Annotated in this window: 58 protein-coding genes, 6 tRNA genes and 3 rRNA genes (1 of these 67 running past the window's edge); 61 read left to right on the top strand and 6 right to left on the bottom strand. The window is 55.8% G+C overall.

Annotated elements, in window-relative coordinates; translation table 11 throughout:
• Window positions 1-50 precede the first annotated feature (50 nt).
• Both OZ428_RS30150 and hemJ read right to left on the bottom strand, forming a co-directional pair.
• Window positions 51-1013 (bottom strand): NAD(P)H-dependent flavin oxidoreductase, encoded by a 963-nt coding sequence (locus OZ428_RS30150; RefSeq protein ID WP_133075349.1) that lies wholly within the window; start codon window positions 1011-1013, stop codon window positions 51-53.
• Window positions 1014-1037: 24 nt separating this feature from the next.
• Entirely contained in the window at window positions 1038-1466 is a 429-nt protein-coding gene (gene hemJ, locus OZ428_RS30145; protein WP_269132151.1) for a protoporphyrinogen oxidase HemJ, read from the bottom strand.
• A gap of 135 nt (window positions 1467-1601) precedes the next feature.
• Between hemJ and argC the strand changes: the two genes are divergently transcribed.
• Both argC and erpA read left to right on the top strand, forming a co-directional pair.
• Complete coding sequence (argC, locus tag OZ428_RS30140; protein WP_269132150.1) at window positions 1602-2636, top strand: N-acetyl-gamma-glutamyl-phosphate reductase; 1035 nt, start codon at window positions 1602-1604, stop codon at window positions 2634-2636.
• Between the two features lie 164 nt (window positions 2637-2800).
• Window positions 2801-3151, top strand: coding sequence for an iron-sulfur cluster insertion protein ErpA (gene erpA / locus OZ428_RS30135; RefSeq protein ID WP_003176443.1), 351 nt, complete (start codon window positions 2801-2803; stop codon window positions 3149-3151).
• A gap of 67 nt (window positions 3152-3218) precedes the next feature.
• Here the strand turns inward: erpA and OZ428_RS30130 are convergent, their stop codons facing one another.
• Both OZ428_RS30130 and OZ428_RS30125 read right to left on the bottom strand, forming a co-directional pair.
• Window positions 3219-4310, bottom strand: coding sequence for an anhydro-N-acetylmuramic acid kinase (locus tag OZ428_RS30130; RefSeq protein WP_269132149.1), 1092 nt, complete (start codon window positions 4308-4310; stop codon window positions 3219-3221).
• Window positions 4311-4313: 3 nt separating this feature from the next.
• The gene (locus OZ428_RS30125; protein WP_133075346.1) at window positions 4314-5732 is read right to left on the bottom strand and encodes a peptidoglycan DD-metalloendopeptidase family protein; all 1419 of its coding nucleotides are present in this window, start codon (window positions 5730-5732) and stop codon (window positions 4314-4316) included.
• Window positions 5733-5940: 208 nt separating this feature from the next.
• Here OZ428_RS30125 and tyrS point away from each other — a divergent pair, with 208 nt between their 5' ends.
• The 55 genes from tyrS to bfr all read left to right on the top strand — a co-directional run bounded on the left by tyrS (window position 5941) and on the right by bfr (window position 48435).
• On the top strand, window positions 5941-7140 hold the full coding sequence (gene tyrS, locus OZ428_RS30120) for a tyrosine--tRNA ligase (RefSeq protein ID WP_033898150.1): 1200 nt from the start codon (window positions 5941-5943) through the stop codon (window positions 7138-7140).
• Window positions 7141-7636: 496 nt separating this feature from the next.
• Window positions 7637-9172: ribosomal RNA gene (locus tag OZ428_RS30115) — 16S ribosomal RNA — on the top strand.
• An 82-nt stretch (window positions 9173-9254) separates the two neighbouring features.
• Window positions 9255-9331 (top strand) — tRNA-Ile (locus OZ428_RS30110).
• Window positions 9332-9361: 30 nt separating this feature from the next.
• A tRNA-Ala gene (locus OZ428_RS30105) sits at window positions 9362-9437 on the top strand.
• Between the two features lie 249 nt (window positions 9438-9686).
• A 23S ribosomal RNA gene (locus OZ428_RS30100) occupies window positions 9687-12578 on the top strand.
• Window positions 12579-12731: 153 nt separating this feature from the next.
• A 5S ribosomal RNA gene (gene rrf, locus OZ428_RS30095) occupies window positions 12732-12847 on the top strand.
• Together the 16S, 23S and 5S rRNA genes with 2 tRNA genes alongside form the textbook arrangement of a ribosomal RNA operon.
• A gap of 166 nt (window positions 12848-13013) precedes the next feature.
• Window positions 13014-13973, top strand: coding sequence for a bifunctional biotin--[acetyl-CoA-carboxylase] ligase/biotin operon repressor BirA (gene birA, locus OZ428_RS30090; RefSeq protein ID WP_269132148.1), 960 nt, complete (start codon window positions 13014-13016; stop codon window positions 13971-13973).
• Window positions 13963-14712: a pantothenate kinase gene (locus OZ428_RS30085; protein WP_269132147.1), complete on the top strand. Its 750-nt coding sequence runs from the start codon at window positions 13963-13965 to the stop codon at window positions 14710-14712. The genes birA and OZ428_RS30085 overlap by 11 nt, the downstream gene beginning before the upstream one ends.
• Before the next feature lie 7 nt (window positions 14713-14719).
• A complete protein-coding gene (locus tag OZ428_RS30080) occupies window positions 14720-15166 on the top strand; it encodes a hypothetical protein (RefSeq protein WP_269132146.1) in 447 nt (148 codons plus the stop codon).
• Between the two features lie 143 nt (window positions 15167-15309).
• Window positions 15310-15394 (top strand) — tRNA-Tyr (locus OZ428_RS30075).
• A 24-nt stretch (window positions 15395-15418) separates the two neighbouring features.
• Window positions 15419-15492 (top strand) — tRNA-Gly (locus OZ428_RS30070).
• A gap of 26 nt (window positions 15493-15518) precedes the next feature.
• Window positions 15519-15594, top strand: a tRNA-Thr gene (locus OZ428_RS30065).
• 161 nt (window positions 15595-15755) lie between these two features.
• Window positions 15756-15831, top strand: a tRNA-Trp gene (locus tag OZ428_RS30060).
• Window positions 15832-15876: 45 nt separating this feature from the next.
• Entirely contained in the window at window positions 15877-16245 is a 369-nt protein-coding gene (gene secE, locus OZ428_RS30055; protein ID WP_003194658.1) for a preprotein translocase subunit SecE, read from the top strand.
• A gap of 9 nt (window positions 16246-16254) precedes the next feature.
• Window positions 16255-16788: a transcription termination/antitermination protein NusG gene (nusG, locus tag OZ428_RS30050; RefSeq protein WP_003176436.1), complete on the top strand. Its 534-nt coding sequence runs from the start codon at window positions 16255-16257 to the stop codon at window positions 16786-16788.
• Window positions 16789-16905: 117 nt separating this feature from the next.
• Complete coding sequence (gene rplK, locus OZ428_RS30045; RefSeq protein ID WP_003176435.1) at window positions 16906-17337, top strand: 50S ribosomal protein L11; 432 nt, start codon at window positions 16906-16908, stop codon at window positions 17335-17337.
• On the top strand, window positions 17337-18032 hold the full coding sequence (gene rplA / locus OZ428_RS30040; protein ID WP_033900028.1) for a 50S ribosomal protein L1: 696 nt from the start codon (window positions 17337-17339) through the stop codon (window positions 18030-18032). The genes rplK and rplA overlap by 1 nt, the downstream gene beginning before the upstream one ends.
• Before the next feature lie 198 nt (window positions 18033-18230).
• A complete protein-coding gene (rplJ, locus tag OZ428_RS30035; protein ID WP_016969477.1) occupies window positions 18231-18731 on the top strand; it encodes a 50S ribosomal protein L10 in 501 nt (166 codons plus the stop codon).
• A 78-nt stretch (window positions 18732-18809) separates the two neighbouring features.
• Entirely contained in the window at window positions 18810-19175 is a 366-nt protein-coding gene (gene rplL, locus OZ428_RS30030; RefSeq protein WP_003210093.1) for a 50S ribosomal protein L7/L12, read from the top strand.
• 219 nt (window positions 19176-19394) lie between these two features.
• The gene (gene rpoB, locus OZ428_RS30025; protein WP_019819139.1) at window positions 19395-23468 is read left to right on the top strand and encodes a DNA-directed RNA polymerase subunit beta; all 4074 of its coding nucleotides are present in this window, start codon (window positions 19395-19397) and stop codon (window positions 23466-23468) included.
• A 64-nt stretch (window positions 23469-23532) separates the two neighbouring features.
• Window positions 23533-27732 (top strand): DNA-directed RNA polymerase subunit beta', encoded by a 4200-nt coding sequence (gene rpoC / locus OZ428_RS30020; RefSeq protein ID WP_033900032.1) that lies wholly within the window; start codon window positions 23533-23535, stop codon window positions 27730-27732.
• Window positions 27733-27948: 216 nt separating this feature from the next.
• Window positions 27949-28320: a 30S ribosomal protein S12 gene (gene rpsL / locus OZ428_RS30015; RefSeq protein ID WP_002555494.1), complete on the top strand. Its 372-nt coding sequence runs from the start codon at window positions 27949-27951 to the stop codon at window positions 28318-28320.
• Window positions 28321-28438: 118 nt separating this feature from the next.
• A complete protein-coding gene (gene rpsG / locus OZ428_RS30010) occupies window positions 28439-28909 on the top strand; it encodes a 30S ribosomal protein S7 (RefSeq protein ID WP_002555493.1) in 471 nt (156 codons plus the stop codon).
• Window positions 28910-28939: 30 nt separating this feature from the next.
• Window positions 28940-31045, top strand: a complete 2106-nt coding sequence (fusA, locus tag OZ428_RS30005) for an elongation factor G (RefSeq protein ID WP_033900034.1) — start codon at window positions 28940-28942, stop codon at window positions 31043-31045.
• A gap of 30 nt (window positions 31046-31075) precedes the next feature.
• Window positions 31076-32269: an elongation factor Tu gene (gene tuf, locus OZ428_RS30000; protein ID WP_003176426.1), complete on the top strand. Its 1194-nt coding sequence runs from the start codon at window positions 31076-31078 to the stop codon at window positions 32267-32269.
• Window positions 32270-32427: 158 nt separating this feature from the next.
• Window positions 32428-32739, top strand: coding sequence for a 30S ribosomal protein S10 (rpsJ, locus tag OZ428_RS29995; protein ID WP_003186070.1), 312 nt, complete (start codon window positions 32428-32430; stop codon window positions 32737-32739).
• Window positions 32740-32820: 81 nt separating this feature from the next.
• Window positions 32821-33456: a 50S ribosomal protein L3 gene (gene rplC / locus OZ428_RS29990; RefSeq protein ID WP_003194649.1), complete on the top strand. Its 636-nt coding sequence runs from the start codon at window positions 32821-32823 to the stop codon at window positions 33454-33456.
• A gap of 12 nt (window positions 33457-33468) precedes the next feature.
• Entirely contained in the window at window positions 33469-34071 is a 603-nt protein-coding gene (gene rplD / locus OZ428_RS29985; protein WP_003176424.1) for a 50S ribosomal protein L4, read from the top strand.
• Entirely contained in the window at window positions 34068-34367 is a 300-nt protein-coding gene (gene rplW / locus OZ428_RS29980) for a 50S ribosomal protein L23 (RefSeq protein WP_002555488.1), read from the top strand. Before rplD ends, rplW begins: the two co-directional genes overlap by 4 nt.
• 14 nt (window positions 34368-34381) lie before the next feature.
• Window positions 34382-35206 carry a 50S ribosomal protein L2 gene (gene rplB / locus OZ428_RS29975; protein WP_003186055.1) on the top strand — a complete coding sequence of 275 codons (825 nt, stop codon included), beginning with the start codon at window positions 34382-34384 and terminating at the stop codon, window positions 35204-35206.
• A gap of 16 nt (window positions 35207-35222) precedes the next feature.
• Entirely contained in the window at window positions 35223-35498 is a 276-nt protein-coding gene (rpsS, locus tag OZ428_RS29970) for a 30S ribosomal protein S19 (RefSeq protein ID WP_003232420.1), read from the top strand.
• 11 nt (window positions 35499-35509) lie between these two features.
• The gene (gene rplV, locus OZ428_RS29965; protein WP_003103908.1) at window positions 35510-35842 is read left to right on the top strand and encodes a 50S ribosomal protein L22; all 333 of its coding nucleotides are present in this window, start codon (window positions 35510-35512) and stop codon (window positions 35840-35842) included.
• Window positions 35843-35855: 13 nt separating this feature from the next.
• The gene (gene rpsC / locus OZ428_RS29960) at window positions 35856-36542 is read left to right on the top strand and encodes a 30S ribosomal protein S3 (RefSeq protein ID WP_003176422.1); all 687 of its coding nucleotides are present in this window, start codon (window positions 35856-35858) and stop codon (window positions 36540-36542) included.
• Window positions 36543-36554: 12 nt separating this feature from the next.
• A complete protein-coding gene (gene rplP / locus OZ428_RS29955) occupies window positions 36555-36968 on the top strand; it encodes a 50S ribosomal protein L16 (RefSeq protein WP_003176421.1) in 414 nt (137 codons plus the stop codon).
• The gene (rpmC, locus tag OZ428_RS29950) at window positions 36968-37159 is read left to right on the top strand and encodes a 50S ribosomal protein L29 (RefSeq protein WP_002555481.1); all 192 of its coding nucleotides are present in this window, start codon (window positions 36968-36970) and stop codon (window positions 37157-37159) included. The genes rplP and rpmC overlap by 1 nt, the downstream gene beginning before the upstream one ends.
• 2 nt (window positions 37160-37161) lie before the next feature.
• Window positions 37162-37428 carry a 30S ribosomal protein S17 gene (gene rpsQ, locus OZ428_RS29945; RefSeq protein WP_003176419.1) on the top strand — a complete coding sequence of 89 codons (267 nt, stop codon included), beginning with the start codon at window positions 37162-37164 and terminating at the stop codon, window positions 37426-37428.
• Window positions 37429-37451: 23 nt separating this feature from the next.
• Complete coding sequence (rplN, locus tag OZ428_RS29940) at window positions 37452-37820, top strand: 50S ribosomal protein L14 (RefSeq protein WP_002555479.1); 369 nt, start codon at window positions 37452-37454, stop codon at window positions 37818-37820.
• Between the two features lie 11 nt (window positions 37821-37831).
• Complete coding sequence (gene rplX, locus OZ428_RS29935; protein ID WP_003176416.1) at window positions 37832-38146, top strand: 50S ribosomal protein L24; 315 nt, start codon at window positions 37832-37834, stop codon at window positions 38144-38146.
• 22 nt (window positions 38147-38168) lie between these two features.
• A complete protein-coding gene (gene rplE, locus OZ428_RS29930) occupies window positions 38169-38708 on the top strand; it encodes a 50S ribosomal protein L5 (RefSeq protein WP_003194642.1) in 540 nt (179 codons plus the stop codon).
• A 13-nt stretch (window positions 38709-38721) separates the two neighbouring features.
• Window positions 38722-39027, top strand: a complete 306-nt coding sequence (gene rpsN / locus OZ428_RS29925) for a 30S ribosomal protein S14 (RefSeq protein ID WP_003176414.1) — start codon at window positions 38722-38724, stop codon at window positions 39025-39027.
• 206 nt (window positions 39028-39233) lie between these two features.
• The gene (rpsH, locus tag OZ428_RS29920; RefSeq protein WP_010206883.1) at window positions 39234-39626 is read left to right on the top strand and encodes a 30S ribosomal protein S8; all 393 of its coding nucleotides are present in this window, start codon (window positions 39234-39236) and stop codon (window positions 39624-39626) included.
• Between the two features lie 12 nt (window positions 39627-39638).
• A complete protein-coding gene (rplF, locus tag OZ428_RS29915) occupies window positions 39639-40172 on the top strand; it encodes a 50S ribosomal protein L6 (protein WP_003194640.1) in 534 nt (177 codons plus the stop codon).
• Window positions 40173-40182: 10 nt separating this feature from the next.
• Window positions 40183-40533 (top strand): 50S ribosomal protein L18, encoded by a 351-nt coding sequence (gene rplR, locus OZ428_RS29910; protein ID WP_003186037.1) that lies wholly within the window; start codon window positions 40183-40185, stop codon window positions 40531-40533.
• A 3-nt stretch (window positions 40534-40536) separates the two neighbouring features.
• Window positions 40537-41037, top strand: coding sequence for a 30S ribosomal protein S5 (rpsE, locus tag OZ428_RS29905; RefSeq protein ID WP_003176409.1), 501 nt, complete (start codon window positions 40537-40539; stop codon window positions 41035-41037).
• 2 nt (window positions 41038-41039) lie between these two features.
• Window positions 41040-41216, top strand: a complete 177-nt coding sequence (rpmD, locus tag OZ428_RS29900; protein WP_003186033.1) for a 50S ribosomal protein L30 — start codon at window positions 41040-41042, stop codon at window positions 41214-41216.
• Window positions 41217-41219: 3 nt separating this feature from the next.
• Window positions 41220-41657 carry a 50S ribosomal protein L15 gene (rplO, locus tag OZ428_RS29895; protein ID WP_003176407.1) on the top strand — a complete coding sequence of 146 codons (438 nt, stop codon included), beginning with the start codon at window positions 41220-41222 and terminating at the stop codon, window positions 41655-41657.
• Window positions 41658-42986: a preprotein translocase subunit SecY gene (gene secY, locus OZ428_RS29890; protein ID WP_003194637.1), complete on the top strand. Its 1329-nt coding sequence runs from the start codon at window positions 41658-41660 to the stop codon at window positions 42984-42986. It abuts the gene before it with no gap.
• 28 nt (window positions 42987-43014) lie between these two features.
• Window positions 43015-43131 carry a 50S ribosomal protein L36 gene (gene rpmJ / locus OZ428_RS29885; protein ID WP_002555468.1) on the top strand — a complete coding sequence of 39 codons (117 nt, stop codon included), beginning with the start codon at window positions 43015-43017 and terminating at the stop codon, window positions 43129-43131.
• Window positions 43132-43260: 129 nt separating this feature from the next.
• Window positions 43261-43617, top strand: coding sequence for a 30S ribosomal protein S13 (gene rpsM / locus OZ428_RS29880; protein WP_003194635.1), 357 nt, complete (start codon window positions 43261-43263; stop codon window positions 43615-43617).
• A 30-nt stretch (window positions 43618-43647) separates the two neighbouring features.
• Entirely contained in the window at window positions 43648-44037 is a 390-nt protein-coding gene (gene rpsK / locus OZ428_RS29875) for a 30S ribosomal protein S11 (RefSeq protein WP_002555466.1), read from the top strand.
• An 18-nt stretch (window positions 44038-44055) separates the two neighbouring features.
• Window positions 44056-44676, top strand: a complete 621-nt coding sequence (gene rpsD, locus OZ428_RS29870; RefSeq protein WP_003176404.1) for a 30S ribosomal protein S4 — start codon at window positions 44056-44058, stop codon at window positions 44674-44676.
• A gap of 22 nt (window positions 44677-44698) precedes the next feature.
• Window positions 44699-45700, top strand: a complete 1002-nt coding sequence (locus tag OZ428_RS29865; RefSeq protein WP_003176403.1) for a DNA-directed RNA polymerase subunit alpha — start codon at window positions 44699-44701, stop codon at window positions 45698-45700.
• A 41-nt stretch (window positions 45701-45741) separates the two neighbouring features.
• Entirely contained in the window at window positions 45742-46128 is a 387-nt protein-coding gene (gene rplQ / locus OZ428_RS29860; protein ID WP_003176402.1) for a 50S ribosomal protein L17, read from the top strand.
• 238 nt (window positions 46129-46366) lie between these two features.
• The gene (locus OZ428_RS29855; protein WP_269132145.1) at window positions 46367-47815 is read left to right on the top strand and encodes a catalase; all 1449 of its coding nucleotides are present in this window, start codon (window positions 46367-46369) and stop codon (window positions 47813-47815) included.
• Between the two features lie 155 nt (window positions 47816-47970).
• Window positions 47971-48435: a bacterioferritin gene (bfr, locus tag OZ428_RS29850; RefSeq protein WP_033900044.1), complete on the top strand. Its 465-nt coding sequence runs from the start codon at window positions 47971-47973 to the stop codon at window positions 48433-48435.
• 66 nt (window positions 48436-48501) lie between these two features.
• Here bfr and uvrA read toward each other — a convergent pair whose 3' ends face one another.
• Window positions 48502-51336 carry an excinuclease ABC subunit UvrA gene (gene uvrA / locus OZ428_RS29845; protein WP_033900046.1) on the bottom strand — a complete coding sequence of 945 codons (2835 nt, stop codon included), beginning with the start codon at window positions 51334-51336 and terminating at the stop codon, window positions 48502-48504.
• Between the two features lie 178 nt (window positions 51337-51514).
• On the opposite strand from uvrA, the gene OZ428_RS29840 reads away from it, so the two are divergent.
• The 3 genes from OZ428_RS29840 to OZ428_RS29830 all read left to right on the top strand — a co-directional run bounded on the left by OZ428_RS29840 (window position 51515) and on the right by OZ428_RS29830 (window position 54370).
• Window positions 51515-52909 carry an MFS transporter gene (locus tag OZ428_RS29840; protein ID WP_269132143.1) on the top strand — a complete coding sequence of 465 codons (1395 nt, stop codon included), beginning with the start codon at window positions 51515-51517 and terminating at the stop codon, window positions 52907-52909.
• Between the two features lie 9 nt (window positions 52910-52918).
• Window positions 52919-53434, top strand: a complete 516-nt coding sequence (locus tag OZ428_RS29835) for a single-stranded DNA-binding protein (protein WP_017849542.1) — start codon at window positions 52919-52921, stop codon at window positions 53432-53434.
• 111 nt (window positions 53435-53545) lie between these two features.
• Window positions 53546-54370, top strand: a complete 825-nt coding sequence (locus tag OZ428_RS29830; protein ID WP_269132141.1) for a hypothetical protein — start codon at window positions 53546-53548, stop codon at window positions 54368-54370.
• A gap of 19 nt (window positions 54371-54389) precedes the next feature.
• On the opposite strand, the gene OZ428_RS29825 is transcribed toward OZ428_RS29830, so the two are convergent.
• Window positions 54390-55298 (bottom strand): LysR family transcriptional regulator, encoded by a 909-nt coding sequence (locus OZ428_RS29825; protein ID WP_269132140.1) that lies wholly within the window; start codon window positions 55296-55298, stop codon window positions 54390-54392.
• Window positions 55299-55399: 101 nt separating this feature from the next.
• Here OZ428_RS29825 and tam point away from each other — a divergent pair, with 101 nt between their 5' ends.
• On the top strand, window positions 55400-56003 hold the 5' portion of the coding sequence (tam, locus tag OZ428_RS29820) for a trans-aconitate 2-methyltransferase (protein WP_269132139.1). Its footprint extends 158 nt past the window's final position; 604 of the gene's 762 nt are visible here — the first part of the coding sequence; its start codon is at window positions 55400-55402; its stop codon lies off the right edge, out of view.

Raw genomic sequence — 56003 nt, 5'->3', positions numbered from 1 at the left:
ATTCGGGGAGGTGGTGCAGGCCGGCTCAAGTGGCAGGCCTTGCGGTTGGGTCAGCGCGGCCAGCGCAATTGAGCTGCGTGTTCGCGGGCCTTGCGGTATTCGGCATCCAGACGGGCAACCAGTTCATCGACGCTGGGCAAATCATCAATTTCACCGACACCTTGGCCGGCGGACCATACAGTCTTCCATGCCTTGGCTTCGTCGCTCAACGGCTTGAGCTTGGAACCGAAGTTGACCTCGCCTTTGCCTTGCAGGGCGGCGAGGTCGAAACCGGCGTTTTCCAGGCTCTGGCGCATGAAGCTGGCGGGCACGCCGGAGACAGCGGGAGTGTGCACGATGTCGGCCGCGCGCGATGTGAGCAGCATCTCTTTATAAGCATCCGGGGCGTGGCTTTCGGTGGTGCCGATAAAGCGTGTGCCGAAGTAGGCCAGGTCTGCACCGAGCAACTGGGCGGCGAGAATCTCGTGCCCGTGGTTGAGGCAGCCGGCCAGCAGCAGGGTCTTGTCGAAGAACTGGCGTATCTCGGCAATCAGTGAGAACGGGCTCCAGGTGCCGGCATGGCCGCCAGCGCCGGCCGCGACGGCGATCAGGCCATCTACGCCGGCTTCGGCAGCCTTCTCGGCATGACGTCGGGTGGTGACGTCATGGAACACCAGGCCGCCGTAGCTGTGTACGGCGTCTACCAACTCCTTCACGGCGCCCAGGCTGGTGATGACGATCGGCACTTTGTGCTCGACGCAGATCGCCAGGTCGGCCTCCAGCCGTGGGTTGCTGTGGTGCACGATCAGGTTGACGGCGTAGGGCGCGGGGTTATCCAGCTGTGCCAGGCCCGCTTCGATTTCCTCCAGCCAGGCCTTGAACCCACTGCTTTCACGTTGGTTAAGCGCCGGGAAACTCCCGACCACCCCATTGCGGCAGCACGCCAGGACCAGTTGCGGGTTGGAAATCAGGAACATCGGCGCCGCCACGACGGGCAGGCGCAGACGTTGTTCAAGCAGAGCGGGCAATGACATTGGAGGTACCCCGAGTAATTGAAATTAGAACGGTTTGACCACGACCAAAATTACGATAGCCAGCAATATCAGAACGGGCACTTCATTGAACCAGCGATAAAAGACATGGCTGCGGGTGTTTTCGCCACGGGCGAAGCGTTTTACCTGCGCGCCGCACATATGGTGGTAGCCGATGAGCAGTACGACGAGGGTCAGCTTGGCGTGGATCCAGCCGCCCGAATGAAAGAGGCTCGGGTTCAGGTAGATCAGCCAGCCGCCGAAGATCAGCGCGGCAACCATCGCCGGCCCCATGATGCCGCGGTAGAGCTTGCGCTCCATGACGCTGAAACGCTCCTTGCTGACGGTGTCCTCGCTTTGGGCGTGATAGACGAACAGGCGTGGCAGGTAGAACAGCCCGGCAAACCAGCAGACGATGCTGACGATATGGAAGGCTTTGACCCATAGATAAAGCATTTTTAGTTATTCCCAGGTTCACGGTAGCCGAGATAGTAGTGGCTCATGCGCCCGTACGTCACGTTGACGGTTGTCGCAGGACGATACGGCCCCTATTATCGACGGCTTTCCAGTGGGTTCGTTGAGGGCAGGTTTATGGTCAAGGTCGGTATCGTCGGCGGCACGGGTTACACCGGTGTCGAATTGCTGCGTCTGTTGGCACAGCATCCGCAAGCAGAGGTGGTGGTCATCACTTCCCGATCCGAGGCCGGGCTGGCCGTGGCCGATTTGTACCCGAACCTGCGAGGCCACTACGACGGCCTGGCGTTCAGCGTTCCGGACATCAAGACCCTGGGCGCCTGCGACGTGGTGTTCTTCGCCACCCCGCACGGCGTTGCCCACGCATTGGCCGGTGAACTGCTGGCGGCGGGCACCAAGGTGATCGATCTGTCGGCGGATTTCCGTCTGCAGGACGCCGATGAATGGGCCAAGTGGTACGGTCAGCCCCACGACGCGCCGGAGCTGTTGGAGGAGGCGGTGTATGGCCTGCCGGAAGTCAATCGTGAGCAGATCAAGCAAGCGCGCCTGATTGCGGTGCCGGGTTGCTATCCGACCGCGACTCAGCTGGGTTTCCTGCCGTTGCTGGAAGCTGGGTTGGCGGATGCTTCGCGCTTGATCGCAGATTGCAAGTCGGGCGTCAGTGGCGCCGGTCGTGGTGCCGCAGTCGGATCGCTGTACTCCGAGACGTCGGAAAGCATGAAGGCCTATGCAGTAAAAGGGCATCGTCATTTGCCGGAAATCCGCCAGGGGCTGCGTCGCGCGGCGGGCAAGGACGTGGGCCTGACCTTCGTGCCGCACCTGACGCCGATGATCCGCGGTATTCACTCGACGTTGTACGCAACCGTGGTTGACCGCTCGGTCGACCTGCAAGCGCTCTTTGAAAAGCGTTACGCCAATGAGCCGTTCGTTGACGTGATGCCGGCCGGCAGTCATCCGGAAACTCGTAGCGTGCGCGGTGCCAATGTGTGCCGGATTGCGGTGCACCGTCCACAGGATGGCGACTTGGTGGTCGTGCTGTCGGTGATCGATAACCTGGTCAAGGGCGCGTCGGGCCAGGCGGTGCAGAACATGAACATCCTGTTTGGCCTGGATGAGAAGCTGGGCTTGTCCCACGCGGGCATGCTGCCTTAAGACTTTCAGGTGGTTGCGCAAAAGGCCCGTTGATCGGGCCTTTTGTGTTTTTAATGGCGGCAGCGCAGATTGATATACCGTAACAATAGTTGACCGCTTTTCTAGGAGAAGCGGATAATGCCGCCATTACGCATATGGCGGCGGTACGCCGGGAGATTATCAGCATGAGCGTTGAATCCTTCACCCCCACGGCTTTGCAATTCACCCACGGTGCTGCGCACAAGGTGAAGAGCCTGGTCGATGAAGAGGGTAATGATCGCTTGAAGCTGCGCGTATTCGTTACGGGCGGCGGTTGTTCAGGGTTTCAGTACGGTTTTACCTTCGATGAAGATGTGGCCGATGATGACACCATCGTTGAGCGCGAGGGCGTGAGCCTGGTCGTGGATCCGATGAGCTTCCAATACCTGGCAGGTGCCGAGGTGGATTACCAGGAAGGTCTGGAAGGTTCGCGTTTCGTGATCAAGAACCCTAATGCCACCACGACCTGTGGTTGCGGGTCTTCGTTCTCGATCTAATCTGTAGCGCATACAAAAACGCCGCTTGGCTGTGATAGGCCAAGCGGCGTTTTGCTGTCCGGGTATTTTAGGCGGGGTAGATCGCGCCCAGTATCCGAAGCCCGCGTGCGCCGGTGACGCTCGGGCGGTTGGCGGCAATGCCTTCAAGGCAGCAGTGGGCCAGCCAGGCGAAGGCCATGGCTTCGACCCAGTCGGGGTCCACGCCGTAGGTGGCGGTGCTGCTGACGTGGGTTGACGGTAGTAGAGCGGCCAGGCGATTCATCAGCGTGGCGTTGTGAGCGCCGCCACCACATACCAGCAATGTTTCTGTCTGGGATTGGGCCGACTGTAGGGACTCAACGATCGTCAGGGCGGTCAGCTCAAGCAGAGTTGCCTGCACATTCTGAGACTCAAATGCAGGCAACTGGCCAAGGTGTTGGCGCAGCCATTCCAAGTTGAACACTTCGCGGCCAGTACTCTTTGGGCCTTTGGTCACGAAAAAGGGGTCACTGAGCAGGGCGTTGAGCAACTCGGGTTCGACTTTGCCGCTGGCCGCCCACTGACCATCGCCATCAAAGTGTTCGCCGCGTTGTTGGTGAATCCACGCATCCAATAGGACGTTGCCCGGGCCGCAGTCGAAGCCGGCGACAGGCTTGCCGGTCTCGATCAGGCTGAGGTTACTGAAACCTCCCACATTCAATACGGCACGGTTACCAGTGTGCTCACCAAACAACGCTTCGTGGAAGGCGGGCACCAGCGGGGCGCCCTGGCCGCCGGCGGCCACATCGCGGCTGCGGAAATCGCTGACCACGGTGATATCCGTCAGCTCGGTGAGCAAAGCCGGATTACCGATTTGTACGGTAAAGCCTCGGGCGGGTTCATGGCGGATGGTCTGGCCATGGCTGCCTATCGCACGAATATCCTGGGGCTTGAGGTTTTGTTGATCGAGTAGAGCGTGAATACCTTGTGCGGCCAAGGTCACCCATTTCTGTTGGGCAATGGCGGAGCGGGCAATTTCATCCGGCCCGCTGGCGCACAGAGCGAGCAGCTCGGCGCGCAGGGTATCTGGCATTGGGATGTAGTGCGTGGCGATCAACTTGATCGCCGAGTCTTGCTCGATCAAGGCAATGTCCAGGCCATCAAGGCTGGTCCCGGACATCACGCCTATATAGAGCGGCATGCCTTAACGCTTCGCCGAAGCCAGCAGGGTGGAGCGCTCTTGATCCATGCGCGCCATCAACGGCTGGCTTTGTTGCATGAAGCGGGCGCGCTCTGCCTTGGCGATCGGGTCGGCCATCGGCAACTTCTGGCCCAGTGGGTCGACGTGGACGCCATTGACCTGGAACTCATAGTGCAAGTGTGGCCCAGTGGACAGGCCGGTAGTGCCGATATAGCCGATCACTTGGCCTTGCTTCACGGTACCGCCGGTTTGCACGCCCTTGGCGAAACCTTGCATGTGGCCGTACAGCGTACGGTAGGTGTTGCCATGCTGGATGATCACGGTATTGCCGTAACCGCCGCGACGACCTGCCAACAGTACCTTGCCGTCGCCGGCAGCCTTGATTGGCGTGCCACGCGGGGCCGCATAGTCCACACCTTTGTGGGCGCGGATTTTGTTCAGAATTGGATGCTTGCGACCCATGGAGAAACGCGAGCTAATACGAGCGAAGTCCACTGGGGTGCGGATAAAGGCTTTGCGCATGCTATTGCCATCGGCGGTGTAGTAGCTGCTGTTGCCTTGTTTGTTGGTGTAGCGCACGGCGGTGTAGGTCTTGCCGCGGTTGGTAAAGCGGGCGGAGAGGATATTGCCAGTGCCGACGACCTTGCCGTTGGCGACTTTCTGCTCGTAGATCACATCGAATTCGTCGCCTTGACGGATGTCCTGGGCGAAGTCGATGTCGTAGCCGAACACGCTGGCCATGTCCATGGTCATGCTGTGTGACAGACCGGCGCGGGCTGCGGATTGCGATAGCGAGCTGTTGATAACGCCGTGTACGTAGGCGGAGCGCATCACGGGTTTGGTGGTGATGCGGTTGAAGGCAAAGCCCTTGGCACCTTTGGTCAGGGTGATGCTTTCTAGATCGCTGACATTGCTATGCAGGTTGTGCAGCTGACCATCAGGTGTCAGTTCGAATTCAAGTTTCTGGCCGTGTTTGAGCTGGGTAAATTGCTTGGCCTGCTTGTCGCTGGCCAGTACTTCATTGACGGTGGCAGCAGGGAGGCCGACTTTCTCAAACAGGGTCGACAATGTGTCGCCCTTGGCCACGATCACTTCGCGGTGTTGTGGGTTCTTGGCGGCATCGGCGGCCGGCGCAGACGGCTCTTGGGCGGCTTGCTGGGTATCTTCCGGGCTGCTTTCTATCTGGGCGAACGGCGATTCGGTCGGTGCATTTGTGGCTTGTTGCGCGTCGGAAGCGTCTTGATCTTGTGTCAGTTGTTCAACTGGACTTTCCAGGTCAAGGCTCAGGGATGTTCGTTTGGCTTCTACGTCACTGGAAGGGAATACCAGGAGTGCCAGGCTGAGAAGGGCGGCGATACCACTTGCAGCGAGCAGGTGGGTCTTCGGGTAAAGCGGCGGCGCTTTAGACGGTTCAGTGGTCATAGGTAATTTGACTTTGAAGATGAAATGGAAAAGATGAATGACATGATGAAGATGAAATAACTGTATAAAATATAACCAAATCATCTGTGGCGCAAGCTCGCGAACGCTGGGCTTGCCGAACGGTGTCCGTTCGCAGGGCAAAACTTGTAATTAGTCCCTGATCTTGTATGGTTGGTTCCCTTTTGAATCTGAGCCTTGCGGGTCTGTTATGAAGTCGGTTGAAGAGCAGCTAGCGCTGATAAAACGTGGTGCGGAAGAACTGTTGGTCGAGGCTGAGCTGATCGAAAAGCTCAAGCGTGGCCAGCCCCTGCGTATTAAGGCTGGCTTTGATCCGACTGCGCCGGATCTGCACCTGGGCCATACCGTGCTTATTAATAAGCTGCGTCAGTTCCAGGAGCTGGGGCATCAGGTCATCTTCCTTATAGGTGACTTCACTGGGATGATCGGTGATCCGAGCGGCAAGAGCGCGACGCGCCCGCCGCTCACGCGTGAGCAGGTGCTCGATAACGCCGAAACTTACAAGACCCAGGTGTTCAAGATTCTCGACCCGGCCAAGACCGAAGTGGCATTCAACTCCACTTGGATGGACAAGATGGGGCCGGCGGACTTCATTCGCCTGACCTCTCAGTACACCGTTGCACGCATGCTTGAACGCGATGACTTCGACAAGCGCTACTCCACCAATCAGCCGATCGCCATTCATGAGTTCCTCTATCCGCTGGTTCAGGGTTACGACTCGGTCGCCTTGCGCGCGGACGTTGAGCTGGGTGGCACCGACCAGAAATTCAACCTGTTGATGGGGCGTGAGCTGCAGCGCGCGTATGGGCAGGAAGCTCAATGCATTCTGACCATGCCGTTGCTCGAAGGGTTGGATGGCGTCAAGAAGATGTCCAAGTCCTTGGGCAACTATGTCGGTATCCAGGAAGCGCCGGGTGTGATGTACGGCAAGCTGGTCTCCATTCCGGATGCGCTGATGTGGCGTTACTTCGAGCTGCTGAGCTTCCGTTCGATGGATGAGATCAATGCGTTGCGTGCTGAAGTAGAAGCAGGCGCCAATCCTCGTGACGTGAAGATCAAGCTGGCCGAAGAGATTGTTGCGCGTTTCCATGGTGAAGAGGCTGCTGCCAATGCTCACCGCGCCGCGGGTAATCGCATGAAGGATGGCGAGCTGCCGGATGATCTGCCGGAGATTGAGTTGTCTGCTGCCGAGGCAATGCCGATCGCGGCTGTGCTCAATAAGGCTGGCCTGGTTAAGAACTCGGCCGTTGCACGCGACCTTCTGGGTTCCGGTGGTGTGCGTATAGATGGTGAGGTTGTGGATCGCACCTTTATATACGAGCTGGGCGCTACCCACGTTTGCCAGGCTGGTAAGAAGGCCTTTGCGCGTATTACGCTCAAATCCGAATAAAACTGAAATTAGGTGTTGACGGCGAATTGTAACTGTCTATAATTCGCCCCACTTCCGGCGCAGTCGAAACGGAAAACTCCTTGGTAAACAATGAGTTATGTAGGTTTCAGCAGCAGGTTGCTTCAGTTCATCGAAGCCAAAAAGAAGTTGAAAGAGAGGTGTTGACAGCAGCGTGTAACGCTGTAGAATTCGCCTCCCGCTGACGAGAGATCTGAAGCGCAAGTGGTTGAAGTTGTTGAAGAAACCTTCGAAAGCTTCTGAAAATAATCACTTGACAGCAAATGAGGCTGCTGTAGAATGCGCGCCTCGGTTGAGACGAAAGATCTTAACCAACCGCTCTTTAACAACTGAATCAAGCAATTCGTGTGGGTGCTTGTGGAGTCAGACTGATAGTCAACAAGATTATCAGCATCACAAGTTACTCCGCGAGAAATCAAAGATGTAACCAACGATTGCTGAGCCAAGTTTAGGGTTTCTTAAAAACCCAAAGATGTTTGAACTGAAGAGTTTGATCATGGCTCAGATTGAACGCTGGCGGCAGGCCTAACACATGCAAGTCGAGCGGTAGAGAGAAGCTTGCTTCTCTTGAGAGCGGCGGACGGGTGAGTAATGCCTAGGAATCTGCCTGGTAGTGGGGGATAACGTTCGGAAACGGACGCTAATACCGCATACGTCCTACGGGAGAAAGCAGGGGACCTTCGGGCCTTGCGCTATCAGATGAGCCTAGGTCGGATTAGCTAGTTGGTGAGGTAATGGCTCACCAAGGCGACGATCCGTAACTGGTCTGAGAGGATGATCAGTCACACTGGAACTGAGACACGGTCCAGACTCCTACGGGAGGCAGCAGTGGGGAATATTGGACAATGGGCGAAAGCCTGATCCAGCCATGCCGCGTGTGTGAAGAAGGTCTTCGGATTGTAAAGCACTTTAAGTTGGGAGGAAGGGTTGTAGATTAATACTCTGCAATTTTGACGTTACCGACAGAATAAGCACCGGCTAACTCTGTGCCAGCAGCCGCGGTAATACAGAGGGTGCAAGCGTTAATCGGAATTACTGGGCGTAAAGCGCGCGTAGGTGGTTTGTTAAGTTGAATGTGAAATCCCCGGGCTCAACCTGGGAACTGCATTCAAAACTGACTGACTAGAGTATGGTAGAGGGTGGTGGAATTTCCTGTGTAGCGGTGAAATGCGTAGATATAGGAAGGAACACCAGTGGCGAAGGCGACCACCTGGACTAATACTGACACTGAGGTGCGAAAGCGTGGGGAGCAAACAGGATTAGATACCCTGGTAGTCCACGCCGTAAACGATGTCAACTAGCCGTTGGAAGCCTTGAGCTTTTAGTGGCGCAGCTAACGCATTAAGTTGACCGCCTGGGGAGTACTACCGCAAGGTTAAAACTCAAATGAATTGACGGGGCCCGCACAAGCGGTGGAGCATGTGGTTTAATTCGAAGCAACGCGAAGAACCTTACCAGGCCTTGACATCCAATGAACTTTCTAGAGATAGATTGGTGCCTTCGGGAACATTGAGACAGGTGCTGCATGGCTGTCGTCAGCTCGTGTCGTGAGATGTTGGGTTAAGTCCCGTAACGAGCGCAACCCTTGTCCTTAGTTACCAGCACGTTATGGTGGGCACTCTAAGGAGACTGCCGGTGACAAACCGGAGGAAGGTGGGGATGACGTCAAGTCATCATGGCCCTTACGGCCTGGGCTACACACGTGCTACAATGGTCGGTACAGAGGGTTGCCAAGCCGCGAGGTGGAGCTAATCCCATAAAACCGATCGTAGTCCGGATCGCAGTCTGCAACTCGACTGCGTGAAGTCGGAATCGCTAGTAATCGCGAATCAGAATGTCGCGGTGAATACGTTCCCGGGCCTTGTACACACCGCCCGTCACACCATGGGAGTGGGTTGCACCAGAAGTAGCTAGTCTAACCTTCGGGAGGACGGTTACCACGGTGTGATTCATGACTGGGGTGAAGTCGTAACAAGGTAGCCGTAGGGGAACCTGCGGCTGGATCACCTCCTTAATCGACGACATCAGCTGCTCCATAAGCTCCCACACGAATTGCTTGATTCATTGAAGAAGACGATAAGAAGCAGCCCGAAATTGGGTCTGTAGCTCAGTTGGTTAGAGCGCACCCCTGATAAGGGTGAGGTCGGCAGTTCGAATCTGCCCAGACCCACCAATTTTGTGTGGGAAACGCCTGTAGAAATACGGGGCCATAGCTCAGCTGGGAGAGCGCCTGCCTTGCACGCAGGAGGTCAACGGTTCGATCCCGTTTGGCTCCACCACTACTGCTTCTAGAAGTTGAAAGCTTAGAAATGAGCATTCCATCAGGTTGATGGTGAATGTTGATTTCTAGTCTTTGATTAGATCGTTCTTTAAAAATTTGGGTGTGTGATAGAAAGATAGACTGAACGTTACTTTCACTGGTAACGGATCAGGCTAAGGTAAAATTTGTGAGTTACTCAGTTTTGAGTATTATCGAATTTTCGGCGAATGTTGTCTTCACAGTATAACCAGATTGCTTGGGGTTATATGGTCAAGTGAAGAAGCGCATACGGTGGATGCCTTGGCAGTCAGAGGCGATGAAAGACGTGGTAGCCTGCGAAAAGCTTCGGGGAGTCGGCAAACAGACTTTGATCCGGAGATGTCTGAATGGGGGAACCCAGCCATCATAAGATGGTTATCTTACGCTGAATACATAGGTGTAAGAGGCGAACCAGGGGAACTGAAACATCTAAGTACCCTGAGGAAAAGAAATCAACCGAGATTCCCTTAGTAGTGGCGAGCGAACGGGGACTAGCCCTTAAGTGGCTTTGAGATTAGCGGAACGCTCTGGAAAGTGCGGCCATAGTGGGTGATAGCCCTGTACGCGAAAATCTCTTAGTCATGAAATCGAGTAGGACGGAGCACGAGAAACTTTGTCTGAATATGGGGGGACCATCCTCCAAGGCTAAATACTACTGACTGACCGATAGTGAACTAGTACCGTGAGGGAAAGGCGAAAAGAACCCCGGAGAGGGGAGTGAAATAGATCCTGAAACCGTATGCGTACAAGCAGTGGGAGCCCACTTTGTTGGGTGACTGCGTACCTTTTGTATAATGGGTCAGCGACTTATTTTCAGTGGCGAGCTTAACCGAATAGGGGAGGCGTAGCGAAAGCGAGTCTTAATAGGGCGTCTAGTCGCTGGGAATAGACCCGAAACCGGGCGATCTATCCATGGGCAGGTTGAAGGTTGGGTAACACTAACTGGAGGACCGAACCGACTACCGTTGAAAAGTTAGCGGATGACCTGTGGATCGGAGTGAAAGGCTAATCAAGCTCGGAGATAGCTGGTTCTCCTCGAAAGCTATTTAGGTAGCGCCTCATGTATCACTGTAGGGGGTAGAGCACTGTTTCGGCTAGGGGGTCATCCCGACTTACCAAACCGATGCAAACTCCGAATACCTACAAGTGCCGAGCATGGGAGACACACGGCGGGTGCTAACGTCCGTCGTGAAAAGGGAAACAACCCAGACCGTCAGCTAAGGTCCCAAAGTTATGGTTAAGTGGGAAACGATGTGGGAAGGCTTAGACAGCTAGGAGGTTGGCTTAGAAGCAGCCACCCTTTAAAGAAAGCGTAATAGCTCACTAGTCGAGTCGGCCTGCGCGGAAGATGTAACGGGGCTCAAACCATACACCGAAGCTACGGGTATCACGTAAGTGATGCGGTAGAGGAGCGTTCTGTAAGCCTGTGAAGGTGAGTTGAGAAGCTTGCTGGAGGTATCAGAAGTGCGAATGCTGACATGAGTAACGACAATGGGTGTGAAAAACACCCACGCCGAAAGACCAAGGTTTCCTGCGCAACGTTAATCGACGCAGGGTTAGTCGGTCCCTAAGGCGAGGCTGAAAAGCGTAGTCGATGGAAAACAGGTTAATATTCCTGTACTTCTGGTTATTGCGATGGAGGGACGGAGAAGGCTAGGCCAGCTTGGCGTTGGTTGTCCAAGTTTAAGGTGGTAGGCTGGAATCTTAGGTAAATCCGGGATTCTAAGGCCGAGAGCTGATGACGAGTTAACTTTTAGTTAACGAAGTGGTTGATGCCATGCTTCCAAGAAAAGCTTCTAAGCTTCAGGTAACCAGGAACCGTACCCCAAACCGACACAGGTGGTTGGGTAGAGAATACCAAGGCGCTTGAGAGAACTCGGGTGAAGGAACTAGGCAAAATGGCACCGTAACTTCGGGAGAAGGTGCGCCGGTGAGGGTGAAGGACTTGCTCCGTAAGCTCATGCCGGTCGAAGATACCAGGCCGCTGCGACTGTTTATTAAAAACACAGCACTCTGCAAACACGAAAGTGGACGTATAGGGTGTGACGCCTGCCCGGTGCCGGAAGGTTAATTGATGGGGTTAGCTAACGCGAAGCTCTTGATCGAAGCCCCGGTAAACGGTTACCGTAACTATAACGGTCCTAAGGTAGCGAAATTCCTTGTCGGGTAAGTTCCGACCTGCACGAATGGCGTAACGATGGCGGCGCTGTCTCCACCCGAGACTCAGTGAAATTGAAATCGCTGTGAAGATGCAGTGTATCCGCGGCTAGACGGAAAGACCCCGTGAACCTTTACTATAGCTTTGCACTGGACTTTGAATTTGCTTGTGTAGGATAGGTGGGAGGCTTTGAAGCGTGGACGCCAGTCTGCGTGGAGCCAACCTTGAAATACCACCCTGGCAACTTTGAGGTTCTAACTCAGGTCCGTTATCCGGATCGAGGACAGTGTATGGTGGGTAGTTTGACTGGGGCGGTCTCCTCCTAAAGAGTAACGGAGGAGTACGAAGGTGCGCTCAGACCGGTCGGAAATCGGTCGTAGAGTATAAAGGCAAAAGCGCGCTTGACTGCGAGACAGACACGTCGAGCAGGTACGAAAGTAGGTCTTAGTGATCCGGTGGTTCTGTATGGAAGGGCCATCGCTCAACGGATAAAAGGTACTCCGGGGATAACAGGCTGATACCGCCCAAGAGTTCATATCGACGGCGGTGTTTGGCACCTCGATGTCGGCTCATCACATCCTGGGGCTGAAGCCGGTCCCAAGGGTATGGCTGTTCGCCATTTAAAGTGGTACGCGAGCTGGGTTTAGAACGTCGTGAGACAGTTCGGTCCCTATCTGCCGTGGACGTTTGAGATTTGAGAGGGGCTGCTCCTAGTACGAGAGGACCGGAGTGGACGAACCTCTGGTGTTCCGGTTGTCACGCCAGTGGCATTGCCGGGTAGCTATGTTCGGAATAGATAACCGCTGAAAGCATCTAAGCGGGAAACTAGCCTCAAGATGAGATCTCACTGGAACCTTGAGTTCCCTGAAGGGCCGTCGAAGACTACGACGTTGATAGGTTGGGTGTGTAAGCGCTGTGAGGCGTTGAGCTAACCAATACTAATTGCCCGTGAGGCTTGACCATATAACACCCAAGCAATTTGACTACTCGAAAGAGCATCAGATTGCGGTGTGTGAAGACGATAGAACCGAAAGTTCGATCTCACAAAACACCGAAAGCTATCACATACCCAATTTGCTGAAGCGAGGCACCTGCCACGACTCAGTACCCGAATTTCTTGACGACCATAGAGCATTGGAACCACCTGATCCCATCCCGAACTCAGCAGTGAAACGATGCATCGCCGATGGTAGTGTGGGGTTTCCCCATGTGAGAGTAGGTCATCGTCAAGATTAAATTCCGAAACCCCATTTGCGAAAGCAGATGGGGTTTTGTTTTGGGCGGTCGAAAAACACAAAGGCGGTCATTTCGACGACCTTCAGTGCTAAGGTCCTGCGTTTCTATGCAATGACCCTGCGCATGGCTATCATGCGTGCCTCATTGTGAGGCGATATTTGCATGCTGACGCTGTTAAAACTTCTGAAAGATGGCCGATTCCACTCGGGTGAAGCGCTTGGTGCCGCCCTGGGTGTCAGCCGCAGTGCTGTCTGGAAGCAACTCCAGCACCTGGAAGCAGAACTCAATCTGCCCCTCCATAAGGTGCGAGGTAAGGGGTATCAGTTGGCGTCACCGTTGGTGTTCTTGACTGCTGAAGATATTGCCTTGAATGCGCCCTCCCTAGCGTGGCCCATTCATATCTCTGACTCCATTGACTCCACTAATGCCGAAGCCTTGCGCCTTGTTGATGGCGGTTGCGCGGCGCCGCTCTTGGTGCTTGCGGAGCAGCAAACGGCCGGCCGGGGTAGGAGGGGGCGGAAGTGGGTAAGCCCGTTCGCACAAAATGTGTATTACAGCCTCGTATTGCGCATCGAGTCGGGCCTTCGGCAGTTGGAGGGACTGAGCCTGGTGGTGGGCTTGGCGGTCATGCAGACCTTGCGCGAGTCGGGTGTGCAGGACGTTACTCTGAAGTGGCCAAACGACGTTCTGGTAGGGGAGAAGAAAATTGCCGGGATTTTGCTGGAATTGGTAGGAGACCCCGCTGATATTTGCCACGTTGTCCTCGGAATAGGCATCAACGTGAATATGCAGAGGGCTGACGAGGTGGACCAGCAATGGACATCGGTTCAGTTGCAGACAGGTTCTCCGGCGAATCGCAATGCGATGGTGGCGCAGTTGGGGTTGCAGCTGCAAAGCTACCTGGAGCGACACCGTGAGGGTGGTTTTGTCGCACTCAAAGATGAGTGGGAGCAGAATCACGCCTGGCAGGGGCGGGCGGTGTCTCTTATCGCAGGTATCAGCCAAGTCGATGGCGTTGTACTGGGTGTAGACCGTCAGGGAGCACTGCGCTTGAGCGTTGATGGTGTTGAAAAAATATACAGTGGTGGTGAGTTAAGCCTGAGGTTGCGTGATGATTCTTGAGCTCGACTGTGGGAATAGCTTTATCAAATGGCGTGTACTTGATGCCGACAGTGCTCACGCCTCTTCGGAAGGGATTGTTGGTTCGGATCTGGCTTTGATTGAAAGCCTCGTGGCGCTTCCCGGATTGTTGCTGACGCGTTGCCGGCTGGTGAGCGTTCGTGCCCTGGAAGAAACAAGCAAGCTGGTTGCGGCCCTGCATGAGGCCTTCGGCGTTGCCGTCTCCTGTGCGGCTCCCGCGCGCGCGATGGCCGGAGTGCGTAACGGCTACGAAGATTTTGAGCGTCTGGGTCTTGATCGTTGGCTTGCAATGCTGGGGGGGTTCAAGTTGGCGCGCGGTGCTTGCCTGGTGCTCGATTTCGGCACGGCAGCCACGGCGGATTTCATCGCCGCGGATGGTGAGCACCTCGGTGGATTCATCTGTCCAGGTATGCCGCTCATGCGCAACCAACTGCGAACTCATACACGCAAGATACGGTACGACGACGCCGCTGCTGAAAGGGCGCTGGAGCGCCTCTCTCCAGGTCGTACGACCGTAGAGGCAGTGGAGCGAGGTTGTACGCTTATGCTTCGAGGGTTTGTACTCACTCAGTTAGAGCTGGCGCGAAGCTACTGGGGTGATGACTTCACTGTGTTCCTTACGGGAGGGGACGCCGATTTGGTGGCAGATGCGGTGCCGCAGGCCCGACTCGTTCCAGATTTGGTTTTTGTCGGTTTGGCGATGGCTTGTCCTTTGTCCTGAGGTGATTATGCGTTGGTTGTTTTTGCTTTTACTTGTCCTCAACGCCTTCTACTACATCTGGCATCAGCAAGAAGCGCCGTTGCGCGCCAAAGATGTCACGCCTCTGAGTCTTTACAAGGGGTCGCAACAGGACATTCGCTTGCTCAGTGAGTCGTCTGATGCGGTGACGCGCAGAGATCGTGCAAAAGCATCTGAGGCGCAGAATATGTGTTTGTACATCGGTGGTTTTGCGGACCAGCGGCAGGCGCAGTCTGTTGAGCAGCGCCTGACGAGCCTGGATATAAAGGTCAAGGTCCAATTGCTCAATACTGCTGAAGCCTCCGGCTATTGGTTGCGCGTAGCCCCTGAAAGTCGACGCCTGGCTGAGGATCTGCCATTTGAAAACCTTGCTAAGGAATTCAATGAGTTAAAACATAAAATAATGTTGTGCGAAGGCGTTGCATCTCTCGAATAGTTTGCATAGAATGGCGCCCGCTTCGCAGTGAAGACCTTTAAGGCCTACAGTGTGAAGCGAAGGTCAACGCAGCTAACCTCATATTTTTAAATGAGAAAATGCTTGACAGAAGGTCGGCGTAATGTAAAATGCCGGCTCGCTTAGGAGGGGTTCCCGAGCGGCCAAAGGGATCAGACTGTAAATCTGACGTCTACGACTTCGAAGGTTCGAATCCTTCCCCCTCCACCATTTTTAGCGTGAGCTGCAAGCTCCGCGGGTATAGTTTAGTGGTAGAACCTCAGCCTTCCAAGCTGATGATGCGGGTTCGATTCCCGCTACCCGCTCCAAGTTTGCAGGTTGTGCAAGGTGTTTCGCTCTTGTAGCTCAGTTGGTAGAGCACACCCTTGGTAAGGGTGAGGTCAGCGGTTCAAATCCGCTCAAGAGCTCCATATGACAAGGCAGATATGAAAATATCTGCCTTTGTTTTAACAGCTGCCTCGGCTTGTTGGTGTTGCGTCTGGCTTTATCGTCGGGTGATTTCAAGTCTAGTGGGGTTGGTTGTTGTAAAGTCTTTTTCAGGCCTGCATAATGGTCGGCCTGATTTTGTTTTAGGTCAGTAGCTCAATTGGCAGAGCGACGGTCTCCAAAACCGTAGGTTGGGGGTTCGATTCCCTCCTGACCTGCCAGATTCACGTGGTGTATCTGGCTTTCTTTTCACAGGATCTTCATAGATGACTCCTAAGGCTGAAGCTCAAAGCTCTCGTTTCGATCTGGTCAAGTGGCTCGCTGTAGTTGCCTTGGTGGTCGTAGGCGTTGTTGGCAATCAGTACTATTCTGCTTCGCCGATCCTGTACCGCGTCCTCGCTTTGCTTGCCCTTGCTGCTGTAGCTGCCTTTGTAGGCCTGCAGACTGCCAAAGGCAAGTCTTTCGCGGTCCTGGTAAAGGAAGCTCGCACCGAAATCCGTAAAGTCGTTTGGCCGACTCGCCAAGAAACCACGCAGACCACGTTGATCGTTGTGGCTGTTGTTCTGGTTATGGCGTTGCTGTTGTGGGGGCTTGATTCCCTGCTCGGCTGGCTTGTTTCCTTGATTGTTGGCTAAGGGTGTCCCGTGGCTAAGCGTTGGTACGTTGTGCATGCTTACTCGGGTTACGAGAAGCATGTTATGCGCTCTTTGCTAGAGCGCGTAAAGCTGGCAGGCATGGAAGATGGCTTCGGCGAAATTCTGGTTCCCACTGAAGAAGTGGTTGAAATGCGGAATGGCCAGAAGCGCAAAAGCGAACGCAAGTTCTTCCCTGGCTATGTGCTGGTTCAGATGGACATGAATGAAGGTACTTGGCACTTGGTCAAGGATACCCCTCGTGTCATGGGCTTCATTGGCGGTACTGCTGATAAGCCTGCTCCTATCACTGACAAAGAAGCAGAAGCGATTCTGCGTCGCGTTGCTGATGGTAGCGACAAGCCTAAGCCGAAGACGTTGTTCGAGCCGGGTGAGGTTGTTCGTGTCACAGATGGTCCGTTTGCTGATTTCAACGGTACTGTCGAAGAAGTTAACTACGAAAAGAGCCGGATCCAAGTGGCAGTGCTCATTTTCGGTCGCTCTACTCCGGTAGAGTTGGAGTTCAGCCAGGTCGAGAAGGTCTAGCTGAGCAATCATCCCAACCCCGCAGCCTTAGGCTGTGGGGTTTTGTCGTCACTGGGATAAACGCGCAAGTAACCGGGGAGCCTTTCGAGGCGTTTGAACCCGTAATTGGAGTGCCTCATGGCCAAGAAGATTACCGCTTACATCAAGCTGCAAGTGAAGGCCGCTCAGGCCAACCCTAGCCCACCCGTCGGTCCAGCTCTGGGTCAGCACGGCGTGAACATCATGGAATTCTGCAAGGCCTTCAACGCCCGTACTCAGGGTCTTGAGCCAGGTCTGCCGACTCCAGTGATCATCACTGTATACAGCGACCGTAGCTTCACCTTCGAAACCAAGTCGACCCCGGCTTCGGTTCTGTTGAAGAAAGCTGCTGGTCTGACTAGCGGTTCCGCTCGTCCGAACACCGTTAAGGTTGGCACCGTAACTCGTGCTCAGCTGGAAGAAATCGCGAAAACCAAAAACGCGGATCTGACTGCAGCTGATATGGATGCAGCCGTGCGTACCATCGCCGGTTCTGCTCGTAGCATGGGCCTTAACGTGGAGGGTGTGTAATGGCTAAGCTGACCAAGCGTCAAAAGGCTATCGCCGGCAAAATCGAAGCAGGCAAGGCCTACAACTTTGTAGACGCCGCTGCCCTGCTGGCTGAGCTGTCGACTGTCAAGTTCAGCGAGTCCGTAGACGTTGCTGTAAACCTGGGTGTTGACCCACGTAAATCCGACCAGGTCGTTCGTAGCGCAACTGTGCTGCCACACGGTACTGGCAAGACTGTACGTGTAGCTGTCTTCACCCAAGGCCCGGCAGCTGAAGCTGCTCTGGCCGCTGGCGCTGATCGCGTTGGCATGGACGACCTGGCTGCCGAAATGAAAGGCGGCGACCTGAACTATGACGTAGTTATTGCTTCCCCGGATGCAATGCGCGTTGTAGGTCAGTTGGGTCAGATCCTCGGTCCACGTGGTCTGATGCCTAACCCTAAAGTCGGCACCGTAACCCCAGACGTAGCCACCGCGGTCAAGAACGCCAAGGCTGGTCAGGTTCGTTATCGCACCGACAAAAACGGCATCATTCACACCTCCGTTGGCAAAGTCGGCTTCGATGCCGTCAAGCTGAAGGAAAACGTTGAAGCCCTGATCGCTGATTTGAAGCGTATCAAGCCAGCTTCCTCGAAAGGTATCTACGTCAAGCGCGTTACCCTGAGCACCACTATGGGCCCAGGTCTGGTCATCGACCAAGGCTCGCTGGACGTATAAGACACAGATTGGCGCGAGCGATCGCGTCGATTGAAAAATTGGGGTCCCTGCCTGGCGGGGGCTATCCAAGACCGTAGGCGGCGCAAGTCTTAAACCACAAGCCTACGCAGATGGTGCTCCCGGTTCCTTACCGAATCAGACACCAAAACGACATCCGGCTCCGGCCAGATGAAACGGTAACAAGCAGGAGTTAAACCCGTGGCAATTAATCTCGAAGACAAGAAGGCCATCGTCGCTGAAGTCAACGAGGCTGCCAAAGCTGCTCTGTCCGCTGTCGTGGCTGATGCCCGTGGTGTGACAGTAGGCGCTATGACCGGACTCCGTAAAGAGGCTCGTGAAGCTGGCGTATACGTACGTGTTGTACGTAACACCCTGCTCAAGCGCGCTGTTGCTGACACTGAATACAGTGTCCTCAACGACGTGTTCACCGGCCCGACTCTGATTGCGTTCTCCAAAGAACATCCAGGCGCTGCTGCCCGTTTGTTCAAAGAATTCGCCAAGAGTCAGGATAAGTTCGAGATCAAGGCAGCTGCGTTCGAGGGCAAGTTCCTCGCAGCTAACCAAATCGACGTACTGGCAACACTGCCGACCCGCGACGAAGCCATTTCGCAGCTGATGAGCGTGATTCAAGGCGCTACCAGCAAGCTGGCTCGTACTCTGGCTGCAGTTCGCGAGCAAAAAGAAGCTGCCGCAGCCTAAGGCTGAGCAACTTCTCTCGCGTATTTTTGTTTATTTCGATGGCCGCGTAGGCCGTCCCCCAATTCAGGAAATACAGCAATGTCTATCTCCCAAGACGATATCCTCAACGCCGTAGCTGAAATGTCGGTTCTGCAGGTTGTTGAGCTGATCAAAGCTTTCGAAGAAAAATTCGGCGTTTCCGCTGCTGCTGCTTCCGCTGGCCCAGCTGTTGCTGCTGTTGCTGCTGAAGAGCAAACCGAATTCAACGTCATGCTGCTGGAAGCTGGCGAGAAGAAAGTAAACGTGATCAAGGCAGTACGTGAACTGACCGGTCTGGGCCTGAAAGAAGCCAAGGCTGTAGTTGACGGCGCTCCTGCCCAGGTTCTGGAAGCAGTGTCGAAAGACGCAGCTGACAAAGCCAAAGCAGTACTGGAAGAAGCAGGCGCTAAAGTCGAGCTGAAGTAAGCATCGACCTTGCGTCTCCAGCCCAAGCGTTAAGCTGAAGGCTGATGGCTGGTGGCTCTTGCCACCGGCCTTTTTCCGTTCTTGGCTGTCGACTCGGTCGCCGCCATTAACGCGCTGTAGCCACCCGATGCGGTGGTGCAAACCATGGGGTTTGCAAGATTTTCTGGCTGCTCCCGTCGGGAGGGCCAAACAAGCAGGTGACCAAGCTGGGGAACGCTGATGGCTTACTCATATACTGAGAAAAAACGTATCCGCAAGGACTTTAGCAAGTTGCCGGACGTCATGGATGTCCCGTACCTTCTGGCTATCCAGCTGGATTCGTATCGTGAATTCTTGCAGGCGGGAGCGACCAAAGATCAGTTCCGCGACGTGGGCCTGCATGCGGCCTTCAAATCCGTTTTCCCGATCATCAGCTACTCCGGCAATGCTGCGCTGGAGTACGTCGGTTATCGCCTGGGCGAACCGGCATTTGATGTCAAAGAATGCGTGTTGCGCGGTGTTACTTACGCCGTACCTTTGCGGGTAAAAGTGCGCCTGATCATTTTCGACAAAGAATCGTCGAACAAAGCGATCAAGGACATCAAAGAGCAAGAAGTCTACATGGGCGAAATCCCATTGATGACCGAGAACGGTACCTTCGTTATCAACGGTACCGAGCGTGTGATCGTTTCCCAGCTGCACCGTTCCCCGGGCGTGTTCTTCGACCACGACCGCGGCAAGACGCACAGCTCCGGCAAACTCCTGTACTCCGCGCGGATCATTCCGTACCGCGGTTCGTGGTTGGACTTCGAGTTCGATCCGAAAGACTGCGTGTTCGTGCGTATCGACCGTCGTCGTAAGCTGCCGGCCTCGGTGCTGCTGCGCGCGCTCGGTTATACCACTGAGCAAGTGCTGGATGCCTTCTACACCACCAACGTATTCAGCCTGAAGGATGAAACCCTCAAGCTGGAGCTGATCGCTTCGCGTCTGCGTGGTGAAATTGCCGTCCTGGACATCCAGGATGAAAAAGGCAAGGTCATTGTTGAAGCTGGCCGTCGTATCACTGCGCGCCACATCAACCAGATCGAAAAAGCCGGTATCAAAGAGCTGGAAGTGCCTCTGGACTACGTCCTGGGCCGCACGACCGCCAAGGTCATCGTTCACCCGGCTACAGGTGAAATCCTGGCTGAGTGCAACACCGAGCTGAACACCGAGATCCTGGCCAAGATCGCCAAGGCTCAGGTCGTTCGCATCGAGACCCTGTATACCAACGACATCGACTGCGGTCCGTTCATCTCCGACACGCTGAAGATCGACTCCACCAGCAACCAATTGGAAGCGCTGGTCGAGATCTATCGCATGATGCGTCCTGGTGAGCCACCTACCAAAGACGCTGCCGAGACCCTGTTCAACAACCTGTTCTTCAGCCCTGAGCGCTATGACCTGTCTGCGGTCGGCCGGATGAAGTTCAACCGTCGTATCGGTCGTACCGAGATCGAAGGTTCGGGCGTGCTGTGCAAGGAAGACATCGTCGCGGTACTGAAGACCCTGGTCGACATCCGTAACGGCAAAGGCATCGTCGATGACATCGACCACCTGGGTAACCGTCGTGTTCGCTGCGTAGGCGAAATGGCCGAGAACCAGTTCCGCGTTGGCCTGGTACGTGTTGAGCGTGCAGTCAAAGAGCGTCTGTCGATGGCAGAAAGCGAAGGCCTGATGCCGCAAGACCTGATCAATGCCAAGCCAGTGGCTGCGGCGGTGAAAGAGTTCTTCGGTTCCAGCCAGCTCTCGCAGTTCATGGACCAGAACAACCCGCTCTCCGAGATCACCCACAAGCGCCGTGTTTCTGCACTGGGCCCGGGCGGTCTGACCCGTGAGCGTGCTGGTTTCGAAGTTCGTGACGTACACCCGACGCACTACGGTCGTGTTTGCCCGATCGAAACGCCGGAAGGTCCGAACATCGGTCTGATCAACTCCCTGGCCGCTTATGCGCGCACCAACCAGTACGGCTTCCTCGAGAGCCCGTACCGTGTGGTGAAAGACGCTCTGGTCACCGACGAGATCGTGTTCCTGTCCGCCATCGAAGAAGCTGATCACGTGATCGCTCAGGCCTCGGCCACGATGAACGACAAGAAAGTCCTGATCGACGAGCTGGTAGCTGTTCGTCACTTGAACGAGTTCACCGTCAAGGCGCCGGAAGACGTCACCTTGATGGACGTATCGCCGAAGCAGGTAGTTTCGGTTGCTGCGTCGCTGATCCCGTTCCTGGAGCACGATGACGCCAACCGTGCGTTGATGGGTTCCAACATGCAGCGTCAAGCTGTACCGACCCTGCGCGCTGACAAGCCGCTGGTAGGTACCGGCATGGAGCGTAACGTAGCCCGTGACTCCGGCGTTTGCGTCGTGGCTCGTCGTGGTGGTGTGATCGACTCTGTTGACGCCAGCCGTATCGTGGTTCGTGTTGCCGATGACGAAGTAGAAACTGGCGAAGCCGGTGTCGACATCTACAACCTGACCAAATACACCCGCTCGAACCAGAACACCTGCATCAACCAGCGTCCGCTGGTGAGCAAGGGTGATCGCGTTCAGCGTAGCGACATCATGGCCGACGGCCCGTCCACCGACATGGGTGAACTGGCACTGGGTCAGAACATGCGCATCGCGTTCATGGCATGGAACGGCTTCAACTTCGAAGACTCCATCTGCCTGTCCGAGCGTGTTGTTCAAGAAGACCGTTTCACCACGATCCACATTCAGGAACTGACCTGTGTGGCACGTGACACCAAGCTTGGGCCAGAGGAAATCACTGCAGACATCCCGAACGTGGGTGAGGCTGCACTGAACAAGCTGGACGAAGCCGGTATCGTTTACGTAGGTGCTGAAGTCGGCGCAGGCGACATCCTGGTTGGTAAGGTCACTCCGAAAGGCGAGACCCAACTGACTCCGGAAGAGAAGCTGTTGCGTGCCATCTTCGGTGAAAAAGCCAGCGACGTTAAAGACACTTCCCTGCGCGTGCCGACTGGCACCAAAGGTACTGTCATCGACGTACAGGTCTTCACCCGTGACGGCGTTGAGCGTGATGCTCGTGCACTGTCCATTGAGAAGACCCAGCTCGACGAGATCCGCAAGGACCTGAACGAAGAGTTCCGTATCGTTGAAGGCGCGACCTTCGAACGTCTGCGTTCCGCCCTGGTAGGCCACAAGGCTGAAGGCGGCGCGGGTCTGAAGAAAGGTCAGGACATCACCGACGAAATCCTCGACGGTCTTGAGCACGGCCAGTGGTTCAAACTGCGCATGGCTGAAGATGCTCTGAACGAGCAGCTCGAGAAGGCCCAGGCCTACATCGTTGATCGTCGCCGTCTGCTGGACGACAAGTTTGAAGACAAGAAGCGCAAACTGCAGCAGGGCGATGACCTGGCTCCAGGCGTGCTGAAAATCGTCAAGGTTTACCTGGCAATCCGTCGCCGCATCCAGCCGGGCGACAAGATGGCCGGTCGTCACGGTAACAAAGGTGTGGTCTCCGTGATCATGCCGGTTGAAGACATGCCGCACGATGCCAATGGCACCCCGGTCGACGTCGTCCTCAACCCGTTGGGCGTACCTTCGCGTATGAACGTTGGTCAGATCCTTGAAACCCACCTGGGCCTCGCGGCCAAAGGTCTGGGCGAGAAGATCAACCGTATGATCGAAGAGCAGCGCAAGGTCGCAGACCTGCGTAAGTTCCTGCACGAGATCTACAACGAGATCGGCGGTCGCAACGAAGAGCTGGACACCTTCTCCGACCAGGAAATCCTGGATCTGGCGAAGAACCTGCGCGGCGGCGTTCCGATGGCTACCCCGGTGTTCGACGGTGCCAAGGAAAGCGAAATCAAGGCCATGCTGAAACTGGCAGACCTGCCAGAAAGCGGCCAGATGCAGCTGTTCGACGGCCGTACCGGCAACAAGTTCGAGCGCCCGGTTACTGTTGGCTACATGTACATGCTGAAGCTGAACCACTTGGTAGACGACAAGATGCACGCTCGTTCTACCGGTTCGTACAGCCTCGTTACCCAGCAGCCGCTGGGTGGTAAGGCTCAGTTCGGTGGTCAGCGTTTCGGGGAGATGGAGGTCTGGGCACTGGAAGCATACGGTGCTGCTTACACTCTGCAAGAAATGCTCACAGTGAAGTCGGACGATGTGAACGGTCGGACCAAGATGTACAAAAACATCGTGGACGGCGATCACCGTATGGAGCCGGGCATGCCCGAGTCCTTCAACGTGTTGATCAAAGAAATTCGTTCCCTCGGCATCGATATCGATCTGGAAACCGAATAACACGTGACGCGAATCGAGAGCGGGGCTGTTTAGCCCGCTCTCTGCTCCGCCAGGAGGAAAGGCCTTGAAAGACCTACTGAATTTGCTGAAAAACCAGGGTCAAGTCGAAGAGTTCGACGCCATCCGTATTGGATTGGCATCGCCTGAGATGATCCGTTCGTGGTCGTTCGGTGAAGTTAAAAAGCCGGAAACCATCAACTACCGTACGTTCAAACCTGAGCGTGACGGCCTGTTCTGCGCCAAAATCTTTGGCCCGGTAAAGGATTATGAGTGCCTGTGCGGTAAGTACAAGCGCTTGAAGCACCGTGGTGTGATCTGCGAGAAGTGCGGCGTTGAAGTTGCACTGGCCAAGGTTCGTCGTGAGCGCATGGCGCACATCGAACTGGCTTCGCCGGTTGCCCACATCTGGTTCCTGAAATCGCTGCCGTCCCGTATCGGCTTGCTGATGGACATGACCCTGCGTGATATCGAACGTGTTCTCTACTTCGAGAGCTATGTCGTTATCGATCCAGGCATGACCACTCTTGAAAAAGGTCAGCTGCTGAACGACGAGCAGTACTTCGAAGCGCTGGAAGAGTTCGGCGACGATTTCGATGCCCGCATGGGTGCCGAGGCTGTCCGCGAACTGCTGCACGCTATCGACCTGGAACACGAGATTGGCCGTCTGCGTGAAGAGATTCCGCAAACCAACTCCGAAACCAAGATCAAGAAGCTGTCCAAGCGTCTGAAGTTGATGGAAGCCTTCCAGGGTTCCGGCAACTTGCCAGAGTGGATGGTGCTGACCGTTCTGCCGGTTCTGCCGCCAGACCTGCGTCCGCTGGTACCGTTGGACGGTGGTCGTTTCGCGACGTCCGACCTCAACGACCTGTACCGCCGCGTGATCAACCGTAACAACCGCTTGAAGCGCCTGCTTGATCTGTCCGCTCCGGACATCATCGTGCGCAACGAAAAGCGTATGTTGCAAGAAGCGGTCGATGCCCTGCTCGACAACGGTCGTCGTGGCCGCGCTATCACCGGCTCGAACAAGCGCCCTCTGAAATCCCTGGCTGACATGATCAAGGGTAAGCAAGGTCGTTTCCGTCAGAACTTGCTCGGTAAGCGTGTTGACTACTCCGGTCGTTCGGTAATTACCGTAGGCCCGACCCTGCGTCTGCACCAGTGCGGTCTGCCTAAGAAGATGGCACTTGAGCTGTTCAAGCCATTCATCTTCGGCAAGCTGGAAATGCGCGGTCTCGCGACCACCATCAAAGCGGCCAAGAAAATGGTCGAGCGCGAACTGCCAGAGGTTTGGGACGTTCTCGCTGAAGTGATCCGCGAACACCCGGTTCTCCTCAACCGTGCACCGACCCTTCACCGTCTGGGTATCCAGGCGTTTGAACCGGTACTGATCGAAGGTAAGGCTATCCAGCTGCACCCTCTGGTCTGTGCTGCGTACAACGCCGACTTCGACGGCGACCAAATGGCCGTGCACGTACCGCTGACACTGGAAGCCCAGTTGGAAGCGCGCGCGTTGATGATGTCGACCAACAACATTCTGTCGCCAGCCAACGGTGAGCCAATCATCGTTCCGTCGCAGGACGTTGTATTGGGTCTGTACTACATGACCCGTGAAGCGATCAACGCCAAGGGCGAAGGTCGTGTATTCGCTGACCTGCAAGAAGTTGACCGTGTGTTCCGTGCCGGCGAAGCCGCACTGCATGCCAAGGTCAAAGTGCGGATCAACGAAACCGTCAACGACCGTGATGGCGGCAGCGTGAGCGGCACCCGTATCGTCGACACTACTGTCGGCCGTGCGCTGCTGTATCAAGTTGTGCCAAAAGGTCTGTCGTACGACGTCGTCAACCTGCCGATGAAGAAAAAGGCGATCTCCAAGCTGATCAACCAGTGCTACCGCGTGGTTGGTTTGAAAGAGACCGTGATCTTCGCTGACCAGTTGATGTACACCGGTTTTGCTTATTCGACCATTTCCGGCGTTTCCATCGGTGTTAACGACTTCGTTATCCCGGATGAGAAAGCTCGCATCATCGCGGCTGCAACCGATGAAGTGAAAGAGATCGAAAGCCAGTACGCCTCCGGCCTGGTAACCCAGGGCGAGAAGTACAACAAGGTGATCGACCTTTGGTCGAAGGCAAACGACGAAGTTTCCAAGGCGATGATGGCCAACCTCTCGAAAGAGAAAGTCATCGACCGTCACGGCGACGAAGTTGACCAAGAGTCCTTCAACTCGATGTACATGATGGCCGACTCGGGCGCACGGGGTTCTGCTGCGCAGATCCGTCAGCTCGCCGGTATGCGTGGCCTGATGGCCAAGCCGGACGGCTCCATCATCGAAACGCCGATTACTGCGAACTTCCGCGAAGGTTTGAGCGTACTTCAGTACTTCATCTCGACTCACGGTGCTCGTAAAGGTCTTGCGGATACCGCGTTGAAAACCGCTAACTCCGGTTACCTGACTCGTCGTCTGGTAGACGTTGCACAAGATCTGGTTGTAACCGAGATCGATTGCGGCACCGAGCACGGCCTGCTGATGACGCCGCACATTGAAGGCGGTGACGTTGTAGAGCCACTGGGTGAGCGCGTATTGGGTCGTGTTATTGCCCGTGACGTGTTCAAGCCAGGCACCGAGGAAGTTATCGTTCCTGCCGGCACCCTGGTAGATGAGAAGTGGGTCGAGTTCATCGAACTCAACAGCATCGACGAAGTGATCGTTCGCTCGCCGATCAGCTGCGAAACCCGCTACGGCATCTGCGCCAAGTGCTATGGCCGTGACTTGGCTCGTGGTCACCAGGTGAACATCGGTGAAGCGGTCGGCGTTATCGCTGCCCAGTCCATCGGTGAGCCGGGTACCCAGCTGACCATGCGTACGTTCCACATCGGTGGTGCGGCAAGCCGGACCTCCGCAGCCGATAGCGTTCAGGTGAAGAATGGCGGTACTGTCCGTCTGCACAACCTGAAACACGTTGAGCGTGTGGATGGCCACCTGGTTGCTGTGTCCCGTTCCGGTGAGCTGGCAATTGCTGATGACTACGGTCGTGAGCGCGAGCGTTACAAGCTGCCGTACGGTGCTGTGATTTCGGTTAAAGAAGGTGACAAGGTCGACGCTGGCGCAATCGTGGCCAAGTGGGATCCGCACACTCACCCAATCGTTACCGAAATGAAAGGTACCGTGACCTACGTGGGCATGGAAGAAGGCATCACGATCAAGCGTCAGACTGACGAATTGACCGGTATGACCAACATTGAAGTACTCGACGCGAAAGATCGTCCAGCTGCCGGTAAAGACATCCGTCCTGCCGTGAAGATGGTCGATGACAACGGCAAGGATCTGTTGCTGCCAGGCACTGACGTAATCGCTCAGTACTTCCTGCCAGCCAACGCCCTGGTCGGTGTAGCGGATGGTGCGAAGATCGCGATCGGTGATGTTATCGCGCGTATCCCGCAAGAAACTTCGAAGACCCGTGACATCACCGGTGGTCTGCCGCGTGTTGCCGACTTGTTCGAAGCTCGTCGTCCGAAAGAAGCGTCGATTCTGGCTGAAGTCAGCGGCACCATCGCGTTCGGTAAAGAGACCAAGGGCAAGCGCCGTCTGGTCATTACCCCGAACGACGGTACCGATCCGTACGAAGAGCTGATTCCGAAGTGGCGTCACCTGAACGTCTTCGAAGGCGAACAGGTAAACCGCGGCGAAGTTATCTCCGACGGCCCGAGCGATCCACACGACATCCTGCGTCTGCTGGGTGTGAGTGCGCTGGCCAAGTACATCGTTAACGAGATCCAGGACGTTTACCGCCTGCAAGGCGTGAAGATCAACGATAAGCACATCGAGACCATTCTGCGTCAGATGCTGCGTAAAGTTGAAATCGCTGAATCCGGCGATTCCAGTTTCATCAAGGGCGACCAGATGGAACTGACTCACGTACTGGTAGAGAACGAGCGTCTGGGCGCGGAAGACAAGTTTGTCTCCAAGTTCACCCGCGTGCTGCTGGGTATCACCAAGGCGTCGTTGTCCACTGAGTCGTTCATCTCGGCGGCCTCCTTCCAGGAGACCACTCGCGTACTGACCGAAGCAGCGGTAACCGGCAAGCGCGATTACCTGCGCGGCCTGAAAGAAAACGTGGTTGTGGGTCGTCTGATCCCAGCCGGTACCGGTTTGGCTTACCACAGCGAGCGTAAGCGTCGCCGTGATGCTGACAAGCCGCTGCGCGTAAGTGCCAGTGAAGTGGAAGCTGCACTGACCGAAGCGCTGAACTCTAGCGGTAACTGAGTTCTGCACTAGATAAGTCTGGGCCCCGGCAGCCCCATTCGTCGGATCGAGGCATTTTTGCCCCGGTTCGGTGAGTGGGGATGTCGGGGCCTTGCCTTGACTGGGGGCAAGATCCTCTTTAGACTCTTGTACCCCTAAATTTGGCGGGAATTCGTTCCTGCCATTTTGCTTTTCTTGCAAGACAATAGCGTCGCAAGACAACAGTGGAGCTAGTAGATGGCAACTATCAACCAGCTGGTACGTCAGCCGCGTAAGCGTATCGTCGAGAAATCCGACGTACCTGCGCTGCAGAACTGCCCGCAACGTCGTGGCGTATGCACCCGTGTGTATACCACCACGCCGAAAAAACCTAACTCGGCACTGCGTAAAGTATGCCGTGTGCGCCTGACCAACGGTTTCGAGGTTTCCTCGTACATCGGTGGTGAAGGTCACAACCTGCAAGAGCACAGCGTGGTGCTGATCCGCGGCGGTCGTGTAAAAGACTTGCCAGGTGTTCGTTACCACACCGTACGCGGCTCCTTGGATACTTCCGGCGTTAAAGGTCGTAACCAGGGTCGTTCGAAGTACGGTACCAAGAAGCCTAAGTAGTAGCGGCTTTTTGTAAAACTGAATCATCTTATTTTCTGAGTCGATAAGAGTAAGGTCGGAGGCGTCCCGCAAGGGCACCGATTCCGAACGAACCTGAAGACCGTTTGAGGGCTTATCCATGCCAAGAAGACGCGTAGCAGCCAAGCGCGAAGTGCTTGACGATCCAAAATACGGAAGCCAGATCCTGGCCAAGTTCATGAACCACGTGATGGAAAGCGGCAAGAAAGCCGTTGCCGAGCGTATCGTTTATGGCGCGCTGGAAAAGGTTAAAGAACGCAAGAACAGCGACCCCCTGGAAATCTTCGAGAAAGCTCTCGACGCCATCGCTCCGCTGGTCGAAGTGAAGTCGCGCCGTGTAGGCGGTGCTACTTACCAGGTTCCGGTCGAAGTTCGTCCGTCCCGTCGTAACGCTCTGGCAATGCGCTGGTTGGTAGACTTCGCCCGTAAGCGCGGCGAGAAGTCTATGGCTCTGCGTTTGGCCGGCGAGCTGTTGGACGCTGCTGAAGGTAAAGGTGCTGCTGTTAAGAAGCGTGAAGACGTGCACCGTATGGCTGAAGCTAACAAAGCTTTCTCGCACTACCGCTTCTAATCTTAGCTTCACTAATTTTGCGAGGGCTTTATGGCTCGTACTACTCCGATTAGCCGCTACCGTAACATCGGTATCGTTGCTCACGTGGATGCTGGTAAAACCACCACCACCGAGCGCGTACTGTTTTACACCGGCAAAAGTCACAAAATGGGCGAGGTGCATGACGGCGCCGCGACCACAGACTGGATGGTTCAGGAGCAGGAGCGTGGTATTACCATTACTTCTGCTGCTATTACCGCCTTCTGGAAAGGTTCCGAGAAGCAGTACAAAGACGAGCACCGTTTCAACGTAATCGATACCCCAGGCCACGTAGACTTCACCATTGAAGTTGAGCGTTCCCTGCGCGTGCTCGACGGCGCTGTCGTTGTGTTCTGCGGTACCTCGGGCGTTGAGCCTCAGTCGGAAACCGTATGGCGTCAAGCCAACAAGTACGGCGTTCCACGTCTTGTTTACGTAAACAAGATGGACCGTGCTGGTGCCAACTTCCTGCGCGTGATCGGTCAGATCAAGCAGCGTCTGGGTCACACTCCGGTGCCAATCCAATTGGCTATCGGTTCCGAAGACAACTTCCAGGGTCAGATCGATCTGATCAACATGGAAGCTGTTTACTGGAATGATTCCGACAAAGGTATGGTTCCTGTTCGTAAGCCTATCCCTGCAGAACTGCAGGAACTGGCTGACGAGTGGCGCAACAACATGGTTGAGGCTGCTGCCGAAGCCAACGAAGAGCTGATGAACAAGTACCTCGAAGGTGAAGAACTCACCAACGTGGAAATCAAGGCTGCTCTGCGTCAGCGTACTATCGCTGGCGAGATCGTCTTGGCTGTTTGCGGTTCTTCCTTCAAGAACAAGGGTGTTCCCCTGGTTCTCGACGCCGTTATCGACTACCTGCCGGCTCCAACCGACATTCCTGCTATCAAGGGTACCAACCCTGATAACGAGGAAGAAGAAATGGAGCGTCACGCCGATGACAGTGAGCCGTTCTCGGCTCTGGCGTTCAAGATCGCAACCGACCCATTCGTGGGTACTTTGACCTTCGTCCGTGTTTACTCGGGCGTGTTGGCCTCCGGCGACGGCGTGATCAACTCGGTTAAAGGCAAGAAAGAGCGCGTGGGTCGTATGGTGCAAATGCACGCAAACGCCCGTGAAGAGATCAAGGAAGTACGCGCTGGTGACATCGCGGCCCTGATCGGCATGAAGGACGTCACCACGGGTGAGACTTTGTGCGACGCTGCCAAGCCAATCATCCTGGTTCGCATGGACTTCCCGGAGCCGGTTATTTCGGTTGCCGTAGAGCCTAAGACCAAGGATGACCAGGAAAAAATGGGTATCGCTCTGGGCAAGCTTGCTCAGGAAGATCCATCTTTCCGCGTCAAGACTGATGAAGAGACTGGTCAAACGATCATCTCCGGCATGGGCGAGCTGCACCTGGACATCCTGGTTGACCGGATGCGCCGTGAGTTCAACGTCGAAGCCAACATCGGTAAGCCTCAGGTTTCCTATCGTGAGCGCATCACGAAGAATTGCGAAATCGAAGGCAAGTTCGTTCGTCAGTCCGGCGGTCGTGGTCAGTTCGGTCACTGCTGGATCCGTTTTGCTCCTGCTGACGAAGGTCAGGAAGGTCTGCAATTCGTGAACGAAGTAGTTGGTGGTGTGGTTCCTAAGGAATACATCCCGGCTATCCAGAAGGGCATCGAAGAGCAGATGAAGAACGGTGTTGTTGCCGGCTATCCGCTGATCGGCCTGAAAGCAACCGTTTTTGACGGTTCTTACCACGACGTCGACTCCAACGAGATGGCGTTTAAGGTGGCTGCCTCCATGGCAACCAAGCAACTGGCCCAGAAGGGCGGTGGTGAGTTGCTTGAGCCGATCATGGCGGTAGAAGTTGTTACACCTGAAGACTATATGGGTGATGTCATGGGCGACCTTAACCGTCGTCGCGGCATGATCTTGGGTATGGAAGACACGGTTTCCGGCAAAGTGATTCGCGCCGAGGTTCCGTTGGGTGAGATGTTCGGTTATGCGACCGACGTTCGCTCCATGTCCCAGGGTCGCGCAAGCTACTCTATGGAATTCAAAAAATACAACACAGCTCCGGCGCACATCGCTGAAACTGTATCCAAAAAACAAGGCTGATTCAGTCCTTTAGGCAAGGAGTTAATTGTCGTGGCTAAAGAAAAATTTGATCGTTCCCTACCGCACGTCAACGTTGGCACCATCGGTCACGTTGACCACGGTAAAACCACTCTGACTGCTGCTCTGACTCGCGTTTGCTCCGAAGTTTTCGGTTCCGCAATCGTTGATTTCGATAAAATCGACAGCGCACCAGAAGAAAAAGCTCGTGGTATCACCATCAACACCGCGCACGTTGAATACAACTCGCTGATCCGTCACTACGCTCACGTTGACTGCCCAGGTCACGCTGACTATGTGAAGAACATGATCACCGGTGCTGCCCAGATGGACGGCGCAATCCTGGTTTGCTCGGCCGCTGATGGTCCGATGCCACAAACCCGTGAGCACATCCTGCTGTCCCGTCAGGTAGGCGTTCCGTACATCGTGGTTTACCTGAACAAGGCTGACCTGGTAGACGACGCTGAGCTGCTGGAACTGGTTGAGATGGAAGTGCGCGATCTGCTGAGCACTTACGACTTCCCAGGCGACGACACTCCGATCATCATCGGTTCTGCTCGTATGGCTCTGGAAGGCAAAGACGACAACGAAATGGGCACCACGTCCGTTCGTAAACTGGTTGAGACTCTGGACAGCTACATCCCAGATCCAGTCCGTGTTATCGACAAGCCGTTCCTGATGCCAATCGAAGACGTATTCTCGATCTCCGGTCGCGGTACTGTTGTAACCGGTCGTATCGAGCGCGGTATCGTTAAGGTTCAAGATCCACTGGAAATCGTTGGTCTGCGTGACACTACCGTCACCACCTGCACCGGTGTTGAAATGTTCCGTAAACTGCTCGACGAAGGTCGTGCTGGCGAGAACTGCGGCGTTCTGCTGCGTGGTACCAAGCGTGACGACGTTGAGCGTGGCCAGGTTCTGGTTAAGCCAGGTTCGGTTAAGCCGCACACCAAGTTCGAAGCTGAAGTGTACGTGCTGAGCAAAGAAGAAGGCGGTCGTCACACTCCGTTCTTCAAAGGCTACCGTCCACAGTTCTACTTCCGTACTACCGACGTAACTGGTAACTGCGAACTGCCGGAAGGCGTAGAAATGGTAATGCCAGGCGACAACATCAAAATGGTTGTCACCCTGATCAAAACCATCGCTATGGAAGACGGTCTGCGTTTCGCAATCCGTGAAGGCGGCCGTACCGTTGGTGCTGGCGTTGTAGCTAAAATCATCGAGTAATTATCTCTTCTGAGATAGCTCTGATGTTTTGAAAGGCCCCCGCTCAGCGGGGGCCTTTTTTATTGGGTTGACACCTATCAGGGCCGTCTATAGAATTGCGCCTCCTTTTAACGGGCGTATTGCGCTCGCTGGGAATAGCAGCCGGAGTCTGAAATCCAATGCAAAATCAGCAAATCCGTATCAGGTTGAAGGCTTTTGACCATCGCCTGATCGACCAATCCACCCAGGAAATCGTGGAAACCGCGAAACGTACTGGTGCTCAAGTGCGTGGTCCAATTCCACTGCCTACCCGTAAAGAGCGGTTCACCGTTCTGGTCTCCCCGCACGTCAACAAAGACGCGCGTGACCAGTACGAGATCCGTACTCATAAGCGCGTACTGGACATCGTCCAGCCAACGGATAAAACCGTTGATGCACTTATGAAGCTTGATCTGGCGGCCGGTGTGGAAGTACAGATCAGCCTCGGCTAAGACTTGGGTCTTAGTCGTGTAACGCTCTGAAATGGGCGGCCATAGCGGGTGAAAGCCCCGTACACTCATGAGGTTTACAACATGACTATTGGTGTAGTCGGTCGTAAATGCGGTATGACCCGTATTTTCACCGAAGAAGGTGTCTCCATTCCGGTCACGGTCATTGAGATCGAACCGAATCGCGTCACCCAGTTCAAAACTGAAGAGACCGATGGCTATCGTGCAGTGCAAGTCACTGTCGGCGAGCGTCGTGCTTCGCGCGTGACTGCTGCTCAAGCAGGCCACTTCGCTAAAGCAAACGTTGCAGCTGGTCGCACTGTTATGGAGTTCCGTCTCGAAGACGGCGACTACCAGGCTGGCGATCTGATCAACGCTGAAATCTTCGCTGCTGGTCAACTGGTTGATGTAACCGGTCAGTCCAAAGGTAAAGGCTTCCAGGGTACGATCAAGCGTTGGAATTTCCGTGGCCAAGACAACACTCACGGTAACTCCGTTTCCCACCGCGTCCCGGGCTCTATTGGCCAGTGCCAGACTCCTGGTCGTGTATTCAAGGGCAAAAAAATGTCCGGTCATATGGGCGCTGAGCGCGTGACCGTGCAGTCCCTCGAAGTAGTGCGCGTCGACGCTGAACGCAATCTGTTGTTGGTCAAGGGTGCTGTTCCTGGCGCTACTGGCGGCAACCTGGTTGTACGTCCGGCGGCCAAGGCTCGCGGTTAAGGGGAAGCTGACATGCAATTAAATGTAAATGACGCTCAAGCGATCGAAGTTTCCGAACTGACGTTTGGCGGCGAGTTCAACGAGACGCTGGTTCACCAAGCAGTCGTGGCCTACATGGCCGGCGGCCGTCAAGGTAGCAAACAGCAAAAGACCCGTTCCGACGTTCGTGGTGGCGGTAAGCGCCCTTGGCGTCAGAAAGGTACTGGCCGTGCTCGTGCCGGTACTATCCGTAGCCCAATCTGGCGTGGCGGTGGTACCACTTTCGCAGCTCGTCCACAGGATCACTCGCAGAAGCTCAACAAGAAGATGTACCGCGCAGCTCTGCGCTCCATCCTTGCTGAACTCGTGCGTACTGACCGTCTGGTCGTGGTTCAGGACTTCGCTGTTGAAAGCCCGAAAACCAAAGATCTGCTGGGCAAACTGAACAACATGAGCCTGACCGATGTTTTGATCGTGTCTGAAGCTGTTGATCAGAACCTGTACCTGGCTGCTCGCAACCTGCCACACGTTGATGTACGTGACGTGCAAGGTTCCGATCCAGTTAGTCTGATCGCATACGACAAGGTGTTGATCACCGTGTCGGCCGTGAAGAAATTCGAGGAGCTGCTGGGATGAACCAGGAACGCGTATTTAAAGTTCTGCTTGGCCCGCACGTTTCCGAAAAGGCTACGGTTCTGGCTGACAAGAAAGGCCAGTTCGTTTTCAAGGTTGCAACTGACGCAACCAAGCTGGAAATCAAGAAGGCCGTCGAAAGCCTGTTCAGCGTGAAAGTAGAGCGTGTTACTACCCTGAATGTTCTGGGTAAGAGCAAGCGCACTGCTCGCGGCCTGGGCAAGCGTAATGACTGGAAGAAGGCAGTTATCTCCCTTCAGCCAGGCCAAGATCTCGATTTCAGCAGCAGTGCTGAGTAAGGAAGGGGTGCATCATGGCAATCGTTAAATGCAAACCGACTTCCCCTGGCCGCCGTTTTGTGGTCAAGGTGGTCAACCAGGAGCTGCATAAAGGCGCTCCTCACGCACCGCTGCTCGAGAAAAAATCGAAGTCTGGTGGTCGTAACAACAATGGTCGTATTACCACTCGTCACATCGGTGGTGGCCATAAGCAGCATTATCGTCTGGTCGACTTCCGTCGCAACGACAAAGATGGCATCGCTGCCACTGTCGAGCGTATCGAATACGATCCAAACCGTACTGCTCACATCGCTCTGCTGCTGTACGCAGATGGCGAGCGTCGCTACATCATCGCCCCTAAAGGCGTGAGCGCTGGCGACCAGCTGATCGCAGGTGCTCTGGCACCGATCAAGCCGGGCAACGCTCTGCAACTGCGCAACATTCCAGTTGGTAGCACCGTACACGGCATCGAATTGAAGCCAGGTAAAGGCGCGCAAATCGCTCGTTCCGCTGGTGCTTCGGCTCAGCTGATCGCTCGTGAAGGTGTCTACGTGACCCTGCGTCTGCGTTCTGGTGAGATGCGTAAAGTGCTGGCTGAATGCCGCGCGACCCTGGGCGAAGTCTCGAACTCCGAGCACAGCCTGCGTTCGCTGGGTAAAGCTGGTGCCAAACGCTGGCGTGGCGTTCGCCCAACCGTTCGTGGTGTTGCCATGAACCCGGTTGACCACCCACACGGTGGTGGTGAAGGTCGTACCTCTGGTGGTCGTCATCCGGTATCGCCATGGGGCTTCCCGACTAAGGGCGCGAAGACTCGTGGTAATAAGCGTACCGACAAAATGATCGTCCGTCGTCGCAAGTAAATAGAGGGATACGACAGTGCCACGTTCTCTGAAAAAAGGTCCTTTTATTGATCTTCACCTACTGAAGAAGATCGAAGTGGCGGCGGAAAAGAACGATCGCAAACCAGTTAAGACCTGGTCGCGTCGTTCGATGATCCTGCCACAAATGGTCGGTCTGACCATCGCTGTACACAACGGTCGCTTGCACGTCCCAGTTCTCGTGAACGAAGACATGGTCGGCCACAAACTAGGCGAGTTTGCCGGTACCCGCACTTATCGTGGGCACGTGGCAGACAAGAAAGCCAAGCGTTAAGGGGTTAGGAAATGGAAGTAGCCGCTAAGTTGTCGGGCGCTCGAATCTCCGCCCAGAAAGCCCGCTTGGTCGCCGACCAGATCCGCGGGAAGAAGGTGGGCGAAGCGCTCAACCTGTTGGCTTTCAGCAGTAAGAAAGCCGCCGAGATCATGAAGAAAGTGCTGGAGTCGGCCGTAGCCAACGCCGAGCATAACGAAGGCGCAGACGTTGATGACCTGAAGGTCAGCACCGTTTTCGTCAACGAAGGGCGTTCGCTGAAGCGCATCATGCCACGTGCCAAAGGCCGTGCTGATCGCATCGTCAAGCGGTCTTGCCATATCACTGTCAAGGTTGCTGACAAGTAACGGAGTCGAAGAGATGGGTCAGAAAGTACATCCCATTGGCATTCGCCTGGGAATCGTCAAGGAGCACACCTCCGTCTGGTACGCAGACGGTCGGACTTATGCGGACTACTTGTTCGCTGATCTGAAGGTGCGTGAGTATCTCCAAGACAAACTAAAAAGCGCGTCCGTAAGCCGTATCGATATCCATCGTCCGGCCCAAACTGCACGTATCACCATTCACACCGCTCGTCCAGGTATCGTTATCGGGAAGAAAGGTGAAGATGTTGAGAAACTGCGTCAGGACCTGACCAAGCAAATGGGTGTGCCTGTGCACATCAATATCGAAGAGATCCGCAAGCCGGAACTCGACGGTATGCTGGTTGCGCAGAGCGTAGCTCAGCAGCTGGAGCGTCGCGTAATGTTCCGTCGCGCTATGAAGCGCGCTGTACAGAACGCCATGCGCATTGGTGCCAAAGGCATCAAAATCCAAGTGAGCGGTCGTCTCGGCGGTGCTGAAATCGCACGTACTGAATGGTATCGCGAAGGTCGTGTGCCACTGCACACCCTGCGTGCCGACATCGACTATGCCAACTACGAAGCTCACACCACTTACGGTGTGATCGGTGTAAAGGTTTGGATCTTCAAAGGCGAAGTAATTGGTGGTCGCCAAGAAGAACTGAAACCACAAGCACCAGCGCCTCGTAAAAAAGCTGCTAAGTAAGGGGTACGCCAAATGTTGCAACCTAAGCGTACGAAGTTCCGCAAGCAGATGACAGGCCACAACCGTGGTCTGGCTCAGCGCGGTAGCAAAGTCAGCTTCGGCGAGTTCGCGCTGAAGTCTGTAGCTCGTGGTCGTCTCACCGCTCGTCAGATCGAGTCAGCGCGTCGTGCTCTGACCCGTCACGTTAAACGTGGCGGCAAGATCTGGATCCGTGTATTCCCGGACAAGCCGATCTCCAAGAAACCTCTCGAGGTTCGTATGGGTAAAGGTAAGGGTAACGTGGAATACTGGGTAGCCCAGATTCAGCCAGGCAAAGTCCTGTATGAAATCGAGGGTGTTTCTGAAGAGCTGGCGCGTGAGGCTTTCGCCCTGGCTGCTGCAAAGCTGCCGCTCGCCACCTCCTTTGTTAAACGGACGGTGATGTGATGAAAGCGAATGAACTTCGTGAAAAATCCGCACAGCAGCTGAACGAGCAACTGCTCGGCCTGCTGCGCGACCAGTTCAATCTGCGTATGCAGAAAGCAACTGGCCAGTTGGGGCAGTCTCATCTGCTCTCGCAAGTTAAGCGTGACATCGCTCGCGTGAAGACTGTGCTCAACCAGCAGGCAGGTAAGTGATCATGGCTGAAGCCGAAAAGACTGTCCGTACGCTGACTGGCCGTGTTGTCAGCGACAAGATGGACAAAACCATCACCGTTCTGATCGAGCGTCGCGTTAAGCACCCGATCTACGGTAAATATGTTAAGCGTTCGACTAAGCTGCACGCGCACGACGAAACCAATCAGTGCCACATCGGCGACAAAGTCACTATTCGTGAAACTCGTCCGCTGGCCAAGACCAAGTCTTGGGCACTGGTTGATGTTCTCGAACGCGCTGTGGAAGTCTAAGGACTAGGGGTCGGAGAAATTATATGATTCAGACTCAATCCATGCTCGATGTGGCCGATAACAGCGGCGCTCGCCGTGTTATGTGCATCAAGGTGCTGGGTGGCTCCCATCGTCGTTACGCTGGTATCGGTGACATCATCAAAGTTACCGTTAAGGAAGCAATTCCTCGCGGTAAAGTGAAAAAAGGCCAAGTGATGACTGCTGTTGTAGTCCGCACTCGTCACGGCGTACGCCGTGCTGATGGCTCCATTATCCGCTTTGATGGCAACGCTGCTGTTCTTCTGAACAACAAGCAAGAGCCGATCGGCACCCGTATCTTTGGGCCAGTGACCCGTGAACTTCGTACTGAGAAGTTCATGAAGATCGTCTCGCTCGCCCCAGAAGTGCTGTAAGGAGATCCGACATGCAAAAGATTCGTCGTGACGACGAGATCATCGTGATCGCCGGCAAAGACAAAGGTAAGCGCGGTAAGGTGCTTAAGGTTCTCGCTAATAACCGTCTGGTTATCGGTGGTCTGAACCTGGTCAAGCGTCATACCAAGCCTAACCCGATGTCGGGCGTGCAGGGCGGTATCGTCGAGAAAGAAGCTCCGCTGGACGCTTCTAACGTCGCCATCTTCAACGGCGAAACCAACAAGGCTGACCGCGTTGGTTTCAAAGTAGAAGACGGTAAGAAAATTCGTGTCTTCAAGTCGACCCAAAAAGCGGTTGATGCTTGAACACTGCTAGGTAGATTAGACCATGGCACGACTACAAGAGATTTACCGGAAGGAAATCGCCCCTAAGCTTAAGGAAGAACTTAAGCTTGGGAACGTGATGGAAGTTCCGCGCGTTACCAAAATCACCCTGAACATGGGTCTGGGCGAAGCGATCGGTGACAAAAAAGTCATCGAGCACGCTGTTGCTGACCTGGAAAAGATCACCGGCCAGAAAGTCGTTGTGACCTACGCTCGGAAATCCATCGCTGGCTTTAAAGTCCGTGAAGGTTGGCCGATCGGCGTCAAAGTGACCCTGCGCCGTGAGCGTATGTATGAATTCCTGGATCGTCTGCTGTCGATCTCCCTGCCTCGGGTTCGCGACTTCCGCGGCCTGAATGCCAAGTCCTTCGATGGTCGTGGTAACTACAGCATGGGCGTGAAAGAGCAGATCATCTTCCCGGAAATCGACTACGACAAGATCGATGCTCTCCGCGGTCTGGACATCACCCTGACCACCACTGCCAAGAACGATGATGAAGGTCGCGCCCTGTTGCGTGCTTTCAAATTCCCGTTCCGCAACTGATTGGAGTAGGACCATGGCCAAGATGAGCATGAAAAACCGCGAGCTGAAGCGTCAGCTCACGGTTGCCAAGTACGCCAAGAAGCGTGCAGCACTGAAAGCAATCATCGTTGATCTGAACGCAAGTCCAGAAGCGCGTTGGGAAGCTACAGTTGCTCTGCAGAAGCAGCCACGTGACGCAAGCGCTTCGCGCATGCGTAACCGCTGCCGCCTGACCGGTCGTCCACACGGCGTTTACCGCAAGTTCGGCCTCGGCCGTAACAAACTGCGTGAAGCGGCAATGCGTGGTGACGTACCAGGTCTGGTTAAAGCCAGCTGGTAAGTACTTTCAGCGTCCTGGCGGCCTGAATCGCAAGATACTGACCGCCGGTGACCTTGAATCTGGAACAAGCCCCTTTTGGGGCTTGTTTCATTTCCGGAGTGTGTCTAAAATACGCGGCTCGCCTGAGCCCGTGTTTTTTACCCGGAGATTCTCGGCGACATATGTAGCCGCAAGGCTAATTTTTTTGTATTAGGAGCGTCTAGCCCATGAGTATGCAGGACCCGTTAGCGGACATGCTAACTCGTATCCGTAATGCCCAGATGGCTGAAAAGTCCGTCGTAAGCATGCCATCTTCCAAGTTGAAGGTAGCTGTTGCCAAAGTCCTGAAAGACGAAGGCTACATTGCGGGTTATCAGATCAGCAGCGATGTAAAAGCACTGCTGTCCATCGAGCTGAAGTACTTCGAAGGCCGTTCGGTCATCGAGGAAGTGAAGCGCGTTAGCCGTCCAGGCCTGCGTCAGTACAAGTCCGCTGAAGATCTGCCGAAAGTTCGTGGCGGTCTGGGCGTGTCTATCGTCTCCACCAACAAAGGTGTGATGACGGATCGTGCTGCGCGCGCTGCCGGTGTCGGCGGCGAAGTTCTTTGCACTGTGTTCTAAGGGGGGATAAGCATGTCTCGCGTCGCTAAGAACCCCGTTAAGCTGCCAGCCGGTGTCGAAGTCAAATTCGCAGGCCAGCAGCTTTCGGTGAAGGGTGCCAAGGGCACTCTTGAACTGAACATCCATTCGTCCGTTGAGATCGTTGAAGAAGCTGGTGAGCTGCGTTTCGCTGCTCGCAATGGCGATCAACAAACTCGCGCAATGGCCGGTACCACGCGTGCGTTGGTAAACAACATGGTCCAAGGCGTAAGCCAAGGCTTCGAGCGTAAGCTCCAGCTGGTCGGTGTTGGTTACAAAGCGCAAGCAAAAGGCACGGTTTTGAACCTGGCCCTTGGCTTCTCGCACCCTGTGGATTACGAACTGCCAGCGGGCATCACTGCTGAGACCCCTAGCCAGACCGATATCCTGATCAAGGGCATCGATAAGCAGCTGGTAGGTCAAGTGGCCGCTGAGATCCGCGACTTCCGTCCACCAGAGCCGTACAAAGGCAAAGGTGTGCGCTACGCGGACGAAGTCGTCCGTCGTAAAGAAGCCAAGAAGAAGTAGGGCATAGCAAATGACCGACAAAAAAGTTACTCGACTGCGTCGCGCTCGCAAAGCACGCCTGAAAATGCACGAACTCGAAGTCGTGCGTCTCTGCGTGTTCCGCTCGTCGCAGCACATCTACGCCCAGGTCATCTCGGCCGACGGCAACAAAGTCCTGGCAAGCGCCTCGACTTTGGATAAAGAACTGCGTGATGGTGCCACTGGCAACATCGACGCGGCCACAAAGGTTGGCCAGCTGGTCGCTACGCGTGCTAAGGCCGCTGGCGTCTCGCAAGTGGCTTTCGACCGCTCTGGCTTCAAGTACCACGGTCGCGTGAAAGCGCTGGCTGATGCTGCTCGTGAAGCTGGGCTGGAGTTCTAAGTTATGTCAAATAACGACCAAAAGCGCGACGAAGGCTACATTGAGAAGCTGGTTCAAGTTAACCGCGTAGCCAAAACCGTTAAAGGCGGCCGTATCTTCACCTTCACCGCGTTGACCGTGGTAGGTGATGGTAAAGGCCGTGTTGGCTTCGGCCGCGGCAAGTCACGTGAAGTGCCTGCTGCGATCCAGAAGGCAATGGAAGCTGCTCGTCGCAACATGATCCAAGTTGATCTGAACGGCACCACGCTGCAGTACGCAATGAAGTCCGCCCATGGCGCTTCGAAGGTGTACATGCAGCCTGCTTCTGAAGGTACCGGTATCATCGCTGGCGGCGCTATGCGTGCTGTCCTCGAAGTTGCTGGCGTTCAGAACGTTCTGGCCAAGTGCTACGGCTCGACTAACCCGGTAAACGTGGTTCACGCCACTTTCAAAGGTTTGAAAGCTATGCAATCTCCTGAGTCCATCGCTGCCAAGCGTGGTCTGACTGTCAAGGAGATCTTCTGATCATGGCTACCGTTAAAGTAACGCTGATCAAAAGCATGACCGGCCGCATCCCTAACCACAAACTGTGTGTTAAAGGTCTGGGTCTGCGTCGCATCGGTCACACTGTAGAAGTCCTGGATACTCCCGAGAATCGCGGGATGATCAACAAGGCTTACTACATGCTGCGTGTAGAGGGTTAATCGATGAAACTCAATGATCTGAGTCCAGCGCCGGGTTCCCGTCGCGAAAAGCATCGTCCGGGCCGTGGTATCGGTAGCGGTTTGGGTAAGACTGGTGGCCGTGGCCACAAAGGTCAAACCTCCCGCTCCGGTGGCACCATCGCTCCAGGCTTTGAAGGCGGTCAACAGCCGCTGCATCGTCGCCTGCCTAAGTTCGGTTTCGTATCGCTGAAAGCCATGGACCGCGCAGAAGTGCGTCTGTCCGAGCTGGCTAAAGTGGAAGGCGACATCGTTACTGTGCAGACCCTGAAAGATGCCAACGTGATCAACGTCAACGTACAGCGTGTGAAAATCATGCTGTCCGGTGAAGTGACTCGCGCTGTCACTATCGGCAAGGGAATCGGCGCCACCAAAGGTGCGCGTTCGGCTATCGAAGCAGCTGGCGGCAAGTTCGAGGAATAAATGGCTAAGCAAGGTGCTCTCTCAGCGCTCGGCAAAGGCGGTATGTCTGAACTTTGGGCTCGTCTGCGTTTTCTGTTCCTGGCGATTATCGTCTACCGAATAGGCGCACACATCCCGGTTCCAGGTATCAACCCGGACCGACTCGCAGACCTGTTTCGACAGAATGAGGGAACCATTCTTAGCTTGTTCAACATGTTTTCCGGCGGCGCGCTGGAACGGATGAGCATCTTTGCACTGGGGATCATGCCGTACATTTCGGCATCGATCATCATGCAACTGATGACCGCCGTCAGCCCGCAGCTGGAGCAGTTGAAGAAGGAAGGTGAAGCTGGCCGTCGCAAGATTAGCCAGTACACCCGCTACGGCACTGTCGTCCTCGCCCTCGTCCAAGCTATCGGCATGTCCGTTGGCCTGGCTGGGCAGGGCGTTGCGTTCACTGGTGACTTTGGCTTCCATTTCGTCGCGGTATCCACATTTGTGGCTGGTGCGATGTTCATGATGTGGCTGGGTGAGCAGATTACTGAACGTGGTGTTGGTAACGGTATCTCGATGTTGATTTTCGCAGGTATCGTCGCCGGTCTTCCGAGAGCGATTGGGCAGTCTTTCGAGTCTGCACGTCAGGGTGATATCAACATTTTCGCCCTGGTTGCCATCGGTTTGCTGGCAGTAGCGATTATCGGTTTTGTGGTGTTCATTGAGCGTGGTCAGCGTCGTATTGCTGTTCACTACGCCAAGCGTCAGCAGGGCCGTAAGGTCTTTGCTGCGCAGACCAGCCACTTGCCGCTGAAAGTGAATATGGCCGGTGTTATTCCGGCAATTTTCGCGAGCAGCATTTTGCTGTTTCCGGCTTCGTTGGGTACCTGGTTTGGTCAGTCCGAAAATATGGGCTGGCTGCAGGACCTCTCTCAGTCGATCGCTCCTGGTCAGCCGTTGAATATTCTGCTGTTTAGTGCAGGGATTATTTTCTTCTGCTTCTTCTATACGGCGTTGATGTTCAATCCGAAAGACGTAGCGGAAAACCTGAAGAAGTCCGGTGCCTTTATTCCGGGCATCCGTCCAGGTGAGCAGTCTGCACGCTACATTGATGGCGTTCTGACTCGTTTGACCCTGTTCGGTGCTCTATATATGACGGCCGTGTGCTTGTTGCCCCAGTTCCTGGTGGTTGCAGCAAACGTTCCGTTCTACCTTGGCGGGACCTCGTTGCTGATCGTGGTCGTGGTTGTGATGGACTTCATGTCCCAAGTACAATCGCACCTCGTTTCGCACCAGTACGAATCCCTGATGAAGAAAGCCAACCTGAAGGGCTACGGCAGCGGCATGTTGCGCTGAGTACCCCATAAGGTTCGAGGAGTTGGTGATGAAAGTTCGTGCATCGGTGAAAAAGCTGTGCCGTAACTGCAAGATTATTCGCCGCGAAGGTGTTGTTCGAGTAATTTGCAGCGCGGAACCGCGTCACAAACAGCGCCAAGGCTGAGTGTGATCCGCTTGAAGCCCGGCAGCTAGTGCGCTGCCGGGTTGATTATTTGTTATTACAGCGATATTATCTCGCGCCCTATTTCTTGGCTTCCGGGGCGTAGGTAGCTGTCAATTGGAGTCCCACTGAATGGCCCGTATTGCAGGCGTTAACATTCCAGATAACAAGCACACTGTTATCTCGCTGACCTACATCTATGGTGTTGGTCGCACTACTGCGCAGAAAATTTGCGCAGTTGCTGGGGTAAACCCAGCCGCTAAGATCAAGGATCTGAGCGACGAGCAGATTGAACAGCTGCGTGGCGAAGTGGCGAAGTTCACCACTGAAGGTGACCTGCGTCGCGAAATCAACATGAAAATCAAGCGTTTGATGGACCTCGGTTGCTATCGCGGTCTGCGTCATCGTCGTGGTCTTCCAGTACGCGGTCAGCGTACCAAGACTAACGCGCGTACCCGTAAAGGTCCGCGTAAGCCGATCCGCAAGTAATCGCCCCAGCGAATCGACAGGAAAATTATCATGGCAAAACCTGCTGCTCGTCCTCGTAAAAAAGTTAAAAAGACAGTGGTTGATGGCATCGCCCACATCCATGCTTCTTTTAACAACACAATCGTGACCATCACCGACCGTCAAGGTAACGCGCTTTCTTGGGCTACCTCCGGTGGTTCGGGTTTCCGCGGTTCCCGCAAGTCCACCCCGTTTGCTGCTCAAGTAGCTGCTGAACGTGCTGGTCAAGCTGCGCTGGAATATGGCCTGAAAAACCTCGACGTTAACGTCAAGGGTCCAGGTCCAGGTCGTGAGTCTGCTGTCCGTGCTTTGAACGGCTGTGGCTATAAGATCGCCAGCATCACCGACGTGACGCCAATCCCGCACAACGGGTGCCGTCCGCCGAAGAAGCGCCGCGTGTAATCCAGGAGATTGTAAAGAATGGCTCGTTACATTGGTCCAAAATGCAAACTCGCTCGTCGCGAAGGCACCGATCTCTTCCTGAAGAGCGGCGTGCGCGCGATCGAATCGAAGTGCAACATTGAAGCAGCACCTGGTATCCACGGCCAACGCCGCGGTCGCCAGTCCGATTACGGCACCCAACTGCGTGAAAAGCAGAAGGTCCGTCGTATCTACGGCGTTCTCGAGCGTCAGTTCAGCGGCTACTACAAAGAAGCTGCTGGCAAGAAAGGTGCAACCGGTGAAAACCTGCTGCAACTGCTCGAATGCCGTCTGGACAACGTTGTATACCGTATGGGCTTTGGTTCGACTCGTGCCGAATCCCGTCAGCTGGTATCGCACAAGTCGATCAGCGTTAACGGTCAGACCGTAAACGTTCCGTCCTACCAGGTTCGTGCTGGTGACGTGGTCGCAGTTCGCGAGAAAGCAAAAAACCAACTTCGCATTGTCCAAGCTCTCGATCTGTGTGCCCAACGTGGCCGCGTAGAATGGGTAGAAGTAGACACTGAGAAGAAGTCGGGCGTTTTCAAGAACGTTCCTGCTCGCAGTGATCTGTCCGCCGACATCAACGAAAGCCTGATTGTCGAGCTCTACTCCAAGTAAGGGCTAGAAAATAGGTGCATCCATGCAGATTTCGGTAAATGAGTTCCTGACACCCCGCCACATTGATGTGCAGGTTGTCAGTCCAACCCGCGCCAAAATTACTCTCGAGCCTCTCGAGCGTGGTTTTGGCCACACCCTGGGCAACGCGCTGCGCCGCATCCTGTTGTCCTCAATGCCCGGCTGTGCAGTAGTCGAGGCCGAGATTGACGGTGTGCTCCACGAGTACAGCGCCATCGAAGGTGTACAGGAAGACGTAATTGAAATCCTGTTGAACCTTAAAGGTCTGGCTATCAAGCTGCACGGCCGTGACGAAGTTACGCTGACCTTGTCGAAGAAGGGTTCGGGGGTGGTTACCGCTGCCGATATTCAGCTGGATCATGATGTCGAGATCGTTAACCCCGATCACGTAATCGCTAACCTGGCGTCTAACGGCGCCCTGAACATGAAGCTCACCGTAGCTCGTGGTCGTGGTTATGAACCGGCCGACTCGCGTCAGAGCGATGAAGACGAAAGCCGCAGCATTGGTCGCTTGCAGCTTGACTCTTCGTTCAGCCCGGTTCGCCGTATCGCATACGTGGTGGAAAACGCCCGTGTCGAGCAGCGTACTAACCTGGACAAGCTGGTTATTGATCTGGAAACCAACGGTACTCTGGATCCTGAAGAGGCTATCCGCCGCGCTGCAACCATCCTGCAACAGCAGTTGGCTGCGTTCGTCGACCTCAAAGGTGACAGCGAACCAGTGGTAATCGAGCAGGAAGACGAGATCGATCCGATCCTGCTTCGCCCGGTTGACGATCTGGAACTGACTGTACGTTCGGCTAACTGCCTTAAGGCGGAAAACATTTACTACATCGGCGACCTGATTCAGCGTACCGAAGTAGAACTGTTGAAGACTCCGAACCTGGGCAAGAAATCCTTGACTGAAATCAAGGACGTTCTGGCCTCCCGCGGTCTGTCCCTCGGCATGCGCCTCGACAACTGGCCGCCTGCAAGTCTTAAGAAGGACGACAAGGCGACTGCCTGATCGTCGTAATCACCGAACGTGAGTTTGGTAAGGAATGAACCATGCGTCATCGTAAAAGTGGTCGTCACCTGAGCCGTACCAGCTCGCACCGCAAGGCCATGTTTCAAAACATGGCGGTGTCGCTGTTCGAGCACGAGCTGATCAAAACTACACTGCCGAAAGCTAAAGAACTGCGTCGCGTTGCTGAGCCGCTGATCACTTTGGCCAAGACAGACAGCCTGGCTAACCGCCGTCTGGCTTTCGACCGTACTCGTTCGAAAGCTATCGTTGGTAAGCTCTTCAACGACCTGGGCAAGCGTTACGCTACCCGTGAGGGTGGCTACCTGCGCATCCTCAAGTGCGGTTTCCGCGCTGGCGACAACGCGCCTATGGCGTACGTCGAGTTGGTTGATCGTGCTACTGCCGGCGAAGCTGTAAGCGCCGAGTAAGACGACAAGCTGTAACGAAGAACCGGGCCTAGTGCCCGGTTTTTTGTGCCCGTAATAAAAGCGTGTTCGATACAAGCTTCCAAAGATTGTGCTTGGCACTATGGGGGTTGGAGTGTTCGGTAGAAAATATCTATTGATGCCTACAATTTAATGAATTTGTAGACGTCATATTGATGATCAATACTCCTCCCAAGCCGATTAGCCGGCAGTTCCAAGTCCGACCTGAGGGAAATTGAGCATGAGCCAGAATAAAATCCTTACCACCGCCAGCGGCGCCCCCGTTGCGGACAACCAGAATTCACGTTCCGCAGGCCCACGCGGCCCGTTGCTGCTCGACGATTTTCATCTGATCGAGAAGCTCGCTCACTTCAACCGTGAAAATATCCCTGAGCGCCGTGTGCACGCCAAGGGTTCGGGTGCCTACGGCACTTTCACGGTCACCCGAGATATTACGCAGTACACCAGCGCCAAGCTGTTCGAGTCGGTGGGCAAGCAAACCCCTACCTTCCTGCGTTTTTCCACCGTAGGCGGCGAGCGTGGTTCGGCAGATACCGAGCGCGACCCACGTGGTTTCGCCTTGAAGTTCTATACCGAAGAAGGCAATTGGGACATCGTGGGTAACAACACCCCGGTGTTCTTCATTCGCGACCCTCTGAAGTTTCCAGACTTCATCCACACTCAGAAGCGCTTGCCGCAAAGCAACCTGAAAAGCGCACAAATGATGTGGGATTTCTGGTCGCACTCTCCAGAGGCGCTGCACCAGGTCACCATCCTGTTTTCGGACCGTGGCATCCCTGATGGCTACCGTCACATGCACGGCTTCGGCAGTCACACCTACAGCCTGATTAACACCAAGGGCGAGCGTCACTGGGTCAAGTGGCACTACAAGACCAAGCAGGGCATCAAGAACCTGGCGCCGGCTGAAGCTGCTCGCCTGGCCGGTACTGACCCTGATTACGCCCAGCGCGATTTGTTTGGCGCGATCGAGCGCGGTGATTTCCCGAAATGGCGCGTCTGCATCCAGATCATGACCGAGGCCCAGGCCAACGCTCATTACGAGAACCCTTTCGATGTGACCAAAACCTGGTCGCAGAAGGAATTCCCGCTGATCGAAGTCGGTGAGCTGGAGCTGAACCGTAACCCGCAGAACTACTTTGCTGAAGTTGAGCAAGCCGCATTCGGCCCAAGCAACATGGTTCCAGGCGTCGGCCTGTCGCCAGACCGCATGCTTCAAGGTCGTGTGTTCGCTTACGCCGATGCCCACCGCTATCGCGTTGGCACCAATCACCAGCAACTGCCGGTGAATGCCCCGCGTAACCAGGTGAATAGCTACCAGCGTGATGGTTCGATGGCCTTTGGTAGCAACGGCGGCGCAGCGCCTAACTACGAGCCAAACAGCTACGCCGATGCACCAAAGCAAGCACCCCAGTATGCGGAGCCTGCACTGGCCCTGAGTGGCGCGGCTGACCGTTACGATCACCGTGAAGACACCGATTACTACAGCCACGCCGGTGCGCTGTTCCGCCTGATGAACGATGAGCAGAAAGCTTTGCTCACCAACAACATCGCCGGCGCGATGGGTGGCGTTTCCAGTGATGTGGTTCAACGTCAACTGCAGCACTTCTACAAGGCCGATCCGGCTTATGGAGAAGCAATCGCAAAGGCGCTGGGTGTATCGCTTAACTGACTCTAAACGATAAGCAGAACCGCCCTCATTTGGGCGGTTTTTGCGTTATTTCAGCTACTTTTCTCCGAAAAACATCACTTTTCTGCCGTTGATCCCGTGACCTTCAAGTCATCATGGTTCAAACTACAGACTTTCAAGCAGGGAGATGTAGGGCGATGCAAGGTCACCCCGACGTAATCGATTACCTCAACACGTTGCTGACGGGCGAACTGGCTGCTCGTGACCAATATTTCATCCATTCGCGCATGTACGAAGACTGGGGCTTTACCGAGCTCTACGAACGTATCAACCACGAGATGGAAGAAGAGGCACAGCACGCCGACGCACTGATGCGCCGTATCCTCATGCTCGAAGGCACGCCGCGTATGCGTCCGGATGACCTGGATGTGGGCACCACAGTCCCTGACATGCTCGCTGCCGACCTGCGCCTCGAGTACAAGGTCCGTGCCGCGCTCTGCAAGGGCATTGAGCTCTGTGAGCAGCACAGCGACTTCGTCACCCGTGAAATCCTGCGGGTGCAGTTGAACGACACAGAAGAAGATCACACCTACTGGCTGGAAAAGCAGTTGGGCCTGATCAAGCTGATTGGTCTGGAAAACTACCTGCAATCGCAGTTCTGATTCCCGGCTACAAAAAAGCCCCTGTCACCGTAAAGTGACAGGGGCTTTTCATTGGGCCCGAAAAAGTCAGGCCCGGTCGCGTTCCAGCAATGGTTTCAAGTAGTAACCGGTGTGCGACTGCGGCATTTCGGAAACCTGCTCCGGCGTGCCCACGGCAATGATCTGGCCACCTTTGGATCCGCCTTCCGGCCCAAGGTCCACCAGCCAATCGGCCGTCTTGATCACATCAAGGTTGTGCTCGATCACCACCACGGTGTTGCCGTGGTCGCGCAGGCGGTGCAGCACGTCCAACAGTTGCTGGATATCCGCGAAGTGCAGGCCGGTGGTCGGCTCATCGAGGATATACAGGGTCTTGCCCGTATCGCGCTTGGACAGCTCGCGAGACAACTTCACCCGCTGCGCCTCACCCCCCGACAGCGTAGTCGCTGACTGGCCCAGTTTGATGTAGGACAAGCCCACGTCCATCAGTGTTTGCAGCTTGCGCGCCAACGCCGGGACCGCGTCGAAGAACACCCGTGCTTCCTCGATGGTCATCTCCAGGGTTTCGTGGATGCTCTTGCCCTTGTATTTGATCTCCAGGGTTTCGCGGTTGTAGCGCTTGCTCTTGCACACATCGCACGGCACGTAGATGTCCGGGAGAAAGTGCATTTCCACCTTGATCAAGCCATCGCCCTGGCACGCTTCACAGCGCCCGCCCTTGACGTTGAACGAGAACCGGCCTGGCCCGTAACCCCGTGAGCGGGATTCCGGAACCCCGGCAAACAACTCACGAATAGGCGTAAACAAACCGGTGTAGGTCGCCGGGTTGGAACGTGGCGTCCGGCCAATCGGGCTCTGGTCGATATCGACCACCTTGTCCAGATGTTCCAGGCCTTTGATGCTGTCGTGCGCCGCTGCTTCCAAGGTGGTCGCGCCGTTCAGGGCGGTGGCACTCAAGGGGAACAGCGTGTTGTTGATCAGCGTCGATTTCCCCGAGCCGGAAACACCCGTCACACAGGTCAGCAAGCCCAGTGGGATTTCCAGGTCGACATTGCGCAAGTTGTTACCGCGTGCGCCCTTGAGGTGCAGCGCCAGCTTCTTGTTACGAGGTGTGCGTTTGGCCGGCACCTCGATCTTCACACGGCCAGATAAGTACTTACCGGTCAGCGAATCCGGGTGCGCCATGACTTCAGCCGGCGTGCCTTCAGCGACAATGTGCCCGCCATGCACGCCGGCGCCCGGGCCGATATCGACCACATAATCCGCCAGGCGAATCGCATCTTCATCGTGTTCGACCACGATAACCGTGTTGCCGATGTCCCGCAGGTGTTTCAAGGTGCCTAGCAGGCGATCATTGTCGCGCTGGTGCAAGCCAATCGACGGCTCATCGAGGATGTACAACACACCCACAAGACCCGCACCAATCTGGCTGGCCAGGCGAATCCGCTGGGCTTCACCGCCGGACAGGGTATCGGCGCTGCGATCCAACGACAGATAGTCCAGGCCCACGTTGACCAGGAACTGCAACCGCTCGCGAATTTCCTTGAGAATCTTGTCGGCGATCTCCCCGCGGCGACCGGTCAGCTTGAGCACACCAAAGTACTCGCAGGCATCCCCGATCGGCAGGTTGGTCACCGCCGGCAAGGTCTTCTCGCCCACCCACACATGCCGCGCCTCACGACGCAGGCGAGTGCCGCGGCAATCCGGGCAAGGTTGGGTGCTGAGGAACTTCGCCAACTCTTCACGCACGCTCGCCGATTCGGTCTCGCGGTAGCGACGCTCCAGGTTCGGCACAATGCCTTCGAACGGGTGGGAGCGCTTGACGATGTCGCCACGGTCGTTCAGGTATTTGAAGTCGACGTTCTGCGAGCCGCTGCCGTGCAGGATGACCTTCTGCTGATCCGCCGGCAGTTGGTTGAACGGCACTTCCAGGCTGAACTTGTAGTGCGACGCCAACGACCCGAGCATCTGGAAGTAGTAGACGTTGCGCCGGTCCCAGCCGCGTATCGCCCCCTCCGCCAGCGTCAGGTCACCGTTGACCAGGCGCTTGATGTCGAAAAACTGCTTCACGCCCAGGCCATCGCAAGTCGGGCAGGCGCCGGCCGGGTTGTTGAAGGAAAACAGCTTGGGTTCCAGTTCGCTGATGGCATGGCCGCAGATCGGGCAGGCAAAGCGCGCGGAGAAGATGATCTCTTCGCCCGGCTCGTCGTCCATCGGCGCCACCAAGGCGATGCCGTCGGCCAGCTTCAACGCTGTTTCGAAGGATTCCGCCAGGCGTTGTTGCAGGTCGGCGCGCACCTTGAAGCGGTCGACGACCACGTCAATCGAGTGCTTCTTCTGTTTGTCGAGCTTCGGCGCTTCGTCCAGCTCATAGAGCTTGCCGTTGATGCGCGCGCGCACAAAACCCTGGGCCCGCAGCTCTTCGAAGACGGAAAGGTGTTCACCCTTGCGCTCGCGGATCACCGGCGCCAGCAGCATCAGCTTGGCGCCTTCCGGCTGGGCCAGCACCAGGTCGACCATCTGGCTGACGGTCTGGGCTTCCAGGGGAATGTCGTGGTCCGGGCAACGCGGAATACCCACGCGTGCGTACAGCAGGCGCAGGTAATCGTAGATTTCGGTAATGGTGCCCACGGTGGAGCGCGGGTTATGGGAGGTCGACTTCTGCTCGATGGAGATTGCCGGCGACAGGCCTTCAATGGTGTCGACGTCGGGTTTTTCCATCATCGACAGGAACTGGCGGGCATAGGCCGACAGCGACTCCACATAGCGACGCTGGCCTTCGGCATACAGCGTGTCGAACGCCAGGGACGATTTGCCGGACCCGGACAAGCCGGTGATGACGATCAGTTTGTCCCGGGGCAGGGTCAGGTCGATGTTCTTCAGGTTGTGGGTTCTAGCCCCACGAATCAGGATCTTGTCCAAGATGGCCTCGCACGGCGGGCGTAAATAATGCCGGAGTATACGGCTAAAGACTGGATGAATATACACTGTCAAAAGGCCGCTTGCAGCCTTAGATGAAAGCTGCGCGGCAAACCGCCGCATATACCCTCTCAATCGATGGGACTGGTAGAATCGCCGCCGGTTCACACGAGGTTTTTCCATGCACGATCCCCACAGCGAACGCATGAGTAGCGGCGAGACCCGAGCGGCAAGCGGTCTGGCCCTGGTGTTCGCCTTCCGTATGCTGGGCATGTTTATGGTGTTGCCGGTGCTGGCGACCTATGGGATGGATCTCGCAGGCGCGACCCCCGCATTGATCGGCCTGGCCATTGGTGCCTATGGCCTGACCCAGGCGATTTTCCAGATTCCCTTCGGGATCATTTCCGACCGTATTGGCCGCCGCCCGGTCATCTACCTCGGGCTGGTCGTGTTCGCCCTCGGCAGTGTGCTCGCGGCTCAGTCCGATTCCATCTGGGGCGTGATTGCCGGACGTATCCTACAAGGCGCCGGCGCGATTTCCGCGGCGGTGATGGCCTTGCTGTCGGACCTGACCCGCGAACAACACCGCACCAAGGCCATGGCCATGATCGGCATGACTATCGGCCTGTCGTTTGCAGTGGCCATGGTGGTCGGTCCCTTGCTGACCCGTGCGTTCGGCTTGCATGGACTGTTCCTCGCCACCGGCGGCATGGCGCTGTTCGGCATCGTGATCGTGGCCTTCATGGTGCCGCGCTCCACCGGCACATTGCAGCATCGCGAGTCGGGCGTCGCACGCAAGGCGCTCTTGCCGACGCTCAAGCATCCGGATCTGCTGCGCCTGGATTTAGGTATCTTCGTATTACACGCGATGCTGATGTGCAGCTTCGTCGCCTTGCCCCTGGCCTTGGTGGAAAAAGCCGGCCTGCCCAAGGAACAGCACTGGTGGGTCTACCTCACTGCACTGTTGATTTCGTTCTTCGCCATGATCCCGTTCATCATCTATGGCGAGAAAAAACGCAAAATGAAACGAATCCTGCTCGGCGCCGTCACGACGCTGATGCTCACTGAGCTATTCTTCTGGCAGTTCGGCGACAGCCTGCGGGCGCTGGTAATCGGCACGGTGGTGTTTTTCACCGCGTTCAACCTGCTGGAGGCTTCATTGCCTTCGCTGATCAGTAAAGTTTCACCGGCTGGCGGCAAGGGCACGGCGATGGGGGTGTATTCCACCAGCCAGTTCCTCGGTTCTGCACTGGGCGGCATCATGGGGGGCTGGATGTTCCAGCATGGCGGTTTGTCGGTTGTCTTCCTCGGATGCGCCGGGCTGGCTGCACTTTGGCTGGCCTTTGCTGTTACCATGCGCGAACCTCCCTACGTCACAAGTCTGCGTTTGCCGCTATCGCCTGAGGCGATCCGTGAAAGCGGTCTGGTAGAGCGCCTCAAGGCAGTCGTAGGGGTAACAGATGCAGTCGTGGTCGCGGAAGAGGCGGCCATTTACATCAAATTGGACACCGAATTATTGGATCGCGCGACGCTCGAGCAACTGGTCAACCCAGTGCCGACAGCGCGCCCAGCCTAGGAGAACGTTATGGCCCGTGGGGTTAACAAAGTCATATTGGTCGGTACGTGCGGCCAGGATCCCGAAGTTCGCTACTTGCCTAACGGTAACGCCGTGACCAACCTGAGTCTGGCGACCAGCGAACAGTGGACCGACAAGCAGACTGGCCAGAAGGTCGAGAAAACCGAATGGCACCGTGTGTCGATGTTCGGCAAGGTCGCTGAGATTGCTGGTGAATACCTGCGCAAAGGTTCGCAGGTCTACATCGAAGGCAAGCTGCAGACCCGCGAGTGGGAAAAAGACGGCATCAAGCGTTACACCACCGAAATCGTGGTCGATATGCAAGGCACCATGCAACTGCTGGGCGGTCGTCCACAGGGCGACCAACAGGGCCAGGGCGGCATGTCCAACTCGGCACCGCGTCCACAGCAGTCCCGTCCACAGCCAAGCCAGCAGCCACAGCGTGAGTCGCGTCCAGCGCCACAACAGGCTGCTCCGCAACCGGCTGCGGATTTCGACAGCTTTGATGACGATATCCCGTTCTAGGATACGGCTCCAAGTTGTAGAGTGTTTCCCGAAAAGCCCCTGAGCCTCGCTCCAGGGGCTTTTTGTTGACCCCCGCACGCGCACGCGTGCCAAACATTCATGGACGAACCTGTGTCTAACCGCCTTCTCTCATGCCTATTGAGCACCGTTCTACTCACCGGCTGCACTGCACTCCAGGCCAGCCCGAAGCCCGCCGCTTCCCTCGCTGACGACAAAAGCCAGATTATCGGCCTCTGGGCCATGCAGGCGTTGAACGAAGGGCAAACGACGGTGGCTGACTTCACGCCCGACGGCCAACTGGTGCTGCACGCATTCGATTGCGTAAAGGCCAGCCAGAGTCCGCCCGATGTGATGGGCTATTCCGTGACGGACGATGGTCAGGTGATCAACATGATATTGCCGTCCAAAACCCTCGAACTGAAGGTGCTGGTCTTCTCCCCTGAGTTCATGCAGTTCACCAGCCGGACCGATGGGATGACGATCAGGTACGACTTTGAAAAAGTCGACACGATAGACTCAGTCTGCGAACGCTACCCGGCGCTCAAGGCTGAACAGGCCCGCATCAGACCCTACGCGGCCAGCGATTTCGTGGCCGCCCCAGCCATTCCCGAACATCCGGGCATGGAGCGCTACGCCGGCACATGGGGCTCCGACAATGTATTGATGGTCACCATCGCACGGGATGCCAGCGGTGGCTTTTACCTGAGCACACCCAGCGACCAGAACTGGCATTACCTTTATAACGACGTCCGCTGGGTGGGCGATGTGCTGCACTTCCAGCGTTACACCTATTCGGACAATGAAGCGATGTTCCGCTCTCCCAAACACCGGCTGCAGACCCCGACCAGCCTTGAGCCGATGCCCAATGGCCGCCTGCGTGAGGATTTCATCCTCAATGGCGATCCCTACATGAGCACGCTGACACGGATGAAATAACGCGGCGCTCAAGGGGTGATCAGGCGTCCGCAACGGCCGCCGTCACCACCATATCCTTGAACCGGCGTAACACCGCCGAACCGTCATCGATCCGCGTCGCCAAATGCAGCGGTGCCACCAGGCTGCGGCACTCCGTCAATTCCCGATACACGATGCCGTCCCCGCGCAACCGCTGCATCGACGCCGGCACGATGGACACGCCAAGTCCCGCCGCCACCAGGCTCAATGTCGCGGTCATGCGTGGGGCTTCCTGCACCACTTGCGGGCTGAACCCAGCTTCGCGGCACGCCACCAGGATTGCGTCATACAACCCCAGCCCCACGCGGCGGCGATAAAGCACGAAAGATTCGGTCGCCAGTGCTTTCAAGGGCAGGGGAGAGCTTGCATCAAGCGCCAGCGGATGATCGGTGGGCAGCGCCAGCAGCATCGGTTCCACCAGGATGGGTTCGTCCTGCAGCGACTGTGTCCCGCTGAGAGGCGAGCGGATAAACGCCGCGTCGAGTTTTTCGTGCACCAACGCATCCAGCAGCTCGCCGGTGCCGGCTTCCTCTAGCACGACTGTTACGCCGACGAAGGTTTCGCGAAACAGCCGCAGCACACTCGGTACAAAAGGATGCAAGGCAGCCGAACTCGTAAAGCCGATGGCCAGGCGGCCACGTTCACCGCGTGCGGCACGGCGGACTACATCCGCGACGCCTTCAGCCTGTGCGAGGATTTCCCGCGCCTCATCCAGCAACGCGAGCCCGGCGGTGGTGGGGCGAACGCCACGGGGCAGGCGCTCCATCAACACCACGCCCAATTCGGCCTCAAGGCTTTGCAACATCCGCGTCAACGGTGGCTGTTGCATGCCCAGGCGTTCAGCCGCGCGGGTGATGTAGCCTTCTTCTGCGATGGCAACGAAGGCCTTGAGTTGGCGAAGCTCCAGCATAGGAATACTTTTCAGGTATGGGAGGGCTTCAATCCTGGCATTTGTTCTCATGGCTCACAAGATTTAGGCTGTGGCCAACCTCAAAAAGAAGGAAAGCCGTGATGACCTGGTCAGCCAAGCAATACACGATGTTCGAACAGCAGCGCACTCGTCCCGTCCGTGACCTGGTCGCGGCCATTGCGAATACTGAGGTGCGCAACGCCGTCGACCTGGGCTGCGGCCCCGGCAACTCCACCGAAGTGCTGGCCGAGCGCTTCCCGCAGGCACACGTCACCGGCATGGACAGCTCCGATGACATGTTGGTGGACGCCCGCAAACGGCTGCCGGCGTTGAACTTTGAACTGGCGGATATCGGTGACTGGAAACCTGCGCGAACCTTCGATGTGATCCTGGCCAATGCATCCCTGCAGTGGCTGCCGGATCACGCCACGCTTTATCCGCACCTGGTCCAACAACTGACGCCGGGTGGCACGCTGGCGGTGCAAACCCCGGACAATCTCGATGAGCCCGCCCACCGGCTTGCCCGCGAAGTCGCGGCAGAGGGGCCGTGGTCGGGCAAGATCGCTGCGGTCAAACATAACGAGCGCCACACCGCGAGCTACTACTACGAACTGCTGAGCAAACATTGCAGTACCGTCGATGTATGGCGCACCACCTATCAGCACCCATTGGCGGATCACGCGGCGGTGGTGGAGTGGTTCAAGG

The organism is Pseudomonas sp. GXZC, assembly GCF_026967615.1.
Taxonomy (GTDB): Bacteria; Pseudomonadota; Gammaproteobacteria; order Pseudomonadales; family Pseudomonadaceae; genus Aquipseudomonas; species Aquipseudomonas azotoformans_A.
This window is presented reverse-complemented; position numbering and strand designations above follow the sequence as displayed.

What these genes read in the sequence shown, in the direction of transcription:
- rplF (WP_003194640.1), top strand. Translation starts at nt 39,639, where the DNA reads ATGTCTCGCGTCGCTAAGAACCCCGTTAAGCTGCCAGCCGGTGTCGAA.
- rpsM (WP_003194635.1), top strand. Translation starts at nt 43,261, where the DNA reads ATGGCCCGTATTGCAGGCGTTAACATTCCAGATAACAAGCACACTGTT.
- rpsQ (WP_003176419.1), top strand. Translation starts at nt 37,162, where the DNA reads ATGGCTGAAGCCGAAAAGACTGTCCGTACGCTGACTGGCCGTGTTGTC.
- rpmD (WP_003186033.1), top strand. Translation starts at nt 41,040, where the DNA reads ATGGCTACCGTTAAAGTAACGCTGATCAAAAGCATGACCGGCCGCATC.
- OZ428_RS30125 (WP_133075346.1), bottom strand. Translation starts at nt 5,732, where the DNA reads ATGACCACTGAACCGTCTAAAGCGCCGCCGCTTTACCCGAAGACCCAC.
- rpsC (WP_003176422.1), top strand. Translation starts at nt 35,856, where the DNA reads ATGGGTCAGAAAGTACATCCCATTGGCATTCGCCTGGGAATCGTCAAG.
- rplD (WP_003176424.1), top strand. Translation starts at nt 33,469, where the DNA reads ATGCAATTAAATGTAAATGACGCTCAAGCGATCGAAGTTTCCGAACTG.
- OZ428_RS29840 (WP_269132143.1), top strand. Translation starts at nt 51,515, where the DNA reads ATGCACGATCCCCACAGCGAACGCATGAGTAGCGGCGAGACCCGAGCG.
- rplN (WP_002555479.1), top strand. Translation starts at nt 37,452, where the DNA reads ATGATTCAGACTCAATCCATGCTCGATGTGGCCGATAACAGCGGCGCT.
- rpsK (WP_002555466.1), top strand. Translation starts at nt 43,648, where the DNA reads ATGGCAAAACCTGCTGCTCGTCCTCGTAAAAAAGTTAAAAAGACAGTG.
- rplK (WP_003176435.1), top strand. Translation starts at nt 16,906, where the DNA reads ATGGCCAAGAAGATTACCGCTTACATCAAGCTGCAAGTGAAGGCCGCT.
- erpA (WP_003176443.1), top strand. Translation starts at nt 2,801, where the DNA reads ATGAGCGTTGAATCCTTCACCCCCACGGCTTTGCAATTCACCCACGGT.
- rplP (WP_003176421.1), top strand. Translation starts at nt 36,555, where the DNA reads ATGTTGCAACCTAAGCGTACGAAGTTCCGCAAGCAGATGACAGGCCAC.
- tyrS (WP_033898150.1), top strand. Translation starts at nt 5,941, where the DNA reads ATGAAGTCGGTTGAAGAGCAGCTAGCGCTGATAAAACGTGGTGCGGAA.
- argC (WP_269132150.1), top strand. Translation starts at nt 1,602, where the DNA reads ATGGTCAAGGTCGGTATCGTCGGCGGCACGGGTTACACCGGTGTCGAA.
- rplA (WP_033900028.1), top strand. Translation starts at nt 17,337, where the DNA reads ATGGCTAAGCTGACCAAGCGTCAAAAGGCTATCGCCGGCAAAATCGAA.
- OZ428_RS29835 (WP_017849542.1), top strand. Translation starts at nt 52,919, where the DNA reads ATGGCCCGTGGGGTTAACAAAGTCATATTGGTCGGTACGTGCGGCCAG.
- rplL (WP_003210093.1), top strand. Translation starts at nt 18,810, where the DNA reads ATGTCTATCTCCCAAGACGATATCCTCAACGCCGTAGCTGAAATGTCG.
- rplV (WP_003103908.1), top strand. Translation starts at nt 35,510, where the DNA reads ATGGAAGTAGCCGCTAAGTTGTCGGGCGCTCGAATCTCCGCCCAGAAA.
- OZ428_RS30085 (WP_269132147.1), top strand. Translation starts at nt 13,963, where the DNA reads ATGATTCTTGAGCTCGACTGTGGGAATAGCTTTATCAAATGGCGTGTA.
- OZ428_RS30080 (WP_269132146.1), top strand. Translation starts at nt 14,720, where the DNA reads ATGCGTTGGTTGTTTTTGCTTTTACTTGTCCTCAACGCCTTCTACTAC.
- OZ428_RS29865 (WP_003176403.1), top strand. Translation starts at nt 44,699, where the DNA reads ATGCAGATTTCGGTAAATGAGTTCCTGACACCCCGCCACATTGATGTG.
- rpoB (WP_019819139.1), top strand. Translation starts at nt 19,395, where the DNA reads ATGGCTTACTCATATACTGAGAAAAAACGTATCCGCAAGGACTTTAGC.
- rplX (WP_003176416.1), top strand. Translation starts at nt 37,832, where the DNA reads ATGCAAAAGATTCGTCGTGACGACGAGATCATCGTGATCGCCGGCAAA.
- rpsD (WP_003176404.1), top strand. Translation starts at nt 44,056, where the DNA reads ATGGCTCGTTACATTGGTCCAAAATGCAAACTCGCTCGTCGCGAAGGC.
- hemJ (WP_269132151.1), bottom strand. Translation starts at nt 1,466, where the DNA reads ATGCTTTATCTATGGGTCAAAGCCTTCCATATCGTCAGCATCGTCTGC.
- rplO (WP_003176407.1), top strand. Translation starts at nt 41,220, where the DNA reads ATGAAACTCAATGATCTGAGTCCAGCGCCGGGTTCCCGTCGCGAAAAG.
- rplB (WP_003186055.1), top strand. Translation starts at nt 34,382, where the DNA reads ATGGCAATCGTTAAATGCAAACCGACTTCCCCTGGCCGCCGTTTTGTG.
- rpsL (WP_002555494.1), top strand. Translation starts at nt 27,949, where the DNA reads ATGGCAACTATCAACCAGCTGGTACGTCAGCCGCGTAAGCGTATCGTC.
- secY (WP_003194637.1), top strand. Translation starts at nt 41,658, where the DNA reads ATGGCTAAGCAAGGTGCTCTCTCAGCGCTCGGCAAAGGCGGTATGTCT.
- rplQ (WP_003176402.1), top strand. Translation starts at nt 45,742, where the DNA reads ATGCGTCATCGTAAAAGTGGTCGTCACCTGAGCCGTACCAGCTCGCAC.
- rpsN (WP_003176414.1), top strand. Translation starts at nt 38,722, where the DNA reads ATGGCCAAGATGAGCATGAAAAACCGCGAGCTGAAGCGTCAGCTCACG.
- OZ428_RS29825 (WP_269132140.1), bottom strand. Translation starts at nt 55,298, where the DNA reads ATGCTGGAGCTTCGCCAACTCAAGGCCTTCGTTGCCATCGCAGAAGAA.
- rpsJ (WP_003186070.1), top strand. Translation starts at nt 32,428, where the DNA reads ATGCAAAATCAGCAAATCCGTATCAGGTTGAAGGCTTTTGACCATCGC.
- OZ428_RS30150 (WP_133075349.1), bottom strand. Translation starts at nt 1,013, where the DNA reads ATGTCATTGCCCGCTCTGCTTGAACAACGTCTGCGCCTGCCCGTCGTG.
- fusA (WP_033900034.1), top strand. Translation starts at nt 28,940, where the DNA reads ATGGCTCGTACTACTCCGATTAGCCGCTACCGTAACATCGGTATCGTT.
- OZ428_RS30130 (WP_269132149.1), bottom strand. Translation starts at nt 4,310, where the DNA reads ATGCCGCTCTATATAGGCGTGATGTCCGGGACCAGCCTTGATGGCCTG.
- rpsG (WP_002555493.1), top strand. Translation starts at nt 28,439, where the DNA reads ATGCCAAGAAGACGCGTAGCAGCCAAGCGCGAAGTGCTTGACGATCCA.
- rpmJ (WP_002555468.1), top strand. Translation starts at nt 43,015, where the DNA reads ATGAAAGTTCGTGCATCGGTGAAAAAGCTGTGCCGTAACTGCAAGATT.
- rplE (WP_003194642.1), top strand. Translation starts at nt 38,169, where the DNA reads ATGGCACGACTACAAGAGATTTACCGGAAGGAAATCGCCCCTAAGCTT.
- birA (WP_269132148.1), top strand. Translation starts at nt 13,014, where the DNA reads ATGCTGACGCTGTTAAAACTTCTGAAAGATGGCCGATTCCACTCGGGT.
- rplC (WP_003194649.1), top strand. Translation starts at nt 32,821, where the DNA reads ATGACTATTGGTGTAGTCGGTCGTAAATGCGGTATGACCCGTATTTTC.
- rpsE (WP_003176409.1), top strand. Translation starts at nt 40,537, where the DNA reads ATGTCAAATAACGACCAAAAGCGCGACGAAGGCTACATTGAGAAGCTG.
- secE (WP_003194658.1), top strand. Translation starts at nt 15,877, where the DNA reads ATGACTCCTAAGGCTGAAGCTCAAAGCTCTCGTTTCGATCTGGTCAAG.
- bfr (WP_033900044.1), top strand. Translation starts at nt 47,971, where the DNA reads ATGCAAGGTCACCCCGACGTAATCGATTACCTCAACACGTTGCTGACG.
- rplW (WP_002555488.1), top strand. Translation starts at nt 34,068, where the DNA reads ATGAACCAGGAACGCGTATTTAAAGTTCTGCTTGGCCCGCACGTTTCC.
- OZ428_RS29855 (WP_269132145.1), top strand. Translation starts at nt 46,367, where the DNA reads ATGAGCCAGAATAAAATCCTTACCACCGCCAGCGGCGCCCCCGTTGCG.
- rplR (WP_003186037.1), top strand. Translation starts at nt 40,183, where the DNA reads ATGACCGACAAAAAAGTTACTCGACTGCGTCGCGCTCGCAAAGCACGC.
- rpsH (WP_010206883.1), top strand. Translation starts at nt 39,234, where the DNA reads ATGAGTATGCAGGACCCGTTAGCGGACATGCTAACTCGTATCCGTAAT.
- rpmC (WP_002555481.1), top strand. Translation starts at nt 36,968, where the DNA reads ATGAAAGCGAATGAACTTCGTGAAAAATCCGCACAGCAGCTGAACGAG.